The sequence below is a fragment of the Bacillus sp. FSL M7-0003 genome, assembly GCF_038628485.1.
Classification (GTDB): domain Bacteria; phylum Bacillota; class Bacilli; order Bacillales; family Bacillaceae; genus Bacillus; species Bacillus safensis.
In genome coordinates this window covers 3,336,315-3,393,985 of record NZ_CP152024.1, presented here as the reverse complement: position 1 = coordinate 3,393,985, position 57,671 = coordinate 3,336,315, and the positions used below count along the sequence as shown (strand labels likewise).

Here is a 57,671-nt window from a genome sequence, read left to right as displayed (position 1 = left end):
AGAACCGATCATAAACTTTATTTCCCGATGGACTTAATTGTAGATATGTCGGAAAAAGCTGAAGAAAAAAAGGCGATCATGAAGCTGCTTGGTTTGGGATAAGGAAGTACTGAAAAAGGAGATGTCGGGAATTTGTTGAAAGAGCATGCAAAGTTGATGAAGGTATTCTCTGAATCAGGGGAAATCGTTGGTCGGAAGAAGCTGCAAAAGATGATTTACATAGCAAAAAAGCTAGATTTGCCTTTTTACGAGAAATACGATTTTCATTTTTATGGCCCCTATTCAGAGGAGTTGACGCTCAGAATTGAAGAGCTGTGCAACCTTGGATTCTTGGACGAAATGAAGGAAAAAAAGGGCGGATACTATCAATATCGCTATTCGCTGACGGACAATGGGAAAGAGTTTCTCGATCAGTGTGAAGTGGACATGCCTGACCTCAAAGCGCTGACGCAGCAGATGAACGAGCAATCATCCCGTTTCCTAGAGCTTGTCTCAACGATTTTATATTTTGATAACCTGCCAGAAGATGAGGTGAAGGAAAAGGTCTTCACCATTAAAAGCAAGCAGCGCTATACGGACGAAGAATTTGAGGCGGCTCTTGCTTATATTGATCAGTTGAAGGAATTGAACTAACGAGAAGAACCAGTGTGTGATGGCTAATGGCTAGAACAGACTGGTTTTTATTTTGCGCAGAAACAAGCCGACCACATGGATCGACTTGTATTTTATGAATGGTGATAAGAGAATCTCGCTAAAAATTGTTTTGTACGTTCTTCTTTCGTCTGTTCAAAGACTTCTTCCGGCGTACCTGATTCGACAATGACCCCATCCTCCATGAAAATGACCCTGTCGGCAATATCATAGGCAAAGTTCATCTCGTGGGTGACGATGATCATAGTGACACCGGTTTGGGCTACCTGTTTAATGACATCAAGCGTTTCTCCTACAAGCTCGGGATCTAATGCTGAGGTCGGTTCGTCGAACAAAATGACTTCTGGATTCAAAGCCAGTGCCCGTGCAATGCCGACGCGCTGCTGCTGTCCGCCAGATAATTGATGCGGATAGGCATCCTTTTTCTCTAGTAGTCCGACCTTTGTGAGTAATTGGAGAGCTGTGTCATAGGCTTGATCTTTCGGTTGTTTACGGGCAATGACTAAACCTTCCATGATGTTTTCAAGTGCTGTTTTATGAAGAAATAGATCGTATTGCTGAAAGACCATGGCGGTTTTTCTGCGAAGTGCGAGAATGTCTTTAGGCCTTGCTTGATTGAACTTGACGGTCGTGTGATCAATGCTGATTTCTCCTTGATCCGCACGCTCAAGAAAATTCAAGCATCGCAGAAAGGTTGATTTCCCAGAACCGCTTGGACCTAAAATGACGACCACTTCGCCTCTTTCTACCGTTAAATCAATTCCTCTCAGAATCTGGTTTTTACCGAACGCTTTATGCACCTGTTTGATGTCAATCATGCCAATCGTCTCCTTTTGTTTTTGTGTCCATATTTCTCGTATAAGGCTGTAATGGCTTCGATAGAGGCACACAGTGCCCAGTAAATCAGAGCAACGGCGATGTAGGCTTCAAGATAACGATAGTTCACATTGGCTTTGATTAAAGCGCCGTTTAAAATATCGACCACAGACACCATTGAGACGAGAGAAGAGGCTTTGATTAAACTGATCAGCATGTTGTTCAAAAGTGGAAGGGCGATGGGAAAGACTTGCGGTATAATGACCCTTCGTAAAACCTGTTTGCTGGTGAAACCAACGGATAGAGCAGCATCGAATTGCCCCTTTGGAATAGATGCAAGAGAGCTTCGAAATATTTCAGATAACCCGCTTACGGCATATAAAGTAAGGGCGAAAATGGCAATCCATCGTCTGTCCAAATCACTGAAACGAATCTGAAGAGAAAAAGATGCAGCCAAACGATCCAGCGAATCAGAAAAAAGAAGATAAGATACGAGCAGAATGAGGACAACAGGAATTGCTTTAAAAATAGCCACAAACCATTTGAACAATGGAGACAATACAGGCACCTGATAAAAACGGATAAGGGCAATACCAAATCCAAAGACTGAGCCAAATAATAGCGGGAGAAAGCCTAACAGCAGCGTCGTTGGCAAATAATGAAGTGCGGCTAAAAAGGCCTGCAGCATAAAGGCAACATCAAAATCCACTCAGATCGCTCCTTTCTTATGATGTAGTAAAGTCTCCGCCCAATATTTTCTTAGACAATTCAGCGAGCTTGCCGTTATCGATCAGTTTTTGTAATGCTTGATCAATGTCTTTTTGAAGTTTTGTATTGTTTTTTTGATATAGATAATATGTTTTAGATACGTTTACAGGTTTTCCAGAGGTGACTAGATTGGCATTGAATTGTTTGTTTAGTTTGTTGACGTCATACTTTGTGAGCAATGCCGCATCGACTGTGCCATTTTGAAGGTTTTTGACGAGAATTTCGTTTCCGCCATCTCCGTAGACAATGTCAATTTTCCGATCATGCTTTTTGTTATATTGCTCTAAAAGATAAGCGAAATTACTTCCTGTAGAGGTGTGCACTTTGTGTCCAGCCAAATCGTCTAAGCTTTGAAAATCATGACCGGATGCTTTATCAACAACCACATAGCTTGTATAATCTGTGTAGCCAACTTTTCCAAATAGATATTTCTTCTGGCGCTCATCATTGATTTCATATTGATGGGCAGCGAGATCTACTTTACCAGCATCTAAAGCGGGCAGAATATTTTTAAATTCGAAGGATTCATATTTAAACTTATATTGTGGAAGCAGCTGATCCACTTCATCTAATACAGCCTTCTCATAGCCTGTTAGTTGACCGTTTTCATCTAAGTAAACGAAAGGCTGATAAGCGTTCCCTGTGCCAACGATGATTTCTTTCGCATCTGGATCATTATTCGCTGCTTCTGCTTTGACTTCATTCGATTGTTCTGTATTTCCGCAGGCAGCAAGCAGCAATGAACCAAGTGTAAGCAGACCGATGATGTAAGGTTTTTTGAATCGTTTGTTATTTTTCATGTGAAATCCTCCTCGTTTTACTTCGCACGCTTTTCGACAGTGAAGGCCGTTTCAGGTCTCTTTAAGGAAACGAATGTCGTCTGACGCTGTTTTCTCGTTTTCGGCGTATTGATCCGTTTTTCCAATAGATCAAACGCTTTTTCCAGCAGCATACTTAACATAATAAAAATGACGGCAGCAATAAAGTATCCTTCTAATACGCGATAGTATAAAGCCCCTAATGTTTGGACCTTTCCTATAATATCCATCACGCCTAGTGTAAAGGCGAGGGAGGTGTTTTGTAATAAGTTCACAATGGCCACGCCGATATTCGGGAGCGCAATTCTTGCTGCTTGAGGAATGAGCGTTCTTCTATAAATCTGCCATTTCGTCAGCCCAATTGAGGCAGCCGCTTCATATTGAGATGCTGGGACACTTGATAAGGCTGATCGGAATATTTCTGAAAAGTAGGCAGCTGTATTGAGTCCATATGTAATATAAAGAAAGATCAATTTGTTCCACATGGAGATATCAAGGCCAATTGCTGCGAGCACACCTGGCAGACCATAAAAGACAATAAACATTTGAACCAGGATAGGCGTTCCGCGAATAAATGAGACATAGACTGCACTGAGTTGATGCAGGACAGGAATGCGCTCAATTCGAAAATAAGCAAGGATGAATCCAAGAAAGCTGCCAATCAAAGTGGCAAATAAAACAATCAGCAAGGTCGTTGGAAGGGCTGATAATACTTTAGGAAAAAGTGTGACCACATACTCCCATTTGAAAAACTCACCCACGTTGAATCACCTCCTATGTAGAAGTCGTTTCGACTTTTTCTTCTGCGGGTGGTGCCCCTAAAATGGCTGGATCAAAGCGTTCAGGGATAAGCACTTTATACATCAAAACACCTAAATCTCCATTTTCAGCCTCGCGTTCAATATATTTTGTATATCCTTTTCGTTCGTACATCTCTAAAAGCCAAGGGTGTTTCCGGCCAGAAGTGCCTAGTGTATAAGCAGGCGCTTTATATGTCTGCCGGAGCAAGGTGTTTTCTACATAATCGAGCAGCTTATTTCCAATCCCTTGACCGGCTAAATCAGGAGCTGTTGCAAACCACCAGACAAATGGATAGCCTGAGACCGGCTCAGTGCTCTCCCAAGGAAAACGTATGGTGATGGTTGATATGAGCCGTCCGTCTCGTTCTAATACAACGGCAGCGGACTTTGTAATGTTTTCTGTGACCATTTCAAGTGTGGCGTTCGTGGATGGCCAATCGATGCCCATTTCCCCAAGCGGTTTAAATGCACTGGACAGCAATTCTAAAAAAGCTGGCGCATCTTCTTCGGTAGCGATGCGAAAAATATCTCGACTCATGACAAACCTCCATTCAAAATGTAATGTCAGATTAATGCTTTTTTTAAAGTCTCGATATCTGGATTCAGCAATGCTTGATACACGTGGGGATCATGACTGATCTCAACTACAGGTACATAGCGGACACCGTATTTTGCTTCTAAAATGTTTCTGTAATCATCATGTTCTGTGACATCAATCGTTGAAAAAGGGATCTGCTGATCGTTGAAGTAGGATTGAATGTCCTTGCAATAACTGCATCCATTTTTGCTCCATAATATGATTTTTTGATTGTTTGACATTAGACGTTCACCTCTTGATTGATTGGTTTTTGATTTGTTTGTTCTTGATCAAGTGCTTCTTTTAATAAAGTGATAGACGTGATCCTTTCATCAATATTTACGATCGGCGACAGCACGATGAATTCATTGATATCGTATGACTCGGCCAGCTCAGTCAGCCTGTGATGAACGGTTTCTTTTGTGCCAGCGGTATAGCCGGTTTTTTGTACGTGAATGTTGTACTGTTCCTTCTCCGTTTCTTTCACCAGTTTTTCTGCATCCTCTAACGATGTGACATTCAGCTTTCTTCCATCAGAAAAGGAGACCTTTACTGTTTCCTTTTGTTTGATATGTGAGAGTGCTTGCGCAGGATCATCGGCTACAGAAACGGTGATAGCAAGAAGGAATTGCTGGCGGGTGCCCGCTTTCTGATATGTTTGGAAGGTCTCTCTTGCTTCTTTTAATAAGGCTTCATCTCCATTAATAAAAAAGGCAAAGACAAAGGAGATACCAAGTTTTGCTGCAAATTCAGCGCTCTCTATACTTCCCCCTAAAAGGAACATGTCAGGTGATAAACGAGGGATGGGCTGAGCATTCAATTCATTTGTGTGTTCCGTCAGATAAGTTTTGAGATCCACTAATTTTTGAGAAAAATCCTTCCGTGACGCCTGATAATCTTCCTGAAGAGCTTGTGTCGATAGGTTCAGTCCTCCAGGTGCTTTCCCAACACCTAAATCGACTCTTCCAGGCGCTAATGATGCGAGGACGTGAAATGTTTCAGCCACTTTAAACGGGCTGTAATGCTGAAGCATGACACCGCCAGACCCAATTCGTATGTTGTTTGTTTTTGCTAAGAGATAGCCGGCAAGAGCTTCAGGGGAAGAACCTGCTACTTGAGGGTTATTGTGATGTTCAGACACCCAAAACCTGTGATAGCCAAGCTGATCCGCTGCTTCAGCCAATCTGACAGTATGCTGAATGCCCGTCTCTGCGTTCTCGTTTTCACCGACAAGGCTTTGATCAAGAATACTAAGGGTGAACGACATTGGCTGTTCCTCCTATCAGACTTTGATATTGAGATAATGCGAGGTTTAACCTGTTTGTGGCATCTGAATCAAGTAAGTAATCACCTGACTCCTGCTTTGTGACCTGTTGATCCACGACATACACGCCAGATTGCACAACCGTTGCACCAAGTTGATGAATAATCGGTTTAAGAGCATATTCAATGACGAGCAGGTGGCCGTAGGTTCCTCCTAAAACAAACGGAAGGACGGGTTTTCCTTGTAACGCTTTCTGTGGAAGTAAATCTAAAAACGTTTTTAAAATACCGGAAAATGACGCTTTGTAGACAGGAGTTAACACAATGACACCGTCACTCTCATTCACAAGTTCAATGGCCTTGACAACCTCTTCGTTTGAAAAGTCCGCACGTATTAGTGCGCTGCTAGGCAGCTGGTGAACTTGAATGATACGTACATCGATTCCATTGATCGTTAAATGCTGCTGAACATGATGCAAAACACCGGTTAATCGAGATTGGACGGAATGTCCGCCTGCTATAATCGTTACTTTCGTCAATTCGTCTCCTCCATTTCACATAATTCCTTCTAAACAACTTGGAATAGTTGATAATATAAATTATAATAAGGCAAACCAATTGAAAAGTATAATTAGTAATCATAAATACACGATTCAGTTATTTAAAATATAGAGAAAAGAGGGGTTTTATGGAGATTCGTGCGATCCGCACCTTTGCTACCATTGTGAAATATGGGAATTTTTTAAAAGCAGCAGAAGCACTGAATTATTCTCAGCCAACCATTACCTTGCACATCAAGCATTTAGAAGAGGAAATTGGAGAGAAGCTTCTAGAGAGAGGGAAGACCTTAAAGTTAACAGCTTCAGGACAGCTTTTTTATGAAAGAGCCAATTCTTTACTCAATGAATATGAGAAACTGACGAAAACGCTTCAAGATTTAGAAGTGGGCATTGCGGGATTCATTCGCATCGGTGTTTCTGAGCCTACTGCCAGTTTAGAATTCCCGGCGCTCCTTGCAGAATTCAAGGAAAGGTTTCCGAATGTAGAATTTTCGGTACAAGTAGCAGATGCGAATACCCTGAGTTCCTTGCTTTCGCATGATGAGATTGATTTCGCGATTTGCGGTGCACCAGAAGCTTCGATGGAAAATAGCTATAAGCCGCTTTTTCAAGATGATATTGTCCTGCTGGTTCCGTCCTCCCATCGATTGGCGGAAAAAGATGTCGTAGAGGTAACTGATTTAGAAAATGAGACTATACTATTCACACCTCACAATTGCCCCATCCGTATCCAAATTGAACAACAAATCGTCGATGTCATTGGGACAAATTACAAGAAATTAGAGATTACTAGCAGCATGTCCCATAAACACTATGTTCAGGCGGGCTTAGGAGTATCTCTGTTTACACGAACGGCTCATTCTTTTACACTCCCCGGTACGAAGGTATTAGAAATAAAGGGCATTCAAGTTTCCCCGCCAGTTGGTCTATTGAGGAAAACAAATGATACGCCTGGAAGAGCTGTGCTCCAGTTTATTGATCTCATTGAAAGTCGATTGCACCAGCACCAACCGTCATAAAAAGAGGGGTTAGCCTTTATGCTAGCCCCTCTTTTAAATTTATTTTACTGTTTGTTTCAGAAACTGATTCTTCTTCATCGGCAGACCTAAGTTTTCGCGAAGGGTATGAGCTGGATAATTTGGGTCGTAATATCCTCTTTCGACTAATATCGGAATGACGTGCTCCGTCCATTCGGATAAACCGCTTGCTAAAATTGGAGCGCCAAAAATAAATCCATCTGCGGCGTCCTCTTCGATCCATTGAATTAATTTGTCAGCTACTTGTTCGTAAGTGCCGAAAAAGGCACTTTTTGGTGTGGTCACTTGTAAAGCGACTTCTCTTAAGGTCAGGTTTTGATCTTTGGCCATTTTCTTAATGGACTCTGTTGTGGATTGGAAGCTGTTTGACCCAGCGTCACCTATATCCGGAAAAGGTTCATCAAGCGGGAATTGACTGAAGTCCAAATGGTCAAAGAATCGGCCGAGATAATGCAGAGCTTCTTCAATAGAGACTAGATGTTTAATGGCTTCATATTTTTCTTCTGCTTCTTCGACCGTTTTCCCTGTAATCGGGTGGATGCCAGGGAATATTTTGATCTCGGATGGTTTTCTTCCAAGCGCTGCTGCTCTATTTTTCACGTCGCGGTAATAGGCTTTTGCCTTTTCAAGTGAATCGGCATTTGTAAATACAGCGTCTGCTTCTTTTGCGGCTAGATCTTTTCCTGCCTCTGAAGCGCCTGCTTGGAAAATAACGGGCTGCCCTTGTTCAGAGCGCTCAATATTTAAAGGACCTTTGACAGAAAAGTGTTTGCCATGATGGTTTAAGGTGTGCAATTTATCTCGGTCGAAGAAGACACCTGTTGATCGATCTCTTACAAAAGCATCTTCTTCCCATGAGCTCCAAAGCCCGTTCACTACATGTAAATACTCTTCTGCAATTTCATATCGAAGTGAGTGGCTAGGATGCGAACGGATGATGTGATTCTCAGCAGAGCCCTCTAATGGGGAAGTCACAACATTCCAGCCTGCCCGGCCTTTACTTAATTTGTCCAAGGAAGCAAATTGCCTGGCAATGGTAAAGGGCTCACTGTATGAAGTGGATACAGTACCCACAAGTCCAATCTGTTTCGTGACTGTGGCAAGTGCAGATAAGATGGTTAATGGTTCAAATCGGTTTAAGAAATGAGGAATCGAATGTTCATGAATATATAAGCCATCTGCCACAAAGACAAAACGGAAACCCGCTGATTCCGCTTTTTTGGTCATCTCTTGATAATAATCAATGTTAACACTTGCATCTGCTGGCACCGATTTATCCTTCCATGCATTCATGTGACCCCCTGGGCCATGTAACATTAATCCAAATTGTATGAGCTTTTTTCCAGACATGCCGATCGTCCCTTCCGTTTTGAGGTAGCAATGTTTTATGTTCTTCATCATAAGGCAGAACCGCAGAGAAGTATAATTGGTATCAGTAAAGTGTGACTTTATCTTTTCTAATATCATTTTTTGTTTTCTTTCAGATGTGACATTAAGTCCATGATATTATTTCTTAAAAACATGAGTGTTTACTAAGTAAATGACCCAGACCAAAAGCGCTATTTTTCGATGAAATGTGTGTCAAAATATCCGAAAAATTAGTGAAAATGACGTAATTCGACTTTCTTCCTGTGCATCTAATTCCCTGTTTTTGACTGAATAGAAGGAAAATGGTGAATTTTCAGTGAATATATAACCTTGTGAAAAACAAAGGAGGGATAGGAATGAAAAAGCGTTCAGTCTTTTTGTCATTTTTATTGGTAGGTAGTTTGTTACCGGGGGTAAGTTCAGCTTCAGCACCTGTAGCGAGTGCAGGTCATGGGCATGATCATGGTCATGCGCCGTTCGAAACCCATATTAGTGAGGGGTTGCCAAAAGCAAAGGATTTTAAAGATTTGACGACAGCACCTCCAATTGAACGAGATGTGACAACAAAGGTATTAGATGAGTCTGGTAAGCAGGTAGGCTCGAGAACCTTTAAGGCCAATACAGGAGATTCTATTTCAACAAAAGCAAGTACAGGCAGTCAGAAGGTCACTGTCTATGCGGTCGCTGATGCGCAGTATCGTGCGAAATATAGTGACTGGCAAACACGGATTGTCAGCATCATCGAGCAAGCAGATGTCACGTTTAACCGTGATCATGATGTGGACTTTGTCGTACAAGCAGTAGGATCATGGACGTCTTCGGGTTCAAATGCAGAGCAAATTTTGTCTAACCTTGCGCGCAGCTTTGATGGCAGAGGATATGACTTTGTCACTGGATTTACAGCAAATCCAAACTTTGATGCTGGCGGAATCGCTTATGTCTACAATAGTGCACCAAGCGGAAGTGCATTCGCCGTTAACCTTGATCAAGGAACAGCGAACACTGCAAAAGCGGCTACGCATGAATACGGTCATAACTTTGGCTTACCGCACGACCCTCAAGGAAGCGGCATTGTCTGCCTAATGAATTATGATTATTCTTACACAGTCGATTTCTTCGATGCGGCTCATAAAAATCAAGTGAACCGTAATAAAGCGTGGTACAGATAAGATAGGAGTTAGTATGATTTAATTCAAGAACAAATCATAAACTATTTTCAAAGGGTTAGAGTGAAGTTATTTTAACCCTTTGAGTTCTCTTAAAATACTTATTAGAAAATAAATATATTTTGATTGGATGTTCAGAATATATAATTTGACCATGATCTCGCATCTAAAGTGTCTATATACTATTTGTAATAATGTGGTGTGAAAAATACTTATCATCAGTAAGGTTTTATTTTCAAAAAAAGTTAAATTTTACTTGTTTTTTAAATTAAACTATGATTAAATTCTATTATGTTTCAAATCTATAATCAGATGGAAGGGGTGAAATAAAATGACAGCAAGAGTGAATGCTTTCAAAATCTCAGGCTTACTTTTAGCGAGTATTGCATTATTATTTGCTTACTTTTTTGTGATGGGGAACTTACCTATTGCTTATCTGACTAAAGAGTTTGGTATTCCATCAGCAGTAGGTAGTACAATTACTTGGTATCTAGACATGGGGGCAACAGCTTCAGTGATAATTGGTATATTATCAGGTTTTTTAACCGGGGGATTAGGACTAATTGCAAATGCCGGCAGACAAGCACTTACAGTCTATCTTAAAGAAGAGCTTAGAAAAAGAGGCAAAAAGGCCTTTATTGCTTGGTAAGGTGAAATTATTCTAATAAGAGGAGAAATCCTCTTATTAGAATGAAATGAGATCAATAGGGAATATTATTTTAGGAGTTATTCATGTGATAACAAGATACATAAATATTTTAAAAATCCATTTGATTATGCGTGCTGAAAAAGACTATTCCTTTTTACTAAAGTTTATTCCTTTTTTTAAGAGGATAAAAAATATTGCTATATTTAAGATGGTTATTCACACTATTTTTTCAATCATCCTAATCCTTTTTTTATATAACAAGTACGGTGTTTTTGTTGATAGATGGAATGAAATGTTCTTATTTGGGATATTCCTTTTATTATTCTTCTTAGCTCTAACTAGTGGAATTTCAACATATAGAAGAACCCATTTTTCAATATATCAGGATCTATTGAGTACATCTCCACTAAGTCAGCGACAAATATATGTTTTACTACTAACTGAAGAACTTCTTTGGTTTTTGATGCAATATGGAAATATTTTAATAACTGCAATTGTATGTCTCTTTTTTATTTTGAAAATACCTTTAAGTTTGTTTTTGTTGCTAAATTCCAATCTCATTTTGTTTATTTTCTTCACATTTATAATTTCGAATCTTTTAATGGGGAAGTATCAAACATATAAAATTAAAAATAAAATTGGTTTCTTTAGATTTGCTATATATATGTTTTTTTCCTGTGTTTTAATGACTCTTGGATACATAATGAGTCATCAATTTGCAAAACTAATATTTGCTTTAAGAGAACCATTTAAAAATGTAGAACAGCTATTAAATGATTCCTATTGGATTCGTGTGAAAAATATATTTGTTCAAGAATTCAAGGGGGATTTTATTTATTTTAAAAAAATTATTGGGAGTATTTACGACGGTATTATATATTCTATTAACCTACCAATATTAATATTGGTATTCTTTGCTTTAACGATGTGTATTGTCTTTATCACACGTTATTTTTATCCAAATTATTATAAAAATGAACAAATAAAATCTAAGCAGGAATTATTTGATTGGTTAACACTTTATATAAAACTAGTAAATAAGATTTTCAGAACAGAGAATAATTTTCTGTTTAAAAAAGAGCTTATTAATTTAGAAAGAAAACGTTGGATCGTATCACCAGGAGTCTTTTCTATTATTATATATTCGTTAGAAGGCTTTTTTTATTGTGGGGTTTTATTAGGGATAGTGGAGAACTCTGATAACAGTTCATTCATTATGGCAATGCTGCTTCTCTTTAATGTTTTAACAATAATTATTCATTGCTTTGAAGTTTCTTATGAGTATCCTCAAGTATTCTTTTTAGGTTCTGAAGGTAAAAGTATTCATTTGTTAAAAACGTCTCCAAATGGTGTAGAAAAATTATTTGAATCTAAAATAAAATTGTTGGAAGTATGTTTATTTATACCTCTTGTTATTAATATCATCATATCTTTAATTGTTATCAATTTAGTGAAAGAATTGAATTTAATATCTTGTTTGCAAATATTTATATTGTTGTTTGCTGTGTATAAAATATCACCAATCATTCAATTGTATATGGCTCCTTTATTTTCTAAATTTTCTTTTGATGATATACAGGAAGTTGGAAGTACATACGATGAAAAAATATTGCATATTAAGTCTCAAAGTCTACCAAGAAACTTTATACTAGTTCCACTTTTAATTTTTAGCTTCATAAACATATTTGTACCTATTTATAAATGGATTCATTATATTGACTGGTACTATTTTATTTATTTCATGTTATCAATGATTGTGTTTAAAATAATATCTAAAAAAATTGTTGAAAAGGGAATTGAGAAGATAGAAAGAGGTATTTTTTGACTAGATTAATTAACATATTAAAAAGATGGAAGAATGTTTATATTTTATTCATAATAGTATTTTTTGCAGGCGTTTTTGGTGGTGTATTGTTCCGAAAAGGAGGTTCGGTTCAATCTAATTCTGATAGTGAATATTATGGAAGCATATTTCTAAATAATCTAGATGTTGGTTTACTTTGTCTAATTGGTGGACTATTTACGTGTGGTGCTATTCCTATATTTGTAATGTGTATGAATGGTTATGTTGTCGGTAATACAATTAATAGTTTGATAATTAAAGGAAATATAGAATCTTTGTTTACAGGATTACTGCCACACTTTTTTATTGAGTTGTTTGGTTTGTTATCCTTTTCAGTCCTTGGAACGTTTACAGGAGTGATATTTTTGAGATTTTTGCAAGGTGAAATTCGTAAAGTTAATTATTTAAAAATGATTAGAGAGGGTTTCATAATGCTCTTCATCGCAACATCATTTTTATTTCTTGGAGCGATAATTGAAGATTTTGTGAGTTGGGTTTGAATATAACTAGGATAACAAATTTCATTTTAGGAGGAAAAAATGCAACTTGTTTTTAAACCCCAGAATTATTTAACGTTAAATATAGAAAAAGTAACTAGTAGATCAATATTGTTTCAGAACTTAATCATTATTTTATTGAATATGTTTTTTGTAACTTGTATTATCGTGCAAATTCTCCCTAGTAGTGAAAATTACAACTTCTTCGCTCTATATGTCTTTATTGCTTTTGTTTTCACACCTTTTTACTTAATCATTAATTTTATTATTTCTTTGGTGTATTTAATAGTCATGATTTTTTTCCATCCTACATTAAAAATAAGTCATTTTTTTGTTGTCATTTTGACTTACAACTCATTAATATTTTTTGGGAATTCAGTCGGTATAAATTTAATATTTATGTTTGAGAATTCTTTTGTTATGTTCATGGTGGTTCTTTTAACTTTCATAACAGTAGTATGGGCTTCTCGAGTTTTGTTTTTAGGATTACTCAATTTTGTTGGATATTCTAAGAAAGCAAGCTTGAATTTTTGTATTGTACTTTTCCTCTTTAACATTGTATCTTTTGGGGGTGGATTCTTAATTAATGTCTAAATTACTAAGTTTAAAAAAGGTTTGTTTTTATTACAATAAAGGTAAGCCAATATTAGAGGACATAAATCTTGATCTCTATGCACATGAAATTATTTGTATTTTAGGTGCAAATGGTGCAGGAAAGTCTACTTTATTAAAGGTGATCGCAGGTATTGCTGAATTTCAAGGTGAACTTCATTTTAAGAATAACCCCGTTGATAATTTAAACGAATATAAAAGAAATATTGCTTACATTCCAAGCAATCATTTACTATATGATATTCTTACAGGCAAAGAGAATTTAGAGTTAATCAGAAATCTTTGGGATGTACCTAAAAAACTATTTTGGGGAAATGTTAGTTTCTATTCTGATAAACTAGGTATGAATCAGCATTTAGATACTAGGATTGAGCATTATTCTGAAGGAATGAAAGATAAACTTTTCTTCATTGGAAGTATTTCGAAACAACCAGATCTTCTTTTATTAGACGAGCCATTCATGTCTTGGGACATCCAATCACAGAGAATGGTAATTGATCTTATTAAAAAATACAAAGAAGAATATGCAAAATCTATCATTATAATCACTCATTCTGAGCACTTGAGAGAGACTCTAGCAGATAAGACTTATCTAATTCAAGACACTAAACTTATTAATCATTTTTCTAGTTAGGGGTAATTAAATTGAGGAATTTATTTATATTATTATTAATAATATCAATCACTGTCATAGCAATTGTTGTATTTACAGGTGGTTATAAAATTATTGTAGGAAAATTGATTATTGTTTTTTCATCTACTTTAGCTGCTACAAGCATTATGAAAATAATTGATAAAAAAAATCAGAAGAGAAAGGGCTAAAATGAACTTTATTTTTAGCCCTTTCTCTTCTTTTCAGTATGTGACACTCGTGATCACAGTGCTCAGGACTGCGGGGATGTCTACAAGCTAGCTGAAGGCAGGCCCTTTTAAAAAAGTCGTCTGTTAATATGCTTACAGATCGCTCATTCGCTTTCCTGCTACGGCATAGTGTTCTTTTTTCATTTCTTCAATAATAACAGAGACTTTTTCTGCACCTGCGCCTGTTGTTTCTACAACGGCATCAGTGACTTTCTCCACAAGAGCTCTTTTCTGCTCGTCTGTTCTTCCTTCAAGCATTTGAACGGTGACAATCGGCATGGCGAAAACCTCCTTTTTCCTTTAATGCTACGCTTCCCTTTAGTTTAAGGGACTTCTTATAGTATACTGAATGAAGTAAATCATTGTATAGAAAGAAAGAGGGATTCATGCCTTTGAACCAATTTCTTGTTTATCCATTAGAACTTATTCCATATGTCGCCATTACGCTTGTTGTTGCATTTACGATGCACGAGCTGGCGCATGCATATGTTGCGTACCGATTCGGAGACCCGACGGCTAAGAATCAAGGGAGACTGACGTTAAATCCACTGAAGCATCTCGATGTATTCGGGACGATTTTGATCTTTGTGGCCGGGTTTGGCTGGGCGAGACCTGTACCGGTGAATCGTTACCATTTTAAAAAACCGCGCTTAGCAGGGATTTGTGTCTCCATTGCTGGGCCATTAAGTAACTTAGTGCTGGCGTTTTTGGGCTTTTTTGTGTATGTGCTTCTTCAGAAATTTGGCGGGGAGTGGATTATGCGCTTTGAGCCGGGAGTCGATAATTTCTTTTTAATCTTTATTAACTTAAACGTCATCTTGTTCCTATTTAACTTATTACCACTTCCGCCGCTGGATGGGTATCGGATTATTGAGGACGTCGTCAGCCCCCGTATCCGGGCGAAAATGACGCAATTTGAACAATATGGGATCATTATTTTTCTCATATTCGTGATCACACCGCTGGGACAGTTTGTGTTTGGTCCATTGATCGGAATGCGGGATCAAATCATACACTGGTTTAATCTTATTTTGAAGCCGCTGCTTTAGGAGGTTTAATAAATGGAAGGTAAAAAGAAGAAACCAATTGGTTTTAACATCATTAAAAAAACAGATGCAACCGACGGACATGGAGGCTTTGGGGCAGGTGCACTCAGCCTTGATAATATCTCGCCAGTCATCATTGATGTAGAGGAAAAGGAAGCTGTCATTGATATTGGTGCTATGCATGCAAGAAGTGCCGTCGAAAAAGGAATTAAATTTTTGAAAACAAAAGAAGAGGTGCCGAACGGAAAACCGTATTGGCTTGTATGGGTGACGATTGACCGCAGAGAAGAAGGGCCTTATTATGCAGGTGTGACGGCTTGTGAAATGACCGTTGACCGTTCGATCCGCCGCGGGTATAAGTCACTTCCAGAGCATGTGAATTTAATGGATAAATCGATGAAGCGAAAAATTGTCGTTAGTCATATGGATGACGTATCCAAAAAGGTGCTGGCTGATTTCTTAAAAGGTCATAATCAAGCGCTATGGGACGCATCAACAGATGAATTAAAAGAAGGATTAGCTGTCCCTGAATAATTGTGAAATTTTTGTGAAGATTGGCGGATGTCTACCAATTCTCTCCGGTTTTTGAGTAAACTGGTGTTAAAGCTAGGACATGGAGAATCCCGAGATGCAGATCTCGGGGTTTTTCATGTCTTTTTTAACGTTTCAGCCACTTTTCCCACCATTTCTTTGGCTTTTGATCTTGAACTGGTTCCTGCTCAGAGGCTTTGTCCTCAGCACCATAGCAGACACCTGTCGGCTCCGTTCCTTCTATAAAATAGGTGAATACCTTTGATTCACATCCTGGACCTGCGAGGTCTCCGGTTTTTGGATTGATATATACCCCTTTGACACCATCTGGCGGCATGAAGGAAGAGGCTGGCTGCTTAGAGAGAGCTGATTCCATAAAGGAAGCCCATATTTTTTTCGCATAGGCCGTTTCTTCGACTGAGTCAATGGTGCGGCCTTTATCATAGCCTGTCCATACACCTGTGACGAGCTGGGGAGAGAAGCCGATCATCCAGCTGTCGGCGCCTGTAGTCCCAGACTTTCCTCCGTATGTTCTTGTAAGGTCCTTTATAATGGTGCGGCCAGTGACACTTGTATAGCCGTTTAATTGATCATTGAACATGCCTGACATCATGTCGGTGGTGACAAATGCTGCTTTTTCATCGAGGATTTGTTCTCGTTTTTGTTTCTCTTCAAAAAGCACATTGCCTTTTGCGTCGGTTACTTTCGTAATAAAGGTTGGTTTGACGCGTTTTCCGCCATTGACCAGCATGGCGTATGCATTGGTCATTTCCATGGGTTTCACAGGAGACGTGCCCAGGGCAAGAGATGGTACTTGATCTAGTTTTTCCTTGATTCCAAATGTCTTGCCAGCACGTACAAGCTGCTCCATTCCTAAAAATAGATGGGTTTTCACAGCGTAAATATTATCAGACAGCGCTAAAGCTTGAAGCATTGTAATGCCGTCATTGGCGTAATAGCCGTGATAATTGCTTGGTGAATAAGCGGCACCGCTGCCTTGATCATCCAGTTCAAAAACCGTTTCCTCACTGCGCATGACGGTTGCGGGTGTAAACCCGTTTTGCAAGGCAATGTAATAAAGAAGGGGTTTCATGGTTGAACCGGGCTGCCTTTTTGCTTGTGTCACCCGATTGAATGGACTTTTCTCATAATCCCTCCCGCCTATGAGGGCAAGTACATGTCCTGTTTGAGGATGGATGGCGGCAAAGCCGATTTGGATTTCTGATTTGGAATTCATCGTGTTTTTTAACGTCTTTTCTGCGATTTTCTGTAATTCTGGATTGAGAGTCGTTTGGATATGAAGCCCATAGGTTTCAATTTGTTCCTCAGTTAACCCCAAGCTTTGTTTCAACTCTCGAATCACATCGTCATAAAAATACGGGGCTTGCTTTGCTTGCAGCTGCTTCTTTTGCAAAGGGCGATAGGACAGCTTTTCTTTCGCAGCGTCATCGGCTGCTTTTTTCGTAATTATGCCATCCTCGTGCATTTGTCTCAAAATCATATTCTTTCTTGCGCCGGCTTTCTCCTCATTCACATAAGGGGAATAGAGAGAAGGCCCCTTTGGGATACCGGCAAGCAGGGCCGATTCAGCGAGGGTTAAGTTCTTTGCTTTTTTCCCGAAATACAGACGGGACGCTGCTTCCACACCGTACGCTCCGTGACCATAATAAATGGTGTTCAAGTATCCTTCTAAAATCTCATTTTTTGTATAGTTTTGTTCTAAACGAATCGTGTAAAAGGCTTCATTCCACTTCCGCTTCCACGTTTTATCATGATCTAAATACAAATTTCGTGCATATTGCTGGGTGATCGTGCTGGCGCCTTGCACCTTAGCCATGGCACGAATATCGGCCACCGCAGCACCTGCCATCCGTTTCACATCAAAGCCATGATGCTCATAAAAGGTTTTATCTTCAACAGCGACAACTGCCTGTCTGATATGAGGAGACATCTCCTTTAATGGCACCCAATATCTCTTTTCTCCAAAGCTGGATTCTCCAAGCTTTGAGCCATCGGCTGCATAAATGGTCGTGGATTGGGGAACTTGAACAGAAGGGGCACCTTGCCATTTAGCTATTAATAGAATCGTCAAAAAGACGGTACCTGCAAATAGAAAAGCGAGCAAGCCGATAAAAAAACAGGCTCGAATCGTTTTCACGGTCATGCGGATTTTTTTATTACTCATGATTGTGTCCATGCAAAGCCCCCATTTTGACGGTTTTTTATCAGTATGGAACAAAGAAAACCGTTTTAAACAAGCGATTGCAGGAGCGCTTTAAAAAATGAAGAGAACTCATGCGGTTCTTTACAATTTGATATGAATCCACTATACTTTTTTCTTGGACAATCGATATAGTCAAAGCCGATAAAAGGCGCTAACAATAGATGTTTGTTTATTATTGGATGAGAGGAAGATGAACAATGAGCGAACTTTGGTATACAGAGAAGCAAACGAAGAATTTTGGTATTACATTGAAGGTGAACAAAACCCTTCACACAGAACAAACAGACTTTCAGCATTTAGAAATGGTGGAAACAGAAGAGTTTGGCAATATGCTGTTTTTAGACGGCATGGTGATGACGTCTGAGAAAGATGAGTTTGTATACCACGAAATGGTGGCACATGTTCCTCTTTTCACTCATCCAAACCCGGAAAATGTTCTTGTTGTAGGCGGAGGAGACGGCGGTGTCATTCGTGAGATCCTCAAACACCCAAGTGTGAAAAAAGCGACACTTGTTGATATTGACGGAAAGGTCATCGAGTACTCGAAGAAATTCCTTCCTTCTATTGCTGGGAAACTAGACGATCCTCGTGTAGATGTCAAAGTCGGAGACGGTTTTATGCACATTGCTGAAGCTGACAACGAGTATGATGTGATCATGGTTGACTCTACTGAGCCAGTTGGACCAGCTGTGAACCTGTTCTCTAAAGGATTTTACGCAGGAATCGCAAAAGCACTGAAAGAAGACGGTATTTTCGTTGCACAAACGGACAACCCTTGGTTCACACCTGAGCTGATTACAAATGTACAGCGTGATGTAAAAGAAATTTTCCCTATTACGAAGCTTTACACAGCGAATATTCCAACGTATCCAAGCGGTCTTTGGACATTCACCATCGGTTCAAAAAAATATGATCCACTTGCTGTAGAAGACAGCCGTTTCTTTGATATTGAGACGAAATATTACACAAAAGAATTGCACAAAGCGGCATTCGTTCTGCCGAAATTTGTGAGCGACTTAATCAAATAAATCAAGCGAAATGGACATGCGCAAATGACGGTTTGCGCATTTTTTGAAGCGTAAAAGGAGGAATCTTGCATGAGATTCGACGAGGCTTATTCAGGAAAAGTGTTTATTGGAAGTCATCCGACATGGGAAGATGCAAAGGTCATTTTATACGGCATGCCGATGGACTGGACAGTCAGCTACCGCCCAGGTTCACGTTTCGGTCCGAACCGCATTCGTGAAGTATCGATCGGTTTAGAGGAATACAGCCCTTATTTAGATCGTGAGCTGCATGAGGTGCCATTCTTTGATGCGGGTGACATCCCACTTCCTTTTGGGAATGCACAAAAGAGCTTAGATTTAATTGAAGAGTATGTCGACAGCATTTTAGAAAAAGGGAAGTTTCCATTAGGAATGGGCGGCGAGCATCTTGTGTCTTGGCCGGTTTTCCGTGCAATGTATAAGAAATACCCTGATTTGGCCATCATCCATATGGACGCACATACAGATCTTCGTGAGGAATATGAGGGTGAGCCGCTTTCACATTCAACACCGATTCGTAAAGTTGCAGGACTGATTGGAGCTGAAAATGTATTCTCTTTCGGCATCCGTTCTGGAATGAAAGAAGAATTTGAATGGGCAAAAGAAGCGGGTATGCACATTTCTAAATTTGAAGTGCTGGAGCCATTGAAGCAAGTATTGCCAAAGCTAAAAGGGCGTCCAGTATATGTGACGATCGATATTGATGTACTTGACCCAGCTCATGCACCTGGTACAGGAACGGTAGATGCTGGCGGTATTACATCAAAAGAGCTGCTTGCATCCATTCATGCGATTGCAGGATCTGACGTCCAAGTCGTTGGGGCAGACCTTGTCGAGGTAGCACCTGTATATGATCACTCTGACCAAACAGCGAATACAGCGAGTAAGCTTTTACGCGAAATGCTGCTTGGATTTGTGAAATAATCAGTTGATAGAGGAGCTTGTCATCTCATGTGGACAAGCTCTTTTTTTACATTGGTCAAAAAATAAAGGAGGGAGCTCATGTTTTCGTCAATATTGATGGTGTTCCTCGCTTTATGTGTGTTAGGGGCAGGCTTTCTCACATTGAAACGAGAGCTCGCAGCTGATCCGCCTGTTTTTGCTTCAAAGAAGGAAGCAAAGGAAGAGATGCTGGGGCTGTTTCACGATCGAGGCTTTTTCTATCTGACGTCCATTGCGTTATTCATGCAGTTATTTAAAAAGGATCAAATCGCACCATTTGATTTTTTTCAGGCATTTTTGGCAAGTTCAGGCATACAGGCTCTTTTTTACTTAATGAAAAGAAAAGACTTAGGTGTAAAGGCTGGACTTGTCGTAGTGGTCAGTTGTATTTTTCTTTTTTTCTAAAGGGATGGCTGAAGATGAAAAACGAAGTTTAATCGCCGTGAAGAAGAGAAATGATGGTATGATAGGCGATCATGATTATGGTATACTATTTTAGTTAAACGGGTCTTAGCAAAGGAAGTGCAAAATGACACAAAACCAAATTTCAATTCATGTAAAGTCAGTGATGAAACCAGAGACGGAGCCGGCTGAAACGATCGAATTCCGCACGACTGGAACGTACCAAGAGAAGAATGACAAAACGTATCTCACTTACCATGAAGAACATGAAATGGGTCAAGTAAGAACCGTTGTGAAAATGAGTGAAAAGGAAATTTTTGTGATGAGATCAGGGGCTATTCAAATGAAGCAGCGCTTTCTCATTGGAGAAACGACCGTCACACATTACACGATGCCATTCGGTACACTTCAGCTAGATGTGCACACACATGGTATTGATCTCGATGTGGACAAGGGGCTGCTGCACATTACGTACGATATGCTGACAGGAGAAGATCAAAAGCATTTACATACATTATCGATTTCGTATAAGGAGGATTTACGTTCATGAATATCGCAGAACAGGTCAAAGATGCGTTAAAAGAAGAAATCATAGCGGCAGTCGTCAAAGCAGGACTTGCCGATGAAAGCCAGGTGCCAGATGTCCTTTTAGAAGTGCCGAAAGACAAAACACACGGTGATTACTCTACCAACATGGCGATGCAGCTTGCCCGCATTGCGAAAAAAGCACCTCGTCAAATCGCAGAAGACATCGTCAATGCGTTTGATAAAGGGAAAGCTTCCATTGAAAAACTGGATATCGCAGGTCCAGGGTTCATTAACTTTTATATGAACAATCAGTATTTAACAAAGCTCATACCAGCTGTCCTTGAGGCAAAAGAAGCTTATGGCGAAACGAATACAGGCGGCGGTCAAAAGGTGCAAGTCGAATTCGTCTCAGCCAACCCAACAGGTGACCTTCACCTTGGACATGCCCGCGGGGCAGCTGTAGGAGATTCCCTTTGTAACATCCTTGATAAAGCAGGGTTCGATGTGAGCCGTGAATACTATATCAACGATGCAGGGAATCAAATCAATAACCTCGCTTTATCTGTAGAAGTACGTTATTTTGAGGCACTCGGTCTTGAAAAAGAAATGCCTGAAGACGGCTACAGAGGAGAAGACATCAAAGGCATCGGACAAAAGCTTGCGGATGAATTTGGTGACCGTTTCGTTCATGAGCCGGAAGAAGAGCGGATGAAGTTCTTCCGTGAATACGGCTTGAAATACGAATTAGAGAAATTACGTGTAGACCTTGAGAATTTCCGTGTGCCATTTGATGTATGGTATTCAGAAACCTCTTTATATGAAAACGGAAAAATCGAACCAGCGCTGGAAACACTTCGTGAAAAAGGCTATGTCTTTGAAGAAGACGGCGCAACATGGCTCCGTTCAACTGATTTTGGCGATGACAAGGACCGTGTACTGATTAAAAAAGACGGCAGCTTCACTTACCTGCTTCCAGATATCGCATATCATAAAGACAAATTGGACAGAGGCTTTGACCAGCTCATTAACATTTGGGGAGCGGACCATCACGGCTATATTCCTCGGATGAAAGCGGCGATCCAAGCACTTGGATATCCAGCTGGCAAGCTTGAAGTAGAAATCATTCAGCTTGTGCATCTTTACAAAAACGGCGAAAAGATGAAGATGAGTAAGCGTACAGGAAAAGCCGTCACAATGCGTGATCTGATTGAAGAAGTCGGCTTAGATGCGACTCGTTATTTCTTTGCGATGAGAAGTGCGGCGACACATATGGACTTTGACCTAGACTTAGCGATTTCTACGTCTAACGAAAACCCTGTGTACTATGCACAATATGCGCATGCGAGAATTTGCAGCATGCTGCGTCAAGGTGAAGAAAAAGGCTATGAACCGAACCTTGAAAAAGCCGATTTCTCTCACATTCAATCGGAAAAAGAATACGATCTTCTGAAAATCATTGGCAGCTTCCCAGAAGTTGTAGCAGAAGCAGCTGAAAAGCGTATTCCGCACCGTGTGACGAACTATATTTATGACCTGGCATCAGCCCTTCACAGCTTCTACAATGCCGAGAAGGTCATTGACGCAGAAAACGAAACAAAAACAACAGCACGTCTTTCACTCATGAAAGCAACACAAATCACGCTTGCTAATGCATTAAAACTAATTGGTGTATCGGCTCCGGAGAAGATGTAAGAACACGCAGAAACCCACTCGGAACAGGAGTGGGTTTTTGTCATTCAACGTTTATATCATTTTTATTTCTCTGGAAAATCTCAATTTCATAATTCTCTAATGCTTGTTTAGGAAGTTTCTTTTCTAATACAGACTGCAAACCTGCTATATCTTTTGAAGTATTGATGCCTATGGAAATTGTGGGATCTGTCTTAACGATTTGATAATGTAACAAGTCATGCTCTTTCCATAACGAGTCTAATACTTGTGCTACCTTTTGATCTAATTCTTCTTCAGAAAGAGTGAGACGATTTGGAGTGGAACTTAATCCAAGAATACAAAGAGTAATAAAAAACAAACCAATCAAACGTTTTTTCATTATATCTCCTTAAATAGTTAATATATTCCTTTAATAGATTATAGCATCCAATTAGGTTTGTTTAAATAACTTAACAGAAACATGCTCATAGAAGGCATTGTTCTAGATTTATTTAATGGAACAACATGTCATCCACTCAAAACATGTAAAAACCCGCTATCTCTTGAGGATAGCGGGTTTTAAAAATTATCCAAGTGTATTAATAATGTTAGAAATAGAATCAAATAATTGGCTAAGTACATCAGAGAACATAGAGTGTGCCTCCCTTCGGTAAGCATGTAGTATGTGTGCGTCAAATGAAATTATCCAAGTGTGTTTATGATGTTAGAGATAGAATCGAATAATTGGCTAAGTACATCAGAAAACATGTTTTTGCCTCCTCTCTTTTCTTTTTACATCTACTTAACGAAGGGAATGAAGGGTTGGATCACTTTTTCTAAAAAAATTTTAAAAAAGATAGTGTTATAGAAAAAAGCACCGCCTATTCGGGTGCTTTTTGGTCTTAAGTTATGAATGAATGCGCAGCTTCACGTCTCCATTTGTACACGCTAGCTGAACGTTTCCGCCAATCGGGAAGGTGAAGACTGGCTGTGTATGTCCGAAATCGACATCGTAAATCACAGGGATGTGTTTGAGCATTGGATGTTTATCTAGGATGAATCTTAAATGTTCCTCTGTCATGTTGGATTTCTTCTGAAAGCGTCCGATGATCAACCCTTTGATTGTTTCTGCATGCTGCAAGAGAGAGGTAAGGTCTCTGGCGAACATTTCAGGGAACACCAGCTCATCATCTTCCACAAATAAGATGGCATCCTTTACATTCGGCATAAACGATGTCCCTTGCAGTAAGTTCAGTGTACAAAGGTTTCCGCCAAACAAGGTGCCTTCAGCTGTTCCTTCCTGATATATGTTCCATTTCGTCGGATGAAACTGCCTGTTCGCTTGATCGAGATACCACGCGTCATCACTCCATTTTGTCGAAGGAATCACATCAAACGGTTCGCCGCCGTTCATCAAGCAAGCTTGAAACATGGCGGTCTGCTCTTCCTGTCCCTGCTCCATTTGAAAGCTTGAGAAATGGGGGCCAGAATATGTCACCATATCACATTTCGCTGTAATGGCGTTTGCAAGTGCAGTGATGTCACTATAGCCGCAAAGGACTTTAGGATGCTGTCGGATCAAGTCGTAATCAATATAAGGCAAAAGTTCATTGCAGTTAAAGCCTCCGATGGCTGTCAAAATACCATCGACCTCATCATCTTTGAACGCCTCATGCAGATCAGACAAGCGGTGTTCAATAGACGATGAGGAATGAATGTCACATTCAAACACATGCTGTCCAAAAGAGACAGTGAAACCTAAAGACTCTAAACGTTTTTTCGCTTGAGAAATTCCTTCTTTTGATAAAATGCTGGCACTTCGGCTTGGGGCGATGACACGAATATGCCCGCCTTTTTTTAAAGGTGAGGGTGTATGCATAAACAAATCTTCCTTTCCATCACGTATTTCTCCATTATATCGGATCAAATAGCGCAAGTCTGTAAAGGCTAGGAGAAAGGAATGGGTTGTGCGTTTCATACAAGCTGTGCAAAGGGTATGGAAGAGAAAAAGACAGAATGAGGGCGGAGAATGTGAAAAAGAGAAGACTGGAATTTTTATTTTTATATTTTATGATATTTGGGGCATATGTGGTGTATTGGTGGACTGTGCCGGCGTGGAGCGTTCAGCTGTACGCAGCGATTTATATCGCCATTATTTTATTTAGTATCATCTCACTCATGCTGGAGAATCGTACATCACAGCACACGTTATTATGGATATATGTGCTGATTTTTTTCCCGATCATTGGCTATATGTTCTATCTGTTCTCAGGACAGCTCTATGTAAAAGGTCATTTATTCAAATCAAAGAGAATGTATAACCGTGAAAAATTAAGAAGAATATCTGAGCTTGAGAGCAAGCCGGATGAATCACGTTTAACTGATAATCAGCGTGGTTTTTTTCAATACACAGAAAAAGCTACAGGCATGCATGTGAATACAAATAGTGATATGGACATTTTAAAGAATGGAGAGGAGACGTTTCCCCGAATTTTTGAAGAGTTAAAAAAAGCAAAATCATTCATTCATATTGAATATTACATGTTTAAATCTGATTTCCTCGGCCACCGAATGATGGAGATTTTGATTGAAAAAGTGAAAGAAGGGGTAGAGGTCCGCTTCATATATGATGCGGCGGGCAGCATTCGTTTCTCACGAAAAGATATTAAACGCTTGAAGCAGGCAGGGGTCAAGGTCGCTCCTTTTCTACCTTTAAAATATGGATTCTTTAATCAAAAATTCAATTTCCGAAATCACCGGAAAATCGTCATTATTGATGGAGAGACAGGGTTTGTCGGCGGGTTAAATGTCGGCAAGGAATACGTAGGACGGGATGAAAAGATCGGCTTTTGGCGTGATACGCATGCCATGTTAAAGGGTGAGGCTGTTCAGACCCTTCACTCCGTTTTTATGCTGGATTGGGAGTATGTATCAGATGAAGTATTAATTGATGATCCGAAGTATCATACGCCGCATTCTGTGACAGGCGATGATGTCATTCAGGTTGTACCAACTGGACCTGATATGAAAGAAAGTATGAGTGATTTATATGATGCTCTCATTTCTAATGCGAAACAATTTGTCTGGATTGCCACTCCTTACTTTGTACCAAACGAATCGATTCGCACTGCGCTCAAAATCGCTGCCACAAGAGGGGTGGATGTGAGGGTGATGGTACCGGAGATCAATGACGGCTTTCTCACGCAATATGCCACAAGATCCTATTTTTCTGAGCTTCTAAAAGAGGGCATCAAGGTGTATCACTATCAAAAAGGGTTTATGCATCAAAAGGTGATGATTGCTGATGGAGAACTCGCCTCTGTCGGCACCGCCAATGTCGATATGAGAAGCTTTCAGCTCAATTTTGAGGTCAATGTCTTTACAGCTGCGAAAAAGCCAATTGAGCAATTGATGGCCCACTATGAGGAAGATATGAAGGAATGTGAGCAAATGGGTCCTGTACATTTTTATAAAAGAGGCTTAAAAGAGCGGTTGAAGGAATCATTTGCCCGGTTGTTTTCTGGCGTATTATGAGGATTTCCAGTCAATGAAATCATTTCCTGATCTAGTATTTTGAAGAGGATTCCTCTATAATTGAAAATGATTATCAATTATAGAGGAAATGAGGTTCTTTTACATATGCTAAAACGCTTTTTTGCCTATTACAGGCCCTATCGCGGTCTGTTCTTTTTAGATTTCTTTTGCGCTGTCGCAGTTGGATTAATGGAACTTGGTTTCCCGCTGATCGTGAACTACTTCATTGATACATTATTACCAACAGGGAATTGGACGGTCATTGCCTGGACCGCACTTGCTCTGTTTATCATTTATGCACTCAGCTCGGTTATGCAGTTTATTGTGTCGTACTGGGGGCACATGTTAGGTATTAATATTGAAACAGATATGAGGAAGAAGCTGTTTGATCATTTTCAGCGTCTCTCATTTAAGTTCTTTGATAACAACAAAACGGGTAAGCTTATGTCTCGGATGACAAATGACCTCATGTACATTGGTGAGGTGGCTCATCACGGACCTGAGGATTTGTTTATTGCAATTATGACGATTCTTGGTGCCTTTGCTGTCATGCTGATGATTAACTGGCAGCTTGCTATTTTAACCTTCTTGATCATGCCTGTCATCATCTGGCTCGCCCTTCATTTTAATAAGAAGATGACGCAGGCGATTACACAGCTGAACAATGACATTGGAGACTTTCATGCAAGGGTTGAAAACAATATTGGCGGCATTCGTCTTGTTCAAGCCTTTGCCAACGAACATTTCGAGAAAAAGCGTTTTGCTGAAAACAACAACCGCTTTCGGAAAGCGAAGCTTCTTTCATATAAAATCATGTCGGTCAACGGCTCAATCAGTTACATTCTCACACGTCTTGTGACACTGTTTGTCCTTCTGGCAGGGACATGGTTTGTTCTGCAAGGGCAATTAACGGCAGGTGGATTTATCGCGTTTGTTCTCATTACAAATGTCTTATTCAGACCGATTGATAAAATCAACACAGTGATTGAAATGTATCCAAAAGGAATTGCGGGCTTTAAAAGCTATGTCGATTTACTTGAAACAGAGCCAGATGTGAAGGATACAGAGGGAGCTCGTGATGTATTCGGGCTAAAAGGTGAAATTGAATATCGAAACGTGACATTTGGCTACGATGAGCACAGCCATGTGTTAAAGGATATCGATTTGAAGATCAAACAAGGAGAAACTGTTGCGTTTGTCGGTCCCTCAGGAGCCGGGAAATCGACGATTTGCAGTTTGCTGCCACGTTTTTATGATGTGGACAAAGGGGAGATTACGATTGATGGTGTGAGTACAAAATCGATGACCCTGTCTTCTTTAAGACAGCAGATCGGCATTGTGCAGCAGGATGTCTTTTTATTCTCAGGCACCATTCGAGAAAACATCGCGTACGGCAACCTAGAAGCCAGCGATGCAGAGATTTGGGAGGCTGTACGTCGTGCGCATTTAGAGGAACTTGTTCAGCGTTTCCCAGAAGGATTAAATACGGTGATAGGCGAGCGCGGCGTCAAACTGTCAGGCGGTCAAAAGCAGCGCTTGTCAATTGCGCGGATGTTCCTAAAAAATCCTTCGATTCTTATTTTAGATGAAGCTACATCAGCACTTGATACAGAAACAGAAAAAGCTATACAGGATGCACTGAGCGAACTGGCTGTCGGCAGGACAACACTCGTCATTGCCCACCGCCTGGCAACAATTAAACACGCCGACCGTATCATCGTCGTGACAGAGGAAGGCGTCCAAGAACAAGGCCGCCACCAAGACCTCATCCAAATGGGCGGCGTATACAGCAGACTGCATGAAGCGCAGTTTGGTCATTGATCAGTGCGTAGACAAACCCTCGCATTCGCCCGCAGTTCTGCGTGCCGGTGCTCACGAATGTCAATTCGCTCCGCTCCGGTACTCGTCCTTCCTAGGGCTGCAAAGGTTTTCTATCACGCTGAAAAGAAGACAAAGGGCTAAAATAAAGATCATTTTAGCCCTTTGTCAACAATCTGAGAGCTCTTTTGTTAAAGGGCTTTTTTTGTTAGGATAGAAAAAATGCGTGTAGGAAGGATCTGATGGAATGAAGGGGCTTCGGCGATTACAAAAGGGCGATAAGATCGGTATATTTTCACCTTCTAGTCCTGCATCAGCGACCTCGCCTCTTAGGTATGAGCGGGCGAAGAAGTGGCTTGAGCAAAAAGGATTCATTGTGGTTCCAGGATCATTAACAGGGAAAGAGGATTACTACCGTTCAGGTACAATTCAAGAACGAGCAGATGAGCTGAATGAGCTGATGGCTAGAGAGGACTTGGCGTGCATCATGTCAATGATTGGCGGGACGAATTCAAATAGTTTGCTGCCTTATCTTGATTTTGACCTGCTGAAACAACATCCGAAAATCATGATCGGTTATTCAGATGCGACAGCGATTCTTTTAGCGGCGTACGAAAAAACGGGACTGCCTGTTTTCTACGGGCCGGCGCTTGTTCCTTCTTTTGGCGAGTTTGAACCGTTTGTCACTTATACATATCAGTCGTTTGAGGACATCCTGAAGTCCCAGCAAACCATACCTTATCAGATTGAAAAACCGCCTTTTTGGACAGATGAACGAATCAATTGGGAAGAAAAGACGCGTGACAAAAAACAGCGTCCGAATGATTGGCTGTGCGCCATAGAGGGACAGGCAGAAGGCAGATTGATCGGCGGAAACTTGAATGCGATGTACGGCATATGGGGAAGTGAATTCATGCCAGCGGTGAAAAACGGAGACATCCTTCTCATTGAAGATTGTATGAAAACCGCGTCAGTTGTAGAAAAGAACTTCTCTTTATTGAAAGTAAATGGAGTGTTTGAACGGGTATCAGGGATTCTTTTAGGAAAACATGAGCTGTTTGATGATGAAGGAACGGGCAAAGAACCTTACGAGATTTTACTTGAGGTGCTCGGAGAGACAAAAAGACCACTCATCGCTGATTTTGACTGTGCCCATACGCACCCAATGCTTACGATGCCAATCGGGGCAAAAGTGAAAATGGATGCATCCTCCAAACAAGTTTGGTTAACAAAAGAGTGGATATAGCAAAAGAGCAGCCCGCGGCTGCTCTCCCAGCATGTAGACAAACCCTCGCATTCGGTGTCAGGCCTGCGTGCCGGTGCTCACGAATGTCAAATTCGCTCCGCTCCGGTACTCGTCCTTCCTAGGCTGCAAAGGTTTTCTATCACGCTGAAAAGAAGACAAAGGGCTAAAATCAACATCATTTTAGCCCTTTGTCAACCAATCTGAAAGAGCAGCCCGCGGCTGCTCTTCTTTATGAAACCGTCTCTTTTTCAAACGGCTGAAGGAGATCTTGCGCTTTTTTCCCCTCTACGACAATTAAGTAGTCAGACTCTAAATGAGTGAGCCTGAAGGTTTCAAGCTCTACGATGTTCTTAATGCTGCACATTGTTTTTTTAGAATACACATATATACGATGCTGAGCCTGCTGGCACTTTTCATAAAGAGAAATAAGCTTATGTAAATTCAACGCTTTCGCAGCGATTCGGATTGAATAGATTTGAGACATCTTCATATCCTCCTGTTAATTACTTTCTCACAATAGCTTTGTTACCCCCATTTGCACAAAGGTAAACCTTTCTTTATGATTTCCACTCAATGGTTCCTCCGCCCGTCCGCCGATTGCCCCTTATCGCAGACAGCTCTTCGACTAGACGGAGCAGAGCCTGATCCTTTAATTTTGCTTCAATCATGAAATCTACATCCCGGCCATACGGTTTTAATGCTTGAAAAAGCGGTAAGACAAAATTCATATCTACTCCATCTGCATGACTGCGTATAGCTTTTTCTGATTTAGGTGAAGACAAATGGATTTTGGGCGGAATGCCAGTGTTTGTCCACGTGTCGAACATTCTTGGCAGGATGTCATCGAGTGCGGCATCGTCATCTTTATTTGCCACATGATGATGGTAATCAAAAACAAACGGAATGTCATGCTTTTCACATACACCAAGCGTTTCGAGCGACGTATATGTTTTGTCATCGTTCTCAAGTGTCATTCTCGCTTTGATATGAGCTGGAAGCTGTTTGATATTTTCATCAAAGCGTTGGAGAGCCGATTCTTTATCGCCGTACGCCCCGCCTACATGAATGTTCATGTAGCCTTCCTTATCGAGCTTCATCGCCTCAAGCATCTGATAATGGTACGTCATATCGATGACGGCATTTTCTGTAATGGAAGGTTTGGGGCTAGTAAACAAGGTGAATTGATTGGGGTGAAAGCTGACCCGTAAGCCGTGCCGTTTCACCAGCTTGCCGATCTCAAGAAATTCTTTGTGAAAAGGTGTCACAAAGTCCCAGCGCACCTCTGGATGGGTCGCGAGCGGGACGATCGAGCTTGAAAAACGGTAAAGCGGGATATTATGAGCAATGGCGAAATAAAGCGTTCTTAATGTATTCACGAGATTGGCCTTCGTTGTTCGCAATAAAGCCTCTTTTCTTTCTCCCTTAGCGAGCTTGCTGTATCTAGCAAAGGTCAGCGACTTGGCAGGAGAAGCTTCCCACAAGGTGACGGCATTGGATACATAACCAAATCGATAACGCATAGGTCATCTCCTTTATAAAAAATACGAGAACATGGCGGCAACCCACTCAAGCGGCCGAGTGAAAATCGGACGCTTTGACAATGTTTCTTCTGTCAGGATCTCAGAAACCTCCATATGCTCCCGAATCTTTTCTTCTACGTGTGCAGTAAAAGCGGGATCATCAATGGCTACATCTACTTCTTCGTTTAAAAACAAGCTGCGTTTATCAAAATTCGCGGTACTGATCATACAGCGGCTGTGATCAATCAAAATGGCTTTCGAATGATAAAATCCTTTATAGAAACGATAAACAAGACATCCAGAGGCAATCAGGTCCTTCAAATAATGAAAGCCAGCCTCTTTGACAAGTGGATGATCCGCTTTCATTGGAATGATGATTTCAACTGTGACGCCCCGCTTTCGTGCATCAAGCAGCGCCTTTAGAAGAGGAGCTGATGGAATAAAATAAGGCGTACAGATGATGATGTGTTTTCTCGCCTGCTGAATATCTTGGAGAAATAAGGCTTCTAAAGAAAAACCGGCAGTCGCACGTGTTGTGCATTGTAATGTTCCCGGTTCCAATGCAGGGAAAACCTCATATTGCAGCTGATGAATGCCAGACGAACGGTACAAATCATTCAGAAATACATGCTGGAGATCTGCGACAACCTGTCCAGTCATCCGCAAATGATAATCCTTCCAAATGCCAAACCGGCCTTTCTTCCCAACATATTCATCACCTATATTAAATCCGCCAATATAGCCAATTTTCCCATCAATCACCGTAATTTTACGGTGATTTCTCATGTTTAGACGGTAAATCAAAAAAGGAAAACGAGGCTTATTTAAAAAGTAAAATTGAATGCCGCTTCTTTCTAGCATGTCAATCGCCTTTTGATCAAACGGATAGGAGCCTAATCGGTCGGTCAGCAAAAAGACGGAAACTCCTTGCTCCGCTTTGGCTTTCAATGCTTGTAAGACCCTTTGACCAATCTTGTCGTTCTTTACAATAAAGAACATCATATGAATAGAAGAAGAGGCCTGCTGTATATCGGTAAGCAGCTGATCGAAAAATGGTTCGCCATCATGATAAAAGGCAGCATCGCCGCTTGTTTGGTCAAAAGACCGTTCAAATGCGTGAGAAGAAAAATATTTTCTCCCCATATAAAGGTCTAACATCACGAGCAAAACGATGGCAATGAGTACGAGTAGGATGATCAATGCGATCATGAAACTTCCTCCTTTTTTGCATATTTCAATAGTGTACCCAAACGTGTAAAAAATATTGACTGAATACTCATTCATTATTTATGATAGAGGTACAACATGGAAACGGAACAAAGAGGGTTTTGGGGAATGAAAGGGGGAGCAAGATGAATAGCCTTTTAATCATCAACTTGATCGCATTTGCGGCGGTGACCGCTTACGCAGTGTATTTGTTTGTTTATCTCATTCGAACACGAGCGGCTTATATTCGTCTTGGTAAAAAAGAAGAGTTTCAACAAGACATGAAGAAACGCTTAGAGCGTGTTTGGGTCAATGTATTTGGGCAAAAGAAGCTGTTAAAGGACAAGAAGAGCGGCATCATTCACGTGCTGTTTTTCTACGGATTTATCCTTGTACAGTTCGGAGCCCTTGATTTTATTTTGAAGGGGCTTATTCCAGACAGCGGGCTTCCTTTAGGTCCGGTGTACGGCGTCTTTACGTTTTTCCAAGAGATTGTCACACTTCTCATTTTAGTGGCCGTTGTATGGGCGTTCCATAGAAGATACGTGGAGAAGCTTGTCCGTTTAAAACGAGGCTTCAAATCGGGTCTAGTGCTCTTATTTATTGGCGGCTTAATGCTGACAGTCTTACTTGGGAACGGCATGAACATCATCTGGCATGGACACTCTCTATCACCAACTGAGCCAATCGCTTCTGGTATTGCTTTCTTGCTGGGCGGAATTTCACCTCTTGCGGCTGCGATTGTTTTTTATGCCGCATGGTGGGTGCATCTTCTTATTTTGCTGACCTTCTTAGTATATGTTCCGCAGTCAAAGCACGCTCATCTAATTGCAGGGCCTGTGAATGTATTTGTCAGCAGATTAGACCCGCCAGGCAAGCTGCAAAAGATCGATTTTGAAGATGAGACACAAGAGACCTTCGGTGTGGGAAAAATTGAAGACTTCCGTCAGTCTCAGCTCATCGACCTTTACGCCTGTGTGGAATGCGGGCGCTGCACGAATATGTGCCCGGCAACAGGGACAGGGAAGATGCTGTCTCCGATGGATTTGATTTTAAGGCTAAGAGATCATTTAACCAATAAAGGAGCCGCTATTACATCAAAGACACCTTGGGTCCCGCAGCTTGCCTTCAAGCAGACAACAGGAAACCAACTGGCACTGCAGGCGAGAGGAGCAGGTGCGGAAGAGTCGGCTGCCAGCTCGATATATCATCCTTCTCTTATTGGAGAGGTCATTACAGAAGAAGAAATCTGGGCATGTACGACGTGCCGAAACTGTGAAGACCAATGCCCTGTCATGAATGAACACGTTGATAAGATTATTGATATGCGCAGATATCTTGTCTTGACTGAAGGAAAAATGGACGCAGATGCACAGCGTGCCATGACAAGCATTGAGCGCCAAGGGAATCCGTGGGGATTAAACCGGAAAGAAAGAGAAAATTGGCGTGAACTGAGAGAAGATGTGCATGTGCCGACAGTGAAAGAGCTGAAAAAAGCAGAGCAAACTTTTGATTATTTATTCTGGGTTGGTTCAATGGGGGCTTATGACAATCGAAGCCAAAAGATTGCGCTTGCCTTTGCGAAGCTACTCAATGAAGCGGGGGTCTCCTTTGCGATCCTAGGCAATAAAGAGAAGAACTCAGGTGATACACCAAGAAGACTCGGAAACGAATTTTTATTCCAAGAGCTTGCTGCAAAAAACATTGAAGAATTCCAGAAAAACGGCGTTACAAAGATCGTCACGATTGATCCACACGCCTACAACTTATTTAAAAATGAATATCCAGACTTCGGACTTGAGGCAGAAGTGTACCATCATACAGAATTACTGGCAGAGTTAGTGAAAGAAGGGAAAATAACACCTGTACATGAAGTAAACGAAGTGATTACGTTCCACGACTCTTGCTACCTAGGCAGATATAATGAAGTGTACGATCCGCCAAGAGACATTTTAAAAGCCATTCCTGGTGTGACGCTGAAAGAAATGGAGCGCAATCGTGAAACTGGTATGTGCTGCGGAGCAGGCGGGGGCTTAATGTGGATGGAAGAAGAGACGGGTACCCGGATTAACACTGCACGAACGGAGCAGGCGTTACAGGTACAGCCGTCCATCATCAGCTCAGGGTGTCCTTATTGCTTAACGATGCTGGGAGATGGGACGAAGGCGAAGGAAGTAGAGGAGCAGGTAGGCACATTTGATGTCGCCGAACTTCTTGAAAAATCAGTGTTTGGTGAGCCTGGAAAGCAGGTGTCGTAAACATGACAGGCCGATGAATAGGATGTTCATCGGCTTATCCATGGCGCTGTTTCATCAGCTGCCTAAATGATATGTAAGCGGTAACAAACGGGGAGGGGCATATATGAGTACGACGGTCATTGTATCTGGAGCAAGAACACCATTTGGAAAACTAGGCGGTGCTCTCAGTGGTTTGACTGCCGCAGAACTAGGCGGTATAGCGATCAAGGCTGCACTGGAAAGAGTTTCGGGTTCTCATGAAATAGATGAGGTCATCATGGGATGTGTGTTACAAGGAGGGCAAGGGCAGATTCCTTCAAGGCAAGCAGCAAGATATGCTGATCTTCCTTGGTCTGTTCCAACACAAACCATCAATAAAGTCTGTGCATCCGGAATGCGCAGTGTGACTGCAGCAGATCAAATCATTCGAGCCGGAGATGCTGAGGTCATCGCAGCGGGCGGTATGGAATCTATGTCTCACGCTCCTTATCTGCTAAAAAAAGCGCGATGGGGCTACAAAATGGGAGATGGTGCAGTACAAGATGCGATGATTTTAGATGGGTTAACCTGTTCGTTTACAGGCGTTCATATGGGTGAGTATGGAAGTATGGCTGCAAAGGAGCTCGGCATCACGCGCGAAGAGCAGGATCTGTGGGCACTCAGAAGTCATGAACGGGCCATCGAAGCGCAAAAAAACGGCTTTTTTCAACATGAAATCACCCCCGTCACCGTCAAAATAAAAACGGGAGAACGGCTGATCACAGAAGATGAGTCTCCGCGGCGTGATCCGTCATATGAACGGCTGTCTAAGCTCATGCCTGTTTTTGATCAGAAGGGGACCATCACCGCTGGAAATGCACCAGGTGTCAATGATGGTGCAAGTGCGCTCCTTTTAATGAAAGACACGTATGCTGCACGGCATGACGTAAAGCCAATGGCAGTCGTTCTCGGTCATGTTCAGGTTGCTGTAGAGGCGAAGGATTTTCCGAAAACACCAGCCTTTGCTATCGAGAAGCTTTTAAAGAAAACAGGAAAGCGCCTAGAGGATATTGATTTGTTTGAAATCAATGAGGCCTTTTCAGCTGTGGCTTTGGCATGTGAAAAAATAACCGGGATCGACCGGCGGAAAATGAATATCAACGGGGGGGCTGTCGCACTCGGTCATCCGATTGGGGCAAGCGGAACACGCGTCATATTGACATTGATTCATGCATTAAGACAAAGAGGCGGAGGCCTTGGCATTGCGGCGATTTGCAGCGGAGGCGGTCAAGGAGACGCCATCATGATAAAGGTAGATGCAAAGGGAGGTGTTTATTGATGAGTATAGAAGAGACCGTTATGGTCGTTGGGGCTGGTCAAATGGGATCAGGCATTGCCCAAGTGTTTGCTCAGTCAGGCTATACAGTCCTGCTTCATGATGTATCAGAAAAGCAGATTCATCGAGCGATTTCCTCCATGACCAAACAACTGACGAAGCGGGCAGAAAAAGGAAAGCTGGCACATCAGGCAGTCCGAGATATTACGCAGCGGCTTGCCGTTTCCACAGATTTAAAAGACATGCAACAGGCTCATTTAGTCATAGAAGCCGCATCAGAACAAATGAGTGTGAAAAAACAAATCTTTGAAACACTTGATCAATTTGCAGAGGCTGAGGCCATAATTGCGACAAACACGTCTTCCTTGTCGATCACAGAATTAGCAGCTGTGACGAGCAGACCGGATAAAGTGATTGGCATGCATTTTATGAATCCGGTTCCTGTCATGAAACTCGTTGAAGTCATTCGAGCACTGCAAACGAGTGATGACACATATCAAGTTGTTTATGAAACAGCGAAGACATTAAACAAAACCCCAATTGAAGTGGAAGACTTTCCGGGGTTTGTATCAAATCGCATATTGATGCCAATGATCAATGAAGCCATTTACACCCTGTATGAAGGCGTAGCAGATGCAGAAAGCATTGATGACGTGATGACACTTGGGATGAATCATCCAATGGGGCCGCTTCGTCTAGCTGATTTCATCGGACTGGATACATGTTTATTTATTATGAATACCCTTCACGAGGGACTTGGAGACAGCAAATATCGACCTTGTCCTCTTTTGAAAAAATACGTGAATGCAGGCTGGCTGGGCAAAAAGACAAAGAGAGGTTTTTACACATACCACGACCACTCATAGGGGGAGTCAAGATGGATGTTTTGCTTACGGATAAACAGCGTCTCTGGAGAGAACAGACAGCAGAATTTGCACGCCAGCGTATATTCCCTGAAGTAGAAGCCATGGAACAAGGCCGGTTTCCAAACACCCTTTTAAGTGAAATGGGGCGGAAAGGCTATCTAGGAATTCCAATACCAGCTTCGTATCAAGGCTTAGGAGCAGATTTTACAACGTATATCATCGCAATCCATGAATTATCGAAAGTGAGTGCGACCATCGGTGTCATTGTGTCCGTTCATACATCTGTTGTGACGATGCCTATTTTGACTTTTGGAACGAAGGAACAAAAAGAAACTTATGTGCCGCCGCTTGCATCCGGGAAGAAGCTGGGCGCCTTTTGTTTGACTGAACCAAAGGCTGGATCAGATGCCTCCAGTATTCAGTTAAGAGCAGAGCGTGTGGGCGGCGATTATGTATTAAGTGGGACGAAAATCTTTATCACAAGCGGCGGAGAAGCAGAACTGTATCTTGTCTTTGCGGTGACTGATCCGGCTTCTGCGAGAAAAAATATATCGGCGTTCATTGTCGAGAAAGATACGCCGGGATTTACGATTGGAAAAGATGAGAAAAAGATGGGACTGCACGGTTCAAAAACAGTCACGCTTCATTTTGATGGCGTGCGGATTCCAAAAGATCAGCTGCTCGGTGCAGAAGGAGAGGGCTTTCAAATTGCCATGTCCAGCCTAAATGCAGGGAGAATCGGAATTGCGGCTCAAAGCCTTGGCATTGCAGAAGCCGCTTTAACCGAGGCAGTGACCTATTTAAAGAAGCATCCAGCAGGTCTTGAAACGACGATTCGGCTGGGCGACTTGGCGGCGAAGCTTGAGGCAGCCAAACTGCTCGTCTATCAAGCGGCTTCTTTCAAAGAGGCAAATCGACCGGTCACTAAGGAAGCATCAATGGCAAAGCTATTTGCTTCAAAAACGGCGGTAGAGATCAGTACAGAAGCGATCCATTTGCTAGGCATGGATGGTTATACGAATCGCTATCAAGCAGAACGTTACTTTCGTGATGCGAAAATTTGTGAAATCTATGAAGGAACAAGTGAAATTCAAAGGCTGGTCATCTGTAAACAGCTAATATGAAACGAGGTGGCTCACGATGCAGTTCCAATTAAGTGATGAACATGAAATGATTCAAAAAATGGTGAGAGACTTTGCGAAAAATGAAGTGGAGCCAACAGCAGCAAAGCGAGACGAAACAGAGACATATGATCCATCTATTTTTCGCAAAATGGCGGAGCTCGGTTTGACGGGTATCCCTTGGCCGGAAGACGTGGGCGGAATTGGTAGTGACTATTTAGCCTACGTCATAGCAGTTGAGGAGCTTTCAAGAGTGTGCGCCTCTACAGGTGTCACCCTGTCCGCTCATACATCTCTTGCTTCATGGCCAATCTATACATTCGGAACAAAGGAACAAAAAGAGAACTACTTAAAGCCGCTTGCAGAAGGGCAGAAGATGGGAGCATACGCACTAACTGAGAGCGGTTCTGGTTCAGATGCTGGCGGAATGAAGACAACGGCCGTCAAGGCAGGCAGTGAATATGTCCTGAACGGGGCGAAAATTTTTATTACAAATGGAGGCATTGCAGATTATTATATTGTGTTTGCCGTAACAGACCAAGAAGCTTCGTCTCGAAATACAACTGCTTTTATTGTAGAAAAAGAGACACCTGGTTTTTCCGTTGGCAAAAAGGAAAGCAAACTGGGCATACGTTCTTCGCCAACAACTGAAATTCGATTTGAAGATTGCCGAATTCATGAAAGGAACCGGCTCGGTCAAGAAGGAGAAGGTTTCAAAATAGCCATGATGACACTCGATGGCGGTAGAAACGGCATTGCTGCACAGGCGGTTGGGATTGCTCAAGGCGCTCTTGATGCGGCGGTTGATTATGCCAAGGAGCGTAAACAATTTGGCAAACCAATCATTCAGCAGCAAGGGATCGCCTTTAAGCTGGCTGATATGGCAACAGCGATTGAAGCATCAAGGCTGCTTACTTACCAGGCGGCATGGCTCGAAACGAAAGGCCTCCCGTATGGAAAGGAATCTGCCATGTCCAAGCTCTTTGCCGGTGATACAGCGATGAAGGTGACGACAGAAGCGGTTCAAATCTTCGGCGGGTACGGCTACACAAAGGATTACCCAGTCGAACGATACATGCGTGATGCGAAAATCACTCAAATTTATGAAGGAACTCAGGAAATCCAGCGTCTGGTCATCTCAAGGAAACTGCTAGATATGTAGAAAACAAGCAAAGACCGCCTGAACGTGAGGTGGTCTGTTTTCGTTTGTCATGCAGTTTTCAAATGTAAGCGCATTGTCAATGTTCATCCATATCATCATCGTATTATGTTAAAATTAGGGAAAATATCAATATGGAGGTTATGATGATGAACTCAACAATTATTGGCATTTTGGCAATCGTCACGATGGTGATCTGGATCATGGTGTCCGCGGAGCTTTCGAAATCTCCAAAAAAGCAGGAAGAAAAAGAAAACAGCCGCAGAAAACTAATCGTACTCATGTCTGCTGGAATGTTATTCACGATTCCTATCGTTGTCTCACTCATACAGAACATCCCATTTTAAAACAGACGAGAAAAAACTGAACGACAAAAAGCATACCGTACACACTCTAGGTGCTCCCCGTGAGAAAAATCAAAAATTAACATCAATAAAGGTGGCATAAACTCCCCTAATTTGTTTATAATGAGAGGTATGGTTTGTCGTAAGAATAAGGTATAAGTACTTATTATTTCACTGATAAATGGATACATACATGTAATAGAAAGGGAGTGTCTGACCTTGAGTTTGAAAGAATACTCACAGGAACAGCTCAAACAAATGTCTTTAGTTGAACTTGCTTATGAAATTTTCAGAGACAGTAAAACACCAATTACGTTTTCCGAGTTAATAGATGAAATTGTCCGTTTGCAAGGAATACAAAAATCCGATCTAGATGATCGACTTGCTCAATTTTATACAGACTTAAATATAGATGGCCGCTTTATTTCGTTAGGTGATCAGAGATGGGGACTTCGCAGCTGGTATCCAGTTGATCAAATCGAAGAAGAAGTTCAGCCAGCTGTGAAAACAAAAGCGAAAAAGAAAAAATCAAAAGCAGCTGTCGTTGAAGATGACTTCGATGAGATCGAAGAGGAAGAAGAAATCGACGAGCTTGAAGAAGATCTTGATCTTGTTGAAGACGACGATGATCTCGACCTAGACGATGATGAAGAAATTGAAGAAGATCTTGAAGACTTCGACGAAGATGATGATGAAGATGATGACGGCTTAACGGAGATTGATGAAGACGATTTAGACGATGATGAGGAAGACAAATAACCCTCTCAAACCGGTCTTCAAAACAGGACAAAACCGTCTTGACTTTCGAGAGCGAACTATGTAGTATGTATTTTGGGCTCTCTAAAAAAGAGTACGTAAAGATACGTTCATTTACGCTCCCTTTCATTTATTTGAAAGGGAGCTTTCTTATTTTTCAAGAGATTTAGGGATACACTCTAAAAAGGATGAAGCTGTGCATGTGTAGACATGCAAGGGTAAAAAAGAGAGGAGCATACGAAATGACAAAGTATATTTTTGTAACAGGAGGAGTTGTTTCCTCACTTGGAAAAGGAATCACGGCTGCATCGTTAGGCCGCCTTCTGAAAAATAGAGGGATGGATGTTACCATTCAAAAATTCGATCCATACATCAACGTAGACCCGGGGACAATGAGTCCATACCAGCACGGTGAGGTTTTTGTCACAGATGATGGTGCTGAAACAGACCTTGACTTAGGTCACTACGAGCGTTTCATTGATATTAACTTAAACAAGTACAGCAATGTCACAACTGGTAAAATCTACTCTACTGTTCTGAAGAAAGAGCGCCGCGGTGATTACTTAGGTGGAACAGTACAGGTCATTCCCCACATTACAAATGAAATCAAAGACCGCGTGTACCGTGCCGGAAAAGAAACGGGTGCAGATGTGGTCATTACAGAAATCGGCGGAACAGTAGGAGATATCGAATCCCTTCCATTCCTTGAAGCCATTCGTCAAATGAAGAGTGACATCGGCCGTGAAAACGTGATGTACATTCATTGTACCCTTGTTCCTTACATCCGTGCAGCGGGTGAATTGAAAACAAAACCAACACAGCATAGTGTAAAAGAACTTCGCAGTCTTGGTATTCAGCCAAACGTCATCGTGGTCAGAACGGAAATGCCAATGACGCAAGATATGAAGGACAAAATTGCGCTATTTTGTGATATTGATACAAAAGCTGTTATCGAATGTCAGGATGCGGACACGCTATACTCCATTCCGCTTGATTTACAAAAACAAGGGCTGGACAAGCTAGTATGTGAACATATGAAACTTGACTGCCAAGATGCGGACATGACGGAGTGGACAGCGCTTGTTGATAAAGTGCAAAACCTTTCGAAACAAGTCACAATTGGTCTTGTAGGGAAGTATGTTGAGCTGCAAGATGCTTATATTTCAGTCGTTGAATCACTTCGTCATGCTGGTTATGCGTTTGATGCAGATGTTCAAATTAAATGGATCAATGCAGAAGAAGTGACAGCAGAGAATATCGCTGATTTCGTACAAGATGTTGACGGTATTATTGTTCCTGGAGGCTTCGGAGACCGCGGAGTAGAAGGGAAAATCATTGCTACGCAATATGCCCGTGAATACAAAGTGCCATTCTTCGGAATCTGCTTAGGAATGCAAGTGGCATCTATCGAATACGCGAGAAACGTATTAGGCCTTGAGGGAGCTCATTCAGCGGAAATTGATCCTGAAACAGCATTCCCAATCATTGACCTTCTTCCAGAACAGAAGGATGTAGATGATCTAGGCGGAACACTTCGTCTCGGTCTATACCCTTGTAAATTAAATGAAGACTCAAAAGCATTTGCTGCATACAATGACGAAGTGGTCTACGAACGCCACCGTCATCGCTACGAGTTTAATAACGAATACAGACAGCAAATGGAAGCAGCAGGCTTTGTCTTCTCAGGTACAAGTCCAGACGGACGTCTTGTTGAAATTATTGAGCTGAAGGATCACCCTTGGTTCCTTGCTTCTCAGTTCCACCCAGAATTTGTTTCAAGACCGACAAGACCACAGCCGTTATTTAGAGATTTCGTTGGTGCTTCACTCCAAGCATCTGAATCAAAATAAAACAAAAAACTGCCGAGAATATCACTTCTCGGCAGTTTTTTTATTCATATTCCTCAACGATTTCCTTCACAGTAAACGATAGAGCGTGGTAGACGTATAAGCAGGTCATTAAAGCAGGATAACCAAACCTTGTCCCATCTTCAGCGGGCACAAGCGGTTTCTTGAGCTGGAAATCAATGTGGATATCACAATGCTCTTCAATCGTGGACGGCTCCTTTTGTGCCGGTCCTACACCAACAACGGGTGTTCCTTGTTCGTGCAGTTCTTTGATAAGAGATTGAATTTCTGGATCTTCTGGGTCTGAATAAAATAGCAGCACCCTGTCACTTGGATGAAGTAAGCTGCGCTCCTTTTGATCGAGGGGCAGTACCTTCGCACCGGGAAATGGCTCCTTGCTTTCAGATGCCTCTAGGGCGACAGCAGCCAGTTCATTCTTTCCATGAAAATAAACGGCATGTCCACTGACCACAGCCTGTGCAAGAAGGCGTGCACCGTCCTCAATCGCTTCAGCCTGCTTTTCTCCAATACGTGAAAAAATACCTGATAACTGGGTCGTAAAAATTTTTAACAAGACTCATTTCCTCCTTCGGTCAGATCATTTTATAATAGAATATAAAGAGAATATTAGGAAAAATGCTCAGAAAATGTCGTAAAGTAAACTATTATAATTAAAGGAAATGTGAAAATCAAACAGAATTATTTAACAACAGCTCTTTTTATGGCGAAAAATGAAAGCAATGGGGTGTAACAGATGAATGAGAAAATTTTAATTGTCGATGATCAGTACGGTATTAGAATATTATTGAATGAAGTGTTTCATAAAGAAGGCTATCAAACCTTTCAAGCTGCCAATGGACTTCAGGCATTAGATATTGTGAAAAACCATAGACCGAACCTTGTCCTGCTTGATATGAAAATTCCCGGAATGGATGGTATCGAAATTTTAAAACGAATGAAATTAATTGATGAAGACATTCGAGTCATCATTATGACAGCCTATGGAGAATTAGATATGATCCAAGAATCCAAAGAACTCGGTGCATTGACGCACTTCGCTAAGCCTTTTGATATTGATGAAATCCGAGATGCTGTTAAAGAATACCTGCCGCTTGAAACAAATGGCTAGATGGAAATGATTGAATCGAGTCATTCTGTTGCCGATTTGTCGAATAATTGGTATTCTAGAAAAGAAGAAGAAAGCGATCTGACTTTGAAAGTTTACATATGGCGAGAAATTCTGGTCATGCTAGGGTGGAGAGCTTTTTTTAGCAAGCAAATTAGCTACATAGGGAGGATTTTTCATCATGCCTTTAGTTTCAATGACAGAAATGTTGAAAGACGCAAAGGAAAAAGGTTACGCTGTTGGACAGTTTAACTTAAATAACTTAGAATTCACGCAAGCGATTTTACAAGCTGCTGAAGAAGAGAAATCTCCTGTTATCTTAGGAGTATCTGAAGGAGCAGGACGCTACATGGGCGGCTTCAAAACAGTTGTCGCAATGGTTAAAGCGTTAATCGAAGAATATAATGTAACAGTTCCTGTTGCGATTCATTTAGATCACGGTTCAAGCTTTGAATCTTGTGCAAAAGCGATTCATGCAGGATTTACTTCTGTCATGATCGATGCTTCTCACCATCCATTCGATGAGAATGTGGAAACAACTGCGAAAGTCGTTGAACTTGCACATTTCCATGGTGTGTCTGTAGAAGCTGAACTTGGAACTGTTGGTGGACAAGAAGATGACGTCATCGCTGAAGGCGTTATTTATGCTGATCCAAAAGAGTGCCAAGAGCTTGTAGAACGCACTGGTATTGACTGCCTTGCACCTGCATTAGGTTCAGTACATGGTCCATACAAAGGTGAACCAAACCTTGGTTTCGCTGAAATGGAAGAAATCGGTAAAACAACTGGTCTTCCACTTGTTCTTCACGGCGGAACAGGTATCCCAACTGCTGACATCAAGCGTGCAATTTCACTTGGTACAGCAAAAATCAATGTAAACACTGAAAACCAAATTGCTTCTGCGAAAGCAGTACGCGAAACACTTGCTGCAAAAACAGAAGAGTATGATCCACGTAAATATCTTGGACCAGCTCGTGACGCAATTAAAGCGACTGTTATCGGCAAAATGCGCGAATTTGGTTCTTCTAACCAAGCATAATTTGATGAGAACCGAAAGCCGCCTGAGTCACAGGCGGTTTTCTCCATATCTTGAGAAAGCGCAATCAAATTTACATTTCAGACAATTTATTGATAGGAGAGTGGCACAGTTATGTTATTTTTCGTAGATACAGCGAATATTGAAGACATCAAAGAGGCGCACGAGCTTGGCATTTTAGCAGGCGTCACAACAAACCCTAGTTTAGTAGCGAAAGAAAAGGACGTCTCATTCCACGACCGCCTTCGCGAAATCACTGACGTGGTATCAGGTTCTGTCAGTGCAGAAGTGATTTCCTTAAAAGCAGAGGAAATGATTGAAGAAGGAAAAGAGCTAGCTGCCATTGCACCGAATATCACAGTCAAAATTCCAATGACTACAGATGGCCTTAAAGCTGTCAAAGCATTAACAGACCTTGGAATTAAAACAAACGTCACATTGATTTTTAGTGCAAACCAGGCACTTCTTGCAGCTAGAGCTGGTGCGACGTATGTTTCTCCATTCCTTGGCCGCTTAGATGACATTGGCCAAAATGGTCTTGATCTCATCAGCGAAGTGAAAACTATTTTTGATGTTCATGGATTAGATACACAAATCATTGCTGCATCCATTCGTCATCCGCAGCATGTGACAGAAGCTGCGCTTAGAGGTGCTCATATCGGCACAATGCCGCTGAAAGTCATCAAGCAGCTGACGAAACACCCATTAACGGATGCAGGCATTGAGCAATTTTTAGCAGACTGGAATAAATAAATGATTGTGGCAGGCGGGATCGTCTCTCGTTTGCCGCAGTTTTCCTTATAAACGCTAAGAAATGTTTTGTGCAAAGAAGAGAACATCACAGCCTCGCAAAGCTTCGATTATTTTTCTTCCGACAAATTTCGTTTAACCTGTATTCTTTCTCTTGATATTGGCTAAATTTTGGACAAGACCTTTTAAAGCGCGACATCCACAAACAGTATAACTCCAACAGTGATCTTCTTTAAGAAGGGAGACAAATATGGAAAAGTTAAACATTGCCGGCGGTGATCCCTTGCGCGGGACCGTACATATTAGTGGTGCGAAAAATAGTGCTGTGGCACTGATTCCTGCCACGATTCTTGCTGATTCTCCAGTAACCATTGAAGGCCTTCCGCATATATCAGATATCGACACATTGCGAGATCTGTTAGAAGAAATTGGCGGAAAGGTCACTTTTGAAAAAGGTGAAATGGTTGTGAATCCTGTTTCCATGATCAGTATGCCGCTTCCTAATGGAAAAGTGAAGAAACTGCGTGCATCCTATTATTTAATGGGCGCCATGCTGGGCAGATTTAAGCAGGCTGTCATCGGACTGCCAGGAGGATGCCACTTAGGACCTAGGCCGATCGATCAGCATATCAAAGGCTTTGAAGCACTTGGAGCCGAGGTGACAAACGAGCAGGGTGCGATTTATTTGCGTGCTGAAAAATTAGTCGGAGCCCGGATTTATCTTGATGTTGTCAGTGTAGGTGCGACGATCAACATCATGCTGGCAGCCGTACTGGCTGAAGGAAAAACCGTGATTGAAAATGCTGCAAAGGAACCCGAAATTATTGATGTAGCGACACTGCTTGCAAGCATGGGAGCCAAAATCAAAGGTGCGGGTACCGATGTCATTCGAATCGAAGGTGTAGAATCTCTTCATGGCTGTAAGCATTCAATCATCCCTGACCGCATCGAAGCAGGAACATTTTTAATAGCTGGTGCAGCGATGGGAGATGAAGTTGTACTTGATAATGTGATCCCAACTCATTTAGAATCAATTACGGCGAAACTTAGAGAAATGGGGTTCACCATTGAAACGAGCAACGATCAGATGCTGATCGTTGGCAGAAACGAAGGACTCAAGCCTGTCGATATCAAAACCCTTGTGTATCCGGGCTTTCCGACTGACCTTCAGCAGCCGATGACGGCGCTGTTAACAAAAGCAAAAGGCACGAGTGTGGTCACAGATACGATCTACTCAGCCCGCTTTAAGCACATTGACGAATTGCGTCGAATGGGTGCAAACATGAAGGTTGAAGGAAGATCTGCTATTATTACCGGACAAACACGGCTCCAAGGAGCAAAGGTCAAAGCAAGTGATCTGCGTGCAGGCGCTTGTCTTGTTGTCGCAGGGTTAATGGCAGACGGTGTGACCGAAATCACAGGGCTTGAACATATAGACAGAGGATATAGTTTGCTTGAGAAGAAGCTTGAAGGCTTGGGTGCAACCATCTGGCGTGAAAAGCTGAATGACCAAGAAATAGAAGAACTTCAAAATTCATAAGGCTTTGACTGTGAGAGGAGATTTGGACAAAAATGGAAAGAAGTTTATCGATGGAACTAGTACGGGTGACAGAAGCAGCTGCATTAAAATCTGCCCGTTGGATGGGAAGAGGATTAAAAGACGAAGCGGATGATGCTGCAACAAGTGCAATGCGTGATGTATTTGACACCATTCCGATGAAGGGGACAGTGGTCATTGGCGAAGGAGAAATGGACGAAGCACCAATGCTTTATATTGGGGAAAAGCTTGGGAACGGATATGGACCTCGCGTGGATGTCGCTGTTGATCCATTAGAAGGAACAAACATTGTGGCAAGCGGCGGCTGGAATGCCTTAGCTGTCATTGCAGTTGCAGATCATGGCAACCTGCTGAATGCACCTGATATGTACATGGATAAGATCGCAGTAGGTCCAGAAGCGGTAGGCTGCATCGACATTGAAGCGCCTGTCATTGATAATCTTCGCGCTGTTGCAAAAGCAAAAAACAAAGATATTGAAGATGTGGTTGCAACGATTTTAAACAGAGATCGACATGAGAAAATTATTGCTGAACTGAGAGAAGCAGGAGCAAGAATTAAACTGATCGACGATGGTGACGTTGCAGGAGCCATTAATACAGCATTTGATCACACAGGTGTTGATATTCTATTTGGTTCAGGCGGAGCGCCTGAGGGTGTCCTTTCTGCTGTTGCATTAAAGGCACTTGGTGGTGAAATTCATGGTAAGCTTCTTCCTCAAAGTGAAGAAGAACTAAGACGCTGTGAGAAAATGGGGCTGGATGTTGGGAAAGTCCTCAGAATGGAAGATCTCGTAAAAGGAGATGACGCCATTTTTGCAGCGACAGGTGTAACGGACGGAGAATTACTTAAAGGTGTTCAATTCAAAGGCTCTGTTGGAACAACACATAGTGTTGTCATGCGTGCGAAATCAGGTACGGTTCGTTTCGTAGACGGCAGACACAGCTTAAAGAAAAAACCGAATCTTGTCATTCGTCCGTAATCTGAAAGCGGGTATTCATTACCCGCTTTTCATATAGGTGTCAAATGTATATCATTTTCTTTTAAAAGTTGAATATTCTCTGCAAATGAGGTAAAACTAAAGAGTGCTGCGAAATTTTCTGCGAATTTACTTCTTTTAAGCTTCAACAAGTTTAAATACTGCCGCATCATGACGATATACTCATTATCCTTCTCTATGTTGACAAAGCTCTATTTCACATTGTTCCTATCTTTCACGATAAAACGAGTGGGAGCGTTACCATCAGAGCGAGGTCATTCCAACAACAACGGAATTAAAAGCTAATCAAATACAATGGTCATGCATTTGTAAAGAAATACATTGACTAGAAAAGTGTGGTGTCCATATTGAAAGATGTATCGATTTCATCTTTGGAAAATATGAAATTAAAAGAGCTGTATGAGTTAGCAAAGCGATACAAAATCTCTTATTACAGCAAACTAACAAAAAAAGAATTAATTTTTGCCATCTTAAAGGCGAACGCTGAGCAAGAGGATCTCTTATTTATGGAAGGGGTTCTTGAAATTATTCAGTCTGAGGGATTTGGTTTCTTAAGACCGATTAACTACTCCCCAAGTTCTGAAGACATTTATATTTCAGCTTCACAAATCAGACGCTTTGATTTACGAAATGGAGATAAAGTGTCTGGAAAGGTACGACCTCCAAAAGAGAATGAACGCTACTATGGCCTCCTTCATGTAGAAGCGGTAAATGGGGACGACCCAGAATCAGCAAAGGAACGTGTTCACTTTCCTGCACTCACACCGCTATTTCCTGACCGTCAAATGATTCTTGAAACACAGCCTAATCACCTGTCTACTAGAATTATGGACATGATGGCGCCAGTTGGATTTGGACAGCGTGGTTTAATCGTTGCACCGCCTAAGGCTGGGAAAACCATTTTGCTTAAAGAAATTGCCAACAGCATTTCTGAAAATCACCCAGAGGCAGAGCTGATTGTCCTTTTGATTGACGAACGCCCAGAAGAAGTAACAGATATCGAACGTTCTGTTGCAGGGGATGTTGTTAGTTCAACCTTTGACGAAGTACCGGAAAACCACATTAAAGTAGCAGAGCTTGTTTTAGAGCGTGCGATGCGTCTTGTTGAACATAAGAAAGATGTCATCATCTTAATGGACAGCATCACAAGGCTTGCTCGTGCATACAACCTTGTGATTCCGCCAAGCGGCCGAACGCTTTCAGGCGGTATTGATCCTGCGGCTTTCCATCGTCCAAAACGCTTCTTTGGTGCTGCACGTAACATTGAAGAAGGCGGAAGCTTGACGATTTTAGCCACTGCACTTGTTGATACAGGATCACGTATGGATGACGTAATTTATGAAGAGTTTAAAGGAACTGGGAACATGGAGCTTCATTTGGACCGTTCTTTGGCCGAAAGAAGAATTTTCCCTGCGATCGACATTCGCCGTTCTGGTACGAGAAAAGAAGAACTGCTTGTGCCAAAAGAGCATCTTGATCGTTTATGGGCGATGAGAAAATCGATGTCAGATACACCTGACTTCGCTGAGAAGTTCATGCGCAAAATGAGAAAAACAAAGACAAACCAAGAATTTTTCGATATTTTAACGCAAGAATGGAAACAAGCCAATATGTCTGCATCAAGAAGATAGTTTCTCTGAAAAAATACATTTGCAATCATAGACTCACACTGTTATAATTTTATCATGTGCGTTTCAGAATTTATTTCTGAGATATTAACTCTGTTTCCGAATTGGATTCAGGGCGGAAGGAGATGACAGTAGATGAAAACAGGAATTCATCCTAACTACAAAAAAGCTACAGTCAAATGCGCTTGTGGAAATGAGTTTGAAACTGGATCAGTAAAAGAAGAGGTACGCATCGAGATTTGCTCTGAGTGCCATCCTTTCTATACAGGCCGTCAAAAATTCGCTTCTGCTGATGGACGTGTTGACCGCTTTAACAAAAAATACGGTCTTAAGTAATAATAGATACAATAAACAGGCAGGAATCCGTTCTTGCCTGTTTTTTTACGTGGATTGATGGAACTTTAAAACGGGGGAGAAGACCTTATGTATGTGATGAAACAAAGCGGTTGGCTTGAAGTCATCTGCGGCAGTATGTTTTCTGGAAAGTCGGAAGAATTGATTCGGAGAGCCAAAAGGGCCACCTTTGCCAAACAAGAAGTAAAAATATTCAAACCATCGATTGATAACCGATATAGTACAAGCTCAGTTGTGTCACATAACGGTTCATCATTAGATGGGATTGCAGTAGCCTCACCAAAAGACATAATAACGCACATATCAGAAAGAACCGATGTCATTGGCATTGATGAGGTGCAATTTTTTGATGAGACAATCATTGACATTGTCACTCAATTGGCTGACCAAGGCTATCGAGTCATTGTTGCAGGCCTGGATCAAGACTTCAGAGGAGAGCCATTTGGTGTTGTTCCGCATTTAATGGCATGTGCAGAGCTTGTAACAAAACTTCAAGCAGTTTGTTCGGTATGCGGCTCCCCAGCGAGTAGAACACAACGCTTGATCGACGGTAAACCCGCATCCTATGATGATCCTATTATTTTAGTAGGTGCGCAGGAATCATACGAAGCACGATGCAGACATCACCATGAAGTACCAAGACTTGATGTTGGTACAACACTTGACAAATAAAAAAATAGCAAATGCCGCTGTGTTTCGTTTTTCGAGATTTTGGCTGAACACCCATCATTTGTACTTAAATAAATTAAATAACACTACGATTAAATTATCTAATTTTCAACGCTTGCGTTTTGTCATAAGCAGGCATAAAATGACTAACTGTAGTGTAAAGCATTTAAACGAAAAGTTCGATTTCTTGTCATAATTTTTTTGATTAAGGATTTTTCTCCTTAATCGTTCTTTGGATTAATAGTTCACTTTATTTATATTTTAGAAAGAGGGTAGTTTTTGATGAACAACGTGAAGAAAACAAAAGAAGGGTACCTCGAAACCACTTTGACAGGTAAAGATGTATTATCGATTCCAACGTTGAACAAAGGCGTTGCTTTCTCTGAAGAAGAAAGACAAGAGCTTGGACTAGAAGGCTTACTTCCTCCAACGGTTCTAACTTTAGAACAGCAAGCGGAAAGAGCGTACAAGCAGTTTCTAGCTCAGCCGGATCGTCTTCGTCAAAACGTATACTTAAGTGATTTGCAAAACCGTAACGAAGTATTGTTCTACAAGCTTCTAACAGAAAAGCTTCGTGAAATGCTTCCAGTTGTGTACACACCAACTGTTGGTGAAGCAATTCAAGAATACAGCCATGAATACAGAAGACCTCATGGTGTCTATCTTTCAATCGACGACATTGACGGAATCGAGAAAGCATTTGAAAACTTGCACGCAACTGCTGGAGATATTGACCTCATCGTTGCAACTGACTCTGAGAGTATTCTTGGAATTGGTGACTGGGGTGTTGGTGGTATCAACATCGCAATCGGTAAATTAGCTGTTTACACGGCTGCAGCAGGTATTGATCCTAGCCGCGTGATTCCAGTTGTATTAGATGTTGGAACAAACAATGAAAAATTATTGAATGATCCATTATACATTGGGAACCATCACAAACGTGTACAAGGTGAAAAATACGAAGAATTCATTGATGCTTATGTGAAAGCAGCACTTAAATTCTTCCCGAAAGCATTGCTTCACTGGGAAGACCTTGGAAACAAAAATGCGCGTAACATCATGAAAAAATACAACGATAACATCTTAACGTTCAACGATGATATTCAAGGTACTGGTGCCATTACTTTAGCGGGTGTTCTTGCAGCTGTCAAGAAAACTGGTACTCAATTAAAAGATCACCGTGTTGTCATCTTCGGAGCTGGATCAGCTGGAATCGGAATCGCAGATCAAATGCGTGACACAATGGTTCTTGAAGGTCTAACTGAAGAAGAAGCAAACAATGCATTCTGGACATTAGACTACAGAGGATTGCTCACAGATCAATTTGAAGATGAAGTGCTTGATTTCCAAAAACCATACCTGCGTACTTCTGATGAAGTAGAAGGCTGGGCACGCGATGAAAAAGGACAAATCTCATTTGCTGAAACTGTTCGCAGGGTGAAGCCGACCATCCTTATCGGTACATCAGGTCAAGGCGGCGCATTCACTGAAGAAATCATTAAAGAAATGGCAGCTCATACAGAGCGTCCAGTGATCATGCCAATGTCTAACCCAACACCGCTTGCTGAAGCTGTTCCAGAGGATCTATTCAAATGGACTGACGGCCGTGCGCTTGTTGCAACAGGAAGCCCATTCGAAAACGTTGAGTATAACGGAATTGAACATGAAATCGGACAATCAAACAATGCGTTCGTTTTCCCTGGACTTGGTCTTGGTTCAATCGTAACAGAATCAAAAATCATCACAAAAGGCATGTTCGTTGCTTCTGCGAATGCAATTGCTGAAATGGTTGATCATGAGAAACCAGGTGCTGGTCTTCTTCCAAGTATTGATAAATTGCAAGAAGTGTCAATTCATGTGGCTGTTGAAGTAGCAAAAGCAGCAATCAAAGATGGAGTCGCTAGAAGAACGCCTGACAACATCGAACAAGCTGTGAAAGACGCAATGTGGATTCCTGAATATAAAAAAATTGTAAGAGCATAATAAAATGTGTAACGCGGCATTGCTTCGGGTAATCTAAGCAATGCCGCAATAAATAAGAAACATGTAAAGGATTTAAGGAGGAAGAGTAAGATGGACTTTTTAAATATTTTGATCCTCCTAGCACCGATTTTTTTCGTTATCGCGCTGGGTTGGTTCGCAGGACACTTCGGCAGCTATGACGCTAAATCTGCAAAAGGTGTAAGTACACTTGTAACAAAGTATGCTTTACCAGCGCACTTTATCGCCAGTATTCTGTCAACACCAAAAGATAAATTCTATAGTCAAATTCCATTTTTCGTTGCATTGATTTTCGGAATCGTTGGTTTTTATATCATTATCCTTTTAGTTACGAAATTTGCTTTTAAATATGACTTAACAGATTCTTCTGTTTTCTCGTTAAACTCAGCACAACCGACCTTTGCATTTATGGGGATTCCGGTCTTGGGCAGTTTATTTGGAGCTCAAGAGGTTGCAATTCCGATTGCGATTACCGGAATAGTTGTAAATGCAATGCTTGATCCAATTGCAATTATTGTCTCAACTGTCGGTGAAAAAACAAAAGGAAAAACAAAAGACGGCGAAAGCTTCCTAAAAATGACGACAAAAGCAATTTTGCACGGTTTATCAGAGCCGCTTGCACTTGCACCGTTAGCCAGTATCATTCTTGTTCTTTTAGGATTTAAACTTCCTGCAATCGGACATGAAATGTTAGAGGAAATTGGCAGCGTCACATCAGGTGTGGCATTATTCGCAGTCGGTGTCACTGTTGGTATCCGCAAAATTAAATTAAGCTTGCCAGCCTTCAGTATTGCATTGCTAAAAGTAGCTGTACAACCATTACTTATGTATTTTATTGCCGTTCTTATGGGTCTTTCGGCTGATGAAATTACAAAAGCTGTATTGCTTGTTGCCTTCCCAGGTTCAGCTGTTGCAGCGATGATCGCAACACGATTTGAAAAACAAGAGGCGGAAACTGCATCCGCATTTGTGATCAGTGCCATCATGTCACTCATTACATTACCGATCATTATTGCACTTACCGTATAATATAGTAGAAAGGCTGCCAAACGAGGCAGCCTTTCTTAGCGAAAAGAATGAAACAGAGGGAAGAGTACACGCTTTTTTTTGATGTCGGGGTGTGCGATTTCCTTTTTTTCTTCTACTTGTGACGGTTGTTTCAAGGTTGCGGCGAGGCGGTCAAATTTTGTGGATAAGTCTTCAATTTCTCTGCGGTGCTGAAGCAGCTGATACGATACACCTTCATCTGCCTTTTTAGCCAATTTCCGTTCAAGCTCTTGCAGGCGGTCTTCTATATCAGTGACATGTAATTGCTGCTGAATGAGCGCTTTCACTTGTTTTTCTAATGCTTCAATCCGCTGTATAGAGACATCAGCTTCGGCAGCAGGTGCTGATTGACGAACGGTTTCCTTATGGATTGGCAGTTGAATATCTTGGAGGATCACACCTTCACTCATTTGGTGTTTGACCTCTTTGAGCAGCTGTACAATATCTTCATGAAATTCATAATGTCCAAGTTCATTCCGGGCGACAGGGATGTTGAGCTGTTTGACCCAACGCTGAATCGTCTTTGAAGAAACACCAATTTCCTTTGCAACCTCATTTGTATTCAAACCAAATGCCCTCCCTTTTTTCAATTACAAGTATCATTCTCTTTTAAGAGTTCCTGTTCCTTCACGTTAGACAAAACAAGTAACCAATCGCCAAAGATCGTGTTTTCTAGCGAAAAATTGCAGGAATTCAATTGTTTTGGAAATTTTTTTGACTGTCATACCCCGCTATACTATAATTAGACTGTTACGCACAAAACAGAGGTGAAGACCATGTTAGACCGTTTAAAATCAATTGAAGAACGCTATGAAAAGCTAAATGAATATTTAAGTGACCCTGAAGTGGTGAACGACCCTAAGAAGCTTCGTGAATATTCGAAAGAACAATCCGATATTCAAGAAACTGTTGAGGTATATAGACAATATCGTGCGGCATACGACCAGCTGAATGATGCGAAAGCAATGCTCGAAGAGAAGCTGGATGCCGAGATGCGCGACATGGTCAAAGAAGAAATTTCAGAGCTCACAGAAGAAACGGAACGTTTAGAAGACGAGCTGAAAATCTTGCTGATCCCGAAAGATCCGAATGACGATAAGAACGTTATTGTGGAGGTTCGTGGTGCAGCGGGTGGAGAAGAGGCTGCTCTTTTTGCAGGAAACCTTTACCGTATGTACAGCCGTTATGCTGAAATGCAAGGCTGGAAAACGGAAGTCATGGAAGCAAGTGTCACTGGCACAGGCGGTTATAAAGAAATTATCTTTATGATCAGCGGGAAAGGCGCATACTCCAAACTAAAGTTTGAAAATGGTGCACACCGCGTGCAGCGTGTTCCAGAAACAGAATCAGGCGGACGGATCCATACATCTACTGCGACAGTCGCTGTATTACCTGAAGCTGAGGAAGTTGAAATTGATATCCATGAAAAAGATATCCGTGTGGATACATTTGCATCAAGCGGACCTGGCGGACAAAGTGTCAATACGACCATGTCTGCTGTTCGATTAACTCACCTTCCAACAGGTGTTGTTGTGTCCTGTCAGGATGAGAAATCACAAATTAAAAACAAAGAAAAAGCCATGAAAGTACTTCGTGCGAGAATTTATGATAAATTCCAGCGTGAAGCACAGGCTGAATATGATCAAACACGTAAATCTGCGGTTGGAACAGGGGATCGTTCAGAGCGTATCCGTACGTACAACTTCCCGCAAAACCGTGTAACAGACCACCGCATCGGATTGACGATTCAAAAGCTTGATCAAATTTTAGAAGGAAAACTTGACGAGGTCATTGATGCACTAATTATGGAAGACCAAGCAAGAAAGCTTCAAGATGCAAAATAAAGAGCGAACAATCTTCGAAGCCCTTAAATGGGCTTCTTCTTTGTTAACGGAAGCTGGCAGAGACCAAAATGCAGCAGAACTCCTGTTGATGCATGTGCTCGGCTGGAGCAGAAGTGAGCTTCTTGCACGATTTCATGATGCGCTGCCTGAGGAGCAAGATCAACTGTTCAGCAAATTTGTGACACAGCATAAGTCGGGTGTTCCTGTTCAGCATTTAACGGGTGTTGAATTCTTTTACGGACGTCCTTTCGAGGTGAACAAGCATGTTCTTATTCCTCGTCCTGAAACGGAAGAAGTTGTTCTGGCGGCGCTCAATTTGGTAGATGACGTTTTCCCGCCTGATCAGCCGCTTAAAGCAGTTGACGTTGGCACAGGAAGCGGAGCTATTGCGATTACGCTGGCTCTTGAAAAAAAATCACTATCTGTCACAGCGACTGATATCTCACAAGAAGCGCTTGCGGTAGCAAAACGGAATCAACAAGCGCTCGGTGCAGACGTTCATTTTTTACATGGAGATTTGCTTGAACCGGTTATAGCTCAAGGCATTAAAGTAGATGTATTTATTTCCAATCCACCTTATATTGCGGCGGAAGAAATGGATAGTCTGTCTGAGGTTGTGACGAAGCATGAGCCGGTGAATGCGCTGACGGACGGACGTGATGGCTTGTGGTTTTATCAGCGTCTCGTTCATGATCTTCCCAGCGTGCTGAGTGATCAGGCAGTTGTTGTCTTTGAAATTGGACATACGCAAGGTCAAGATGTCACAGCGCTACTTGAGCAGGCATTTCCTAAAGCGGATGTCTGCATCGTCAAAGATATTAACGGAAAAGATCGAGCTGTTTGCGCACACATTCAAAACGGAAAGTCCGGCTGAAGAAAGCCGGACTATTTTATTATGTAAAGATGAAACTTATGGTAAAAGAGAAACGTATATATAGAAGAATGAACATTCTGATCATGATTTTTTACATAAATTTGTTTTGAAGGAGCGAATGGTGTGAACAAAAGGTATGCGATGGTGTTGGTCATCGTCAGTGTACTATTGATTGTGAGTGCTTGTGGTAAACCGAGCTTTAAAAAAGAGGCAGCAGCATTTGGAGAAAGCTATAAAAAAGCACAATACACAGTGAATCGAACGGATGACCTATCTGACATGAAAGAGAAGCTGAAGGTTTATTTAACCGAACATGAATATCAAGAATATACACAAGACAGCATGTTCCCGAGCATATTAGAAGCGGCGAAGGATCAAGATTGTCAAATTAAGCTGAAAAAAATTATGTTTACGCCTTCAGATGAAAGCGATGACAGAATTGAATTTAACTATGAAATGGTGATCCAATTTATCGATCAAAAAGGGAAAGTCAAAAAAGAAATCGAGAAAAAAGGAGCCATGACTGTCATCAAAACAGAATCTGGTTTAAAAATCAGCCGAGATTGGGATGGGAGACTATACCCTTCTGACTACCAATCCTCACTCAAAAGTCGTTCTTAATGAGAACGGCTTTTTTGTTTTGACTCATAATCTATTAAAAAATTCATGTTGACTGTTTATGAGATGGGTTTCCTGGACACAATGTTTGTAGCGAAGAGAAAAAGTGGGGGGAACACACAATGTTGAAAAGTAAAACGATGATTTGTCTTTATATGTTTCTATTATTATGCGGTGCTTTTGCAAACCTTGGCAGAGAGGAGACAGCGGCTGCTTCTGCAAATCAGCCTGTTGTCATACCAGATGAAGCGATTCGATTACGCATTTTAGCAAATAGTGATCGTTCAGCGGATCAGGATGTGAAAAGAAGTATTCGTGACGAGGTCAATGCGAGTATGACGGAGTGGGTGAAAGACCTCACATCCATTGAAGAAGCAAGACGTGTCATTCGATCAAAGCTGCCAGAAATCAATCGTATTGCTAAAGCGAAATTGAAGGAACAGCACATAGATCAATCCGTATCGGTCAGTTTTCAAAAAGCTTCATTTCCAACAAAGCTCTATGGAAATTTCGTCTACCCTGCTGGGAAATATGAAGCCATTTTAATTACGCTTGGAGAAGGAGACGGAGCCAACTGGTGGTGTGTGTTATTTCCGCCGCTCTGCTTTATCGATTTTTCAAACGGAGAAGCCATCGCCTCACCAGAAGGGGATGATGATAAACAAGTGACAGCGCAGCAAAAGAAAGAGTCTGTTAATGAAGTGGTGAAAGAAGAGGAAGAAGAGACAGGTGAAGTGAAGTTCTTTTTGTTCGAATGGGTCTCTAGTCTTTTCTCTTAAAAAAGGTATAAATCGGTTTTTGCCTCATAGAGTTGAAGTAAGAGATCAAAAAGAGGTGAAAGCATGTATTATCAATTAAGAATAGCCAGAGAAGAAGATGTCCCGGCGATCAATGCTTTTCTTGAAAAGGGACAAGCAAAAGGCGGAGTAACACTTGCGGAGCGAACGGCATTTGTAGTGATGGAAGATGCGGATGGTCAGCTGGCAGGCTGCTTAGGTCTTGAAAAGCTCAATGAACAAGAGGGATTGCTGCGGTCTCTTGTCATATCAGATAAGCTCGGTCAGGGACACATTGTCTCTTTGTTCCAAAGTGTTCAAACGCTGGGTGAAAAAATGGGTGTGGATACTTTTTATGTTGTCGCAAACCATTCCTCTTCCCATGATTTTTTGGCATTAATGGGCTTTACACCTTTAAAGGAAATTCCAGAAAGCATATGGAGCTCTGCACATGCAAAAGAGACATTGGGGAAAGAACAGGCTGTGGTCCTGCAAAAAAAAGGCAGTTAATCACAAAATGATGGACTTATACACATACTTATCCACTACAAAACAAGCGTTATCCACAAATTGTGGACAACGCTTGTTTTATTGATCATCATCTTTTATACTTTCAAAAGGATAATTGAGACATATCAACAGTTTTATCTTTTTTAAAAGGAGTTTGTATGATGTTAAATACAAAAAGGTGGTCTGTGGATTTAGAAAAGGATTTATCCACATACTATCCACAAATTAAACAGGCGGCCGATCTGCTGCAGCAAAATG

At 41.5% G+C, this 57,671-nt stretch carries 60 protein-coding genes (2 of these 60 cut by a window edge); 42 read left to right on the top strand and 18 right to left on the bottom strand.

Features of this window, described 5'->3' with window-relative positions; translation table 11 throughout:
• A protein-coding gene (locus MHI23_RS17425) for an HD domain-containing protein (RefSeq protein ID WP_007497716.1) crosses the window boundary here: on the top strand, positions 1-102 show its end. 1,200 nt of this gene lie to the left of the window's left edge; the window shows 102 of its 1,302 coding nt (coding positions 1,201-1,302); its start codon lies beyond the left edge, outside the window; the stop codon is at positions 100-102.
• Positions 103-132: 30 nt separating this feature from the next.
• The gene (locus MHI23_RS17420) at positions 133-633 is read left to right on the top strand and encodes a YwgA family protein (protein ID WP_024426378.1); all 501 of its coding nucleotides are present in this window, start codon (positions 133-135) and stop codon (positions 631-633) included.
• A gap of 92 nt (positions 634-725) precedes the next feature.
• Here MHI23_RS17420 and MHI23_RS17415 read toward each other — a convergent pair whose 3' ends face one another.
• From MHI23_RS17415 to ssuE, 8 genes are read right to left on the bottom strand one after another with little or no spacing between them, the layout of a single operon-like run.
• Complete coding sequence (locus MHI23_RS17415) at positions 726-1,469, bottom strand: amino acid ABC transporter ATP-binding protein (protein WP_024426377.1); 744 nt, start codon at positions 1,467-1,469, stop codon at positions 726-728.
• Positions 1,466-2,176, bottom strand: coding sequence for an ABC transporter permease subunit (locus MHI23_RS17410; protein WP_025093854.1), 711 nt, complete (start codon positions 2,174-2,176; stop codon positions 1,466-1,468). Before MHI23_RS17410 ends, MHI23_RS17415 begins: the two co-directional genes overlap by 4 nt.
• Positions 2,177-2,192: 16 nt before the next feature.
• A complete protein-coding gene (locus tag MHI23_RS17405; RefSeq protein WP_171464762.1) occupies positions 2,193-3,035 on the bottom strand; it encodes a transporter substrate-binding domain-containing protein in 843 nt (280 codons plus the stop codon).
• A gap of 17 nt (positions 3,036-3,052) precedes the next feature.
• Positions 3,053-3,814 carry an amino acid ABC transporter permease gene (locus tag MHI23_RS17400; protein WP_171464761.1) on the bottom strand — a complete coding sequence of 254 codons (762 nt, stop codon included), beginning with the start codon at positions 3,812-3,814 and terminating at the stop codon, positions 3,053-3,055.
• Positions 3,815-3,827: 13 nt separating this feature from the next.
• The gene (locus MHI23_RS17395; RefSeq protein ID WP_039182213.1) at positions 3,828-4,391 is read right to left on the bottom strand and encodes a GNAT family N-acetyltransferase; all 564 of its coding nucleotides are present in this window, start codon (positions 4,389-4,391) and stop codon (positions 3,828-3,830) included.
• Positions 4,392-4,417: 26 nt separating this feature from the next.
• Complete coding sequence (locus MHI23_RS17390; RefSeq protein WP_025093857.1) at positions 4,418-4,672, bottom strand: glutaredoxin family protein; 255 nt, start codon at positions 4,670-4,672, stop codon at positions 4,418-4,420.
• Positions 4,672-5,697: an LLM class flavin-dependent oxidoreductase gene (locus tag MHI23_RS17385; protein WP_039182208.1), complete on the bottom strand. Its 1,026-nt coding sequence runs from the start codon at positions 5,695-5,697 to the stop codon at positions 4,672-4,674. The genes MHI23_RS17390 and MHI23_RS17385 overlap by 1 nt, the downstream gene beginning before the upstream one ends.
• Complete coding sequence (gene ssuE / locus MHI23_RS17380; protein ID WP_034621840.1) at positions 5,681-6,232, bottom strand: NADPH-dependent FMN reductase; 552 nt, start codon at positions 6,230-6,232, stop codon at positions 5,681-5,683. Before ssuE ends, MHI23_RS17385 begins: the two co-directional genes overlap by 17 nt.
• Positions 6,233-6,381: 149 nt before the next feature.
• On the opposite strand from ssuE, the gene MHI23_RS17375 reads away from it, so the two are divergent.
• A complete protein-coding gene (locus MHI23_RS17375; RefSeq protein ID WP_025093859.1) occupies positions 6,382-7,272 on the top strand; it encodes a LysR family transcriptional regulator in 891 nt (296 codons plus the stop codon).
• Positions 7,273-7,311: 39 nt separating this feature from the next.
• On the opposite strand, the gene MHI23_RS17370 is transcribed toward MHI23_RS17375, so the two are convergent.
• Positions 7,312-8,640 (bottom strand): LLM class flavin-dependent oxidoreductase, encoded by a 1,329-nt coding sequence (locus tag MHI23_RS17370; RefSeq protein ID WP_280149186.1) that lies wholly within the window; start codon positions 8,638-8,640, stop codon positions 7,312-7,314.
• Positions 8,641-9,014: 374 nt separating this feature from the next.
• Between MHI23_RS17370 and MHI23_RS17365 the strand changes: the two genes are divergently transcribed.
• From MHI23_RS17365 to MHI23_RS17345, 5 genes are all read left to right on the top strand, one after another.
• Positions 9,015-9,827, top strand: coding sequence for a zinc-dependent metalloprotease (locus MHI23_RS17365; RefSeq protein WP_024423771.1), 813 nt, complete (start codon positions 9,015-9,017; stop codon positions 9,825-9,827).
• 328 nt (positions 9,828-10,155) lie between these two features.
• Positions 10,156-10,473, top strand: coding sequence for an uberolysin/carnocyclin family circular bacteriocin (locus tag MHI23_RS17360; RefSeq protein WP_098677151.1), 318 nt, complete (start codon positions 10,156-10,158; stop codon positions 10,471-10,473).
• Positions 10,474-10,558: 85 nt separating this feature from the next.
• Complete coding sequence (locus MHI23_RS17355; RefSeq protein ID WP_098677152.1) at positions 10,559-12,298, top strand: hypothetical protein; 1,740 nt, start codon at positions 10,559-10,561, stop codon at positions 12,296-12,298.
• Positions 12,295-12,816: a stage II sporulation protein M gene (locus MHI23_RS17350; RefSeq protein WP_098677153.1), complete on the top strand. Its 522-nt coding sequence runs from the start codon at positions 12,295-12,297 to the stop codon at positions 12,814-12,816. Before MHI23_RS17355 ends, MHI23_RS17350 begins: the two co-directional genes overlap by 4 nt.
• Before the next feature lie 583 nt (positions 12,817-13,399).
• A complete protein-coding gene (locus tag MHI23_RS17345) occupies positions 13,400-14,059 on the top strand; it encodes an ABC transporter ATP-binding protein (protein ID WP_098677155.1) in 660 nt (219 codons plus the stop codon).
• Between the two features lie 320 nt (positions 14,060-14,379).
• Here MHI23_RS17345 and MHI23_RS17340 read toward each other — a convergent pair whose 3' ends face one another.
• Positions 14,380-14,565: a 2-hydroxymuconate tautomerase gene (locus MHI23_RS17340; protein ID WP_003214939.1), complete on the bottom strand. Its 186-nt coding sequence runs from the start codon at positions 14,563-14,565 to the stop codon at positions 14,380-14,382.
• Between the two features lie 113 nt (positions 14,566-14,678).
• Between MHI23_RS17340 and MHI23_RS17335 the strand changes: the two genes are divergently transcribed.
• Together MHI23_RS17335 and MHI23_RS17330 are read left to right on the top strand one after the other, a co-directional pair.
• Entirely contained in the window at positions 14,679-15,335 is a 657-nt protein-coding gene (locus MHI23_RS17335; RefSeq protein ID WP_024423770.1) for a site-2 protease family protein, read from the top strand.
• A 12-nt stretch (positions 15,336-15,347) separates the two neighbouring features.
• Complete coding sequence (locus MHI23_RS17330) at positions 15,348-15,866, top strand: YwhD family protein (protein WP_024423769.1); 519 nt, start codon at positions 15,348-15,350, stop codon at positions 15,864-15,866.
• A gap of 124 nt (positions 15,867-15,990) precedes the next feature.
• Here MHI23_RS17330 and MHI23_RS17325 read toward each other — a convergent pair whose 3' ends face one another.
• Positions 15,991-18,060, bottom strand: a complete 2,070-nt coding sequence (locus MHI23_RS17325; protein WP_098677156.1) for a transglycosylase domain-containing protein — start codon at positions 18,058-18,060, stop codon at positions 15,991-15,993.
• A gap of 224 nt (positions 18,061-18,284) precedes the next feature.
• Here MHI23_RS17325 and speE point away from each other — a divergent pair, with 224 nt between their 5' ends.
• The 5 genes from speE (at position 18,285) to argS (ending at position 22,697) form a co-directional block, all read left to right on the top strand.
• On the top strand, positions 18,285-19,115 hold the full coding sequence (speE, locus tag MHI23_RS17320) for a spermidine synthase (protein WP_025093862.1): 831 nt from the start codon (positions 18,285-18,287) through the stop codon (positions 19,113-19,115).
• Positions 19,116-19,184: 69 nt separating this feature from the next.
• The gene (speB, locus tag MHI23_RS17315) at positions 19,185-20,057 is read left to right on the top strand and encodes an agmatinase (protein ID WP_039182190.1); all 873 of its coding nucleotides are present in this window, start codon (positions 19,185-19,187) and stop codon (positions 20,055-20,057) included.
• A gap of 78 nt (positions 20,058-20,135) precedes the next feature.
• Positions 20,136-20,480, top strand: a complete 345-nt coding sequence (locus MHI23_RS17310; protein ID WP_098677157.1) for a hypothetical protein — start codon at positions 20,136-20,138, stop codon at positions 20,478-20,480.
• Between the two features lie 124 nt (positions 20,481-20,604).
• Entirely contained in the window at positions 20,605-21,027 is a 423-nt protein-coding gene (locus tag MHI23_RS17305; protein WP_342492124.1) for a DUF1934 family protein, read from the top strand.
• Positions 21,024-22,697 (top strand): arginine--tRNA ligase, encoded by a 1,674-nt coding sequence (gene argS, locus MHI23_RS17300; protein ID WP_098677158.1) that lies wholly within the window; start codon positions 21,024-21,026, stop codon positions 22,695-22,697. Before MHI23_RS17305 ends, argS begins: the two co-directional genes overlap by 4 nt.
• A 40-nt stretch (positions 22,698-22,737) precedes the next feature.
• Here the strand turns inward: argS and MHI23_RS17295 are convergent, their stop codons facing one another.
• Positions 22,738-23,055: a hypothetical protein gene (locus MHI23_RS17295; RefSeq protein ID WP_098677159.1), complete on the bottom strand. Its 318-nt coding sequence runs from the start codon at positions 23,053-23,055 to the stop codon at positions 22,738-22,740.
• A gap of 507 nt (positions 23,056-23,562) precedes the next feature.
• Positions 23,563-24,534 (bottom strand): S66 peptidase family protein, encoded by a 972-nt coding sequence (locus MHI23_RS17290; RefSeq protein WP_098677160.1) that lies wholly within the window; start codon positions 24,532-24,534, stop codon positions 23,563-23,565.
• A 152-nt stretch (positions 24,535-24,686) separates the two neighbouring features.
• Between MHI23_RS17290 and cls (MHI23_RS17285) the strand changes: the two genes are divergently transcribed.
• The 3 genes from cls (MHI23_RS17285) (at position 24,687) to MHI23_RS17275 (ending at position 29,253) form a co-directional block, all read left to right on the top strand.
• Positions 24,687-26,189: a cardiolipin synthase gene (cls, locus tag MHI23_RS17285; RefSeq protein ID WP_255290968.1), complete on the top strand. Its 1,503-nt coding sequence runs from the start codon at positions 24,687-24,689 to the stop codon at positions 26,187-26,189.
• Positions 26,190-26,294: 105 nt separating this feature from the next.
• Positions 26,295-28,010, top strand: a complete 1,716-nt coding sequence (locus MHI23_RS17280) for an ABC transporter ATP-binding protein (RefSeq protein WP_098677201.1) — start codon at positions 26,295-26,297, stop codon at positions 28,008-28,010.
• Between the two features lie 244 nt (positions 28,011-28,254).
• A complete protein-coding gene (locus tag MHI23_RS17275; RefSeq protein ID WP_098677161.1) occupies positions 28,255-29,253 on the top strand; it encodes a S66 peptidase family protein in 999 nt (332 codons plus the stop codon).
• A 229-nt stretch (positions 29,254-29,482) separates the two neighbouring features.
• Here MHI23_RS17275 and MHI23_RS17270 read toward each other — a convergent pair whose 3' ends face one another.
• From MHI23_RS17270 to cls (MHI23_RS17260), 3 genes are all read right to left on the bottom strand, one after another.
• Complete coding sequence (locus tag MHI23_RS17270) at positions 29,483-29,737, bottom strand: hypothetical protein (protein ID WP_024423759.1); 255 nt, start codon at positions 29,735-29,737, stop codon at positions 29,483-29,485.
• Positions 29,738-29,810: 73 nt separating this feature from the next.
• The gene (gene uvsE / locus MHI23_RS17265; protein WP_098677162.1) at positions 29,811-30,773 is read right to left on the bottom strand and encodes a UV DNA damage repair endonuclease UvsE; all 963 of its coding nucleotides are present in this window, start codon (positions 30,771-30,773) and stop codon (positions 29,811-29,813) included.
• Positions 30,774-30,785: 12 nt separating this feature from the next.
• Positions 30,786-31,982, bottom strand: coding sequence for a cardiolipin synthase (gene cls / locus MHI23_RS17260; protein ID WP_098677163.1), 1,197 nt, complete (start codon positions 31,980-31,982; stop codon positions 30,786-30,788).
• A gap of 143 nt (positions 31,983-32,125) precedes the next feature.
• Here cls (MHI23_RS17260) and MHI23_RS17255 point away from each other — a divergent pair, with 143 nt between their 5' ends.
• From MHI23_RS17255 to MHI23_RS17220, 8 genes are all read left to right on the top strand, one after another.
• On the top strand, positions 32,126-34,237 hold the full coding sequence (locus MHI23_RS17255; protein WP_034622513.1) for a heterodisulfide reductase-related iron-sulfur binding cluster: 2,112 nt from the start codon (positions 32,126-32,128) through the stop codon (positions 34,235-34,237).
• A 103-nt stretch (positions 34,238-34,340) separates the two neighbouring features.
• The gene (locus MHI23_RS17250) at positions 34,341-35,534 is read left to right on the top strand and encodes an acetyl-CoA C-acetyltransferase (RefSeq protein ID WP_098677164.1); all 1,194 of its coding nucleotides are present in this window, start codon (positions 34,341-34,343) and stop codon (positions 35,532-35,534) included.
• Positions 35,534-36,397 carry a 3-hydroxybutyryl-CoA dehydrogenase gene (locus MHI23_RS17245; protein WP_098677165.1) on the top strand — a complete coding sequence of 288 codons (864 nt, stop codon included), beginning with the start codon at positions 35,534-35,536 and terminating at the stop codon, positions 36,395-36,397. The genes MHI23_RS17250 and MHI23_RS17245 overlap by 1 nt, the downstream gene beginning before the upstream one ends.
• An 11-nt stretch (positions 36,398-36,408) precedes the next feature.
• The gene (locus tag MHI23_RS17240; RefSeq protein WP_268421727.1) at positions 36,409-37,521 is read left to right on the top strand and encodes an acyl-CoA dehydrogenase family protein; all 1,113 of its coding nucleotides are present in this window, start codon (positions 36,409-36,411) and stop codon (positions 37,519-37,521) included.
• 16 nt (positions 37,522-37,537) lie between these two features.
• Positions 37,538-38,680, top strand: coding sequence for an acyl-CoA dehydrogenase (locus tag MHI23_RS17235; RefSeq protein ID WP_025093873.1), 1,143 nt, complete (start codon positions 37,538-37,540; stop codon positions 38,678-38,680).
• Between the two features lie 146 nt (positions 38,681-38,826).
• Positions 38,827-39,024, top strand: a complete 198-nt coding sequence (locus MHI23_RS17230; protein WP_342492123.1) for a hypothetical protein — start codon at positions 38,827-38,829, stop codon at positions 39,022-39,024.
• Positions 39,025-39,240: 216 nt separating this feature from the next.
• Positions 39,241-39,780 carry a DNA-directed RNA polymerase subunit delta gene (gene rpoE, locus MHI23_RS17225; protein WP_024423751.1) on the top strand — a complete coding sequence of 180 codons (540 nt, stop codon included), beginning with the start codon at positions 39,241-39,243 and terminating at the stop codon, positions 39,778-39,780.
• 239 nt (positions 39,781-40,019) lie between these two features.
• Complete coding sequence (locus tag MHI23_RS17220) at positions 40,020-41,627, top strand: CTP synthase (RefSeq protein ID WP_342492122.1); 1,608 nt, start codon at positions 40,020-40,022, stop codon at positions 41,625-41,627.
• Positions 41,628-41,667: 40 nt separating this feature from the next.
• On the opposite strand, the gene MHI23_RS17215 is transcribed toward MHI23_RS17220, so the two are convergent.
• A complete protein-coding gene (locus MHI23_RS17215; RefSeq protein ID WP_342492121.1) occupies positions 41,668-42,198 on the bottom strand; it encodes a DUF2529 domain-containing protein in 531 nt (176 codons plus the stop codon).
• Between the two features lie 180 nt (positions 42,199-42,378).
• Here MHI23_RS17215 and MHI23_RS17210 point away from each other — a divergent pair, with 180 nt between their 5' ends.
• From MHI23_RS17210 to MHI23_RS17165, 10 genes are all read left to right on the top strand, one after another.
• A complete protein-coding gene (locus tag MHI23_RS17210) occupies positions 42,379-42,753 on the top strand; it encodes a response regulator (RefSeq protein WP_003214681.1) in 375 nt (124 codons plus the stop codon).
• Positions 42,754-42,931: 178 nt separating this feature from the next.
• Positions 42,932-43,789, top strand: coding sequence for a class II fructose-bisphosphate aldolase (locus MHI23_RS17205; RefSeq protein WP_024423748.1), 858 nt, complete (start codon positions 42,932-42,934; stop codon positions 43,787-43,789).
• A gap of 111 nt (positions 43,790-43,900) precedes the next feature.
• Positions 43,901-44,539: a fructose-6-phosphate aldolase gene (gene fsa, locus MHI23_RS17200; protein ID WP_024426351.1), complete on the top strand. Its 639-nt coding sequence runs from the start codon at positions 43,901-43,903 to the stop codon at positions 44,537-44,539.
• Positions 44,540-44,786: 247 nt separating this feature from the next.
• Positions 44,787-46,076, top strand: a complete 1,290-nt coding sequence (locus tag MHI23_RS17195; protein ID WP_103131722.1) for a UDP-N-acetylglucosamine 1-carboxyvinyltransferase — start codon at positions 44,787-44,789, stop codon at positions 46,074-46,076.
• Positions 46,077-46,108: 32 nt separating this feature from the next.
• Positions 46,109-47,074, top strand: a complete 966-nt coding sequence (gene glpX / locus MHI23_RS17190) for a class II fructose-bisphosphatase (RefSeq protein ID WP_012011567.1) — start codon at positions 46,109-46,111, stop codon at positions 47,072-47,074.
• Between the two features lie 365 nt (positions 47,075-47,439).
• Positions 47,440-48,723, top strand: a complete 1,284-nt coding sequence (gene rho / locus MHI23_RS17185) for a transcription termination factor Rho (protein ID WP_008354975.1) — start codon at positions 47,440-47,442, stop codon at positions 48,721-48,723.
• A gap of 132 nt (positions 48,724-48,855) precedes the next feature.
• A complete protein-coding gene (rpmE, locus tag MHI23_RS17180) occupies positions 48,856-49,056 on the top strand; it encodes a 50S ribosomal protein L31 (protein ID WP_003215407.1) in 201 nt (66 codons plus the stop codon).
• Positions 49,057-49,143: 87 nt separating this feature from the next.
• Entirely contained in the window at positions 49,144-49,746 is a 603-nt protein-coding gene (locus MHI23_RS17175) for a thymidine kinase (protein ID WP_024426350.1), read from the top strand.
• Positions 49,747-50,025: 279 nt separating this feature from the next.
• Positions 50,026-51,726: an oxaloacetate-decarboxylating malate dehydrogenase gene (gene malS, locus MHI23_RS17170; protein ID WP_046312945.1), complete on the top strand. Its 1,701-nt coding sequence runs from the start codon at positions 50,026-50,028 to the stop codon at positions 51,724-51,726.
• A 90-nt stretch (positions 51,727-51,816) separates the two neighbouring features.
• Entirely contained in the window at positions 51,817-52,773 is a 957-nt protein-coding gene (locus MHI23_RS17165; RefSeq protein WP_034622525.1) for an AEC family transporter, read from the top strand.
• Positions 52,774-52,808: 35 nt separating this feature from the next.
• Here the strand turns inward: MHI23_RS17165 and racA are convergent, their stop codons facing one another.
• Positions 52,809-53,357: a chromosome-anchoring protein RacA gene (gene racA / locus MHI23_RS17160; RefSeq protein WP_342492120.1), complete on the bottom strand. Its 549-nt coding sequence runs from the start codon at positions 53,355-53,357 to the stop codon at positions 52,809-52,811.
• 210 nt (positions 53,358-53,567) lie between these two features.
• Here racA and prfA point away from each other — a divergent pair, with 210 nt between their 5' ends.
• From prfA to MHI23_RS17130, 6 genes are all read left to right on the top strand, one after another.
• Positions 53,568-54,635 carry a peptide chain release factor 1 gene (gene prfA / locus MHI23_RS17155; protein WP_024423741.1) on the top strand — a complete coding sequence of 356 codons (1,068 nt, stop codon included), beginning with the start codon at positions 53,568-53,570 and terminating at the stop codon, positions 54,633-54,635.
• Positions 54,625-55,509 carry a peptide chain release factor N(5)-glutamine methyltransferase gene (gene prmC / locus MHI23_RS17150; RefSeq protein WP_342492119.1) on the top strand — a complete coding sequence of 295 codons (885 nt, stop codon included), beginning with the start codon at positions 54,625-54,627 and terminating at the stop codon, positions 55,507-55,509. Before prfA ends, prmC begins: the two co-directional genes overlap by 11 nt.
• A 141-nt stretch (positions 55,510-55,650) precedes the next feature.
• Positions 55,651-56,130, top strand: coding sequence for a hypothetical protein (locus MHI23_RS17145; RefSeq protein ID WP_024423739.1), 480 nt, complete (start codon positions 55,651-55,653; stop codon positions 56,128-56,130).
• 119 nt (positions 56,131-56,249) lie between these two features.
• Entirely contained in the window at positions 56,250-56,906 is a 657-nt protein-coding gene (gene spoIIR, locus MHI23_RS17140) for a stage II sporulation protein R (RefSeq protein ID WP_125585857.1), read from the top strand.
• Positions 56,907-56,969: 63 nt separating this feature from the next.
• A complete protein-coding gene (locus MHI23_RS17135) occupies positions 56,970-57,413 on the top strand; it encodes a general stress acyl- n-acyltransferase (protein WP_125585859.1) in 444 nt (147 codons plus the stop codon).
• 161 nt (positions 57,414-57,574) lie between these two features.
• Positions 57,575-57,671, top strand: partial view of an L-threonylcarbamoyladenylate synthase gene (locus MHI23_RS17130; RefSeq protein ID WP_125585861.1) — the 5' end (the start) only. Its footprint extends 956 nt past the window's final position; only the first 97 of its 1,053 coding nucleotides appear in the window; it begins with the start codon at positions 57,575-57,577; the stop codon falls past the right edge of the window.

Excerpts from the sequence above, each read along its gene's own strand:
- MHI23_RS17415 (WP_024426377.1), bottom strand. The coding sequence starts at position 1,469 with ATGATTGACATCAAACAGGTGCATAAAGCGTTCGGTAAAAACCAGATT.
- MHI23_RS17405 (WP_171464762.1), bottom strand. The coding sequence starts at position 3,035 with ATGAAAAATAACAAACGATTCAAAAAACCTTACATCATCGGTCTGCTT.
- MHI23_RS17395 (WP_039182213.1), bottom strand. The coding sequence starts at position 4,391 with ATGAGTCGAGATATTTTTCGCATCGCTACCGAAGAAGATGCGCCAGCT.
- MHI23_RS17390 (WP_025093857.1), bottom strand. The coding sequence starts at position 4,672 with ATGTCAAACAATCAAAAAATCATATTATGGAGCAAAAATGGATGCAGT.
- MHI23_RS17385 (WP_039182208.1), bottom strand. The coding sequence starts at position 5,697 with ATGTCGTTCACCCTTAGTATTCTTGATCAAAGCCTTGTCGGTGAAAAC.
- MHI23_RS17375 (WP_025093859.1), top strand. The coding sequence starts at position 6,382 with ATGGAGATTCGTGCGATCCGCACCTTTGCTACCATTGTGAAATATGGG.
- MHI23_RS17370 (WP_280149186.1), bottom strand. The coding sequence starts at position 8,640 with ATGTCTGGAAAAAAGCTCATACAATTTGGATTAATGTTACATGGCCCA.
- MHI23_RS17365 (WP_024423771.1), top strand. The coding sequence starts at position 9,015 with ATGAAAAAGCGTTCAGTCTTTTTGTCATTTTTATTGGTAGGTAGTTTG.
- MHI23_RS17360 (WP_098677151.1), top strand. The coding sequence starts at position 10,156 with ATGACAGCAAGAGTGAATGCTTTCAAAATCTCAGGCTTACTTTTAGCG.
- MHI23_RS17345 (WP_098677155.1), top strand. The coding sequence starts at position 13,400 with ATGTCTAAATTACTAAGTTTAAAAAAGGTTTGTTTTTATTACAATAAA.
- MHI23_RS17340 (WP_003214939.1), bottom strand. The coding sequence starts at position 14,565 with ATGCCGATTGTCACCGTTCAAATGCTTGAAGGAAGAACAGACGAGCAG.
- MHI23_RS17330 (WP_024423769.1), top strand. The coding sequence starts at position 15,348 with ATGGAAGGTAAAAAGAAGAAACCAATTGGTTTTAACATCATTAAAAAA.
- MHI23_RS17325 (WP_098677156.1), bottom strand. The coding sequence starts at position 18,060 with ATGGACACAATCATGAGTAATAAAAAAATCCGCATGACCGTGAAAACG.
- speE (WP_025093862.1), top strand. The coding sequence starts at position 18,285 with ATGAGCGAACTTTGGTATACAGAGAAGCAAACGAAGAATTTTGGTATT.
- speB (WP_039182190.1), top strand. The coding sequence starts at position 19,185 with ATGAGATTCGACGAGGCTTATTCAGGAAAAGTGTTTATTGGAAGTCAT.
- MHI23_RS17310 (WP_098677157.1), top strand. The coding sequence starts at position 20,136 with ATGTTTTCGTCAATATTGATGGTGTTCCTCGCTTTATGTGTGTTAGGG.
- MHI23_RS17305 (WP_342492124.1), top strand. The coding sequence starts at position 20,605 with ATGACACAAAACCAAATTTCAATTCATGTAAAGTCAGTGATGAAACCA.
- argS (WP_098677158.1), top strand. The coding sequence starts at position 21,024 with ATGAATATCGCAGAACAGGTCAAAGATGCGTTAAAAGAAGAAATCATA.
- MHI23_RS17295 (WP_098677159.1), bottom strand. The coding sequence starts at position 23,055 with ATGAAAAAACGTTTGATTGGTTTGTTTTTTATTACTCTTTGTATTCTT.
- MHI23_RS17290 (WP_098677160.1), bottom strand. The coding sequence starts at position 24,534 with ATGCATACACCCTCACCTTTAAAAAAAGGCGGGCATATTCGTGTCATC.
- MHI23_RS17280 (WP_098677201.1), top strand. The coding sequence starts at position 26,295 with ATGCTAAAACGCTTTTTTGCCTATTACAGGCCCTATCGCGGTCTGTTC.
- MHI23_RS17275 (WP_098677161.1), top strand. The coding sequence starts at position 28,255 with ATGAAGGGGCTTCGGCGATTACAAAAGGGCGATAAGATCGGTATATTT.
- MHI23_RS17270 (WP_024423759.1), bottom strand. The coding sequence starts at position 29,737 with ATGTCTCAAATCTATTCAATCCGAATCGCTGCGAAAGCGTTGAATTTA.
- uvsE (WP_098677162.1), bottom strand. The coding sequence starts at position 30,773 with ATGCGTTATCGATTTGGTTATGTATCCAATGCCGTCACCTTGTGGGAA.
- cls (WP_098677163.1), bottom strand. The coding sequence starts at position 31,982 with ATGATCGCATTGATCATCCTACTCGTACTCATTGCCATCGTTTTGCTC.
- MHI23_RS17255 (WP_034622513.1), top strand. The coding sequence starts at position 32,126 with ATGAATAGCCTTTTAATCATCAACTTGATCGCATTTGCGGCGGTGACC.
- MHI23_RS17250 (WP_098677164.1), top strand. The coding sequence starts at position 34,341 with ATGAGTACGACGGTCATTGTATCTGGAGCAAGAACACCATTTGGAAAA.
- MHI23_RS17245 (WP_098677165.1), top strand. The coding sequence starts at position 35,534 with ATGAGTATAGAAGAGACCGTTATGGTCGTTGGGGCTGGTCAAATGGGA.
- MHI23_RS17240 (WP_268421727.1), top strand. The coding sequence starts at position 36,409 with ATGGATGTTTTGCTTACGGATAAACAGCGTCTCTGGAGAGAACAGACA.
- MHI23_RS17235 (WP_025093873.1), top strand. The coding sequence starts at position 37,538 with ATGCAGTTCCAATTAAGTGATGAACATGAAATGATTCAAAAAATGGTG.
- MHI23_RS17230 (WP_342492123.1), top strand. The coding sequence starts at position 38,827 with ATGAACTCAACAATTATTGGCATTTTGGCAATCGTCACGATGGTGATC.
- MHI23_RS17220 (WP_342492122.1), top strand. The coding sequence starts at position 40,020 with ATGACAAAGTATATTTTTGTAACAGGAGGAGTTGTTTCCTCACTTGGA.
- MHI23_RS17210 (WP_003214681.1), top strand. The coding sequence starts at position 42,379 with ATGAATGAGAAAATTTTAATTGTCGATGATCAGTACGGTATTAGAATA.
- MHI23_RS17205 (WP_024423748.1), top strand. The coding sequence starts at position 42,932 with ATGCCTTTAGTTTCAATGACAGAAATGTTGAAAGACGCAAAGGAAAAA.
- fsa (WP_024426351.1), top strand. The coding sequence starts at position 43,901 with ATGTTATTTTTCGTAGATACAGCGAATATTGAAGACATCAAAGAGGCG.
- MHI23_RS17195 (WP_103131722.1), top strand. The coding sequence starts at position 44,787 with ATGGAAAAGTTAAACATTGCCGGCGGTGATCCCTTGCGCGGGACCGTA.
- glpX (WP_012011567.1), top strand. The coding sequence starts at position 46,109 with ATGGAAAGAAGTTTATCGATGGAACTAGTACGGGTGACAGAAGCAGCT.
- rpmE (WP_003215407.1), top strand. The coding sequence starts at position 48,856 with ATGAAAACAGGAATTCATCCTAACTACAAAAAAGCTACAGTCAAATGC.
- MHI23_RS17175 (WP_024426350.1), top strand. The coding sequence starts at position 49,144 with ATGTATGTGATGAAACAAAGCGGTTGGCTTGAAGTCATCTGCGGCAGT.
- malS (WP_046312945.1), top strand. The coding sequence starts at position 50,026 with ATGAACAACGTGAAGAAAACAAAAGAAGGGTACCTCGAAACCACTTTG.
- MHI23_RS17165 (WP_034622525.1), top strand. The coding sequence starts at position 51,817 with ATGGACTTTTTAAATATTTTGATCCTCCTAGCACCGATTTTTTTCGTT.
- prfA (WP_024423741.1), top strand. The coding sequence starts at position 53,568 with ATGTTAGACCGTTTAAAATCAATTGAAGAACGCTATGAAAAGCTAAAT.
- prmC (WP_342492119.1), top strand. The coding sequence starts at position 54,625 with ATGCAAAATAAAGAGCGAACAATCTTCGAAGCCCTTAAATGGGCTTCT.
- MHI23_RS17145 (WP_024423739.1), top strand. The coding sequence starts at position 55,651 with ATGGTGTTGGTCATCGTCAGTGTACTATTGATTGTGAGTGCTTGTGGT.
- spoIIR (WP_125585857.1), top strand. The coding sequence starts at position 56,250 with ATGTTGAAAAGTAAAACGATGATTTGTCTTTATATGTTTCTATTATTA.
- MHI23_RS17135 (WP_125585859.1), top strand. The coding sequence starts at position 56,970 with ATGTATTATCAATTAAGAATAGCCAGAGAAGAAGATGTCCCGGCGATC.